This window comes from Shewanella benthica KT99, from assembly GCF_000172075.1.
GTDB classification, from domain to species: domain Bacteria; phylum Pseudomonadota; class Gammaproteobacteria; order Enterobacterales; family Shewanellaceae; genus Shewanella; species Shewanella benthica_A.
This window is the reverse complement of sequence record NZ_ABIC01000016.1, coordinates 1-57,671: the sequence shown is the minus strand read 5'-3', so window position 1 is coordinate 57,671 and position 57,671 is coordinate 1. Positions and strand designations below refer to the sequence as shown.

At 47.1% G+C, this 57,671-nt stretch carries 44 protein-coding genes and 6 pseudogenes (1 of these 50 running past the window's edge); 14 read left to right on the top strand and 36 right to left on the bottom strand.

Annotation, left to right across the window (positions count from 1 at the left end):
- The 3 genes from KT99_RS09525 to KT99_RS09515 all read right to left on the bottom strand — a co-directional run.
- Positions 1 to 298: the beginning of a zinc-dependent metalloprotease gene (locus KT99_RS09525; protein ID WP_005499415.1), read on the bottom strand. The gene continues 2,123 nt to the left of window position 1, outside the view; only the first 298 of its 2,421 coding nucleotides appear in the window; the start codon lies at positions 296 to 298; the stop codon falls past the left edge of the window.
- A 212-nt stretch (positions 299 to 510) separates the two neighbouring features.
- On the bottom strand, positions 511 to 4,218 hold the full coding sequence (locus KT99_RS09520; protein ID WP_005499412.1) for a response regulator: 3,708 nt from the start codon (positions 4,216 to 4,218) through the stop codon (positions 511 to 513).
- A 411-nt stretch (positions 4,219 to 4,629) separates the two neighbouring features.
- Positions 4,630 to 6,024 carry a PhoH family protein gene (locus tag KT99_RS09515; protein ID WP_005499411.1) on the bottom strand — a complete coding sequence of 465 codons (1,395 nt, stop codon included), beginning with the start codon at positions 6,022 to 6,024 and terminating at the stop codon, positions 4,630 to 4,632.
- 408 nt (positions 6,025 to 6,432) lie between these two features.
- Between KT99_RS09515 and rapA the strand changes: the two genes are divergently transcribed.
- Together rapA and KT99_RS09505 are read left to right on the top strand one after the other, a co-directional pair.
- On the top strand, positions 6,433 to 9,339 hold the full coding sequence (rapA, locus tag KT99_RS09510) for an RNA polymerase-associated protein RapA (protein ID WP_005499409.1): 2,907 nt from the start codon (positions 6,433 to 6,435) through the stop codon (positions 9,337 to 9,339).
- Between the two features lie 125 nt (positions 9,340 to 9,464).
- Complete coding sequence (locus tag KT99_RS09505; protein WP_005499408.1) at positions 9,465 to 10,391, top strand: DUF3530 family protein; 927 nt, start codon at positions 9,465 to 9,467, stop codon at positions 10,389 to 10,391.
- Between the two features lie 23 nt (positions 10,392 to 10,414).
- Here the strand turns inward: KT99_RS09505 and KT99_RS09500 are convergent.
- A pseudogene (locus KT99_RS09500) lies at positions 10,415 to 11,212 on the bottom strand (crotonase/enoyl-CoA hydratase family protein).
- 250 nt (positions 11,213 to 11,462) lie between these two features.
- Here KT99_RS09500 and KT99_RS09495 point away from each other — a divergent pair.
- Positions 11,463 to 12,458 carry a response regulator gene (locus KT99_RS09495; protein ID WP_005499400.1) on the top strand — a complete coding sequence of 332 codons (996 nt, stop codon included), beginning with the start codon at positions 11,463 to 11,465 and terminating at the stop codon, positions 12,456 to 12,458.
- 13 nt (positions 12,459 to 12,471) lie between these two features.
- Positions 12,472 to 13,437, top strand: coding sequence for a GGDEF domain-containing protein (locus tag KT99_RS09490; protein WP_005499398.1), 966 nt, complete (start codon positions 12,472 to 12,474; stop codon positions 13,435 to 13,437).
- A gap of 84 nt (positions 13,438 to 13,521) precedes the next feature.
- Here KT99_RS09490 and rraB read toward each other — a convergent pair whose 3' ends face one another.
- From rraB to KT99_RS22820, 6 genes are all read right to left on the bottom strand, one after another.
- On the bottom strand, positions 13,522 to 13,947 hold the full coding sequence (gene rraB / locus KT99_RS09485) for a ribonuclease E inhibitor RraB (protein ID WP_005499395.1): 426 nt from the start codon (positions 13,945 to 13,947) through the stop codon (positions 13,522 to 13,524).
- Positions 13,948 to 14,345: 398 nt separating this feature from the next.
- Entirely contained in the window at positions 14,346 to 15,071 is a 726-nt protein-coding gene (locus tag KT99_RS09480) for a 1-acylglycerol-3-phosphate O-acyltransferase (protein ID WP_040571822.1), read from the bottom strand.
- A 170-nt stretch (positions 15,072 to 15,241) separates the two neighbouring features.
- On the bottom strand, positions 15,242 to 16,039 hold the full coding sequence (locus tag KT99_RS09475; RefSeq protein ID WP_005499391.1) for a metal ABC transporter permease: 798 nt from the start codon (positions 16,037 to 16,039) through the stop codon (positions 15,242 to 15,244).
- 78 nt (positions 16,040 to 16,117) lie between these two features.
- Positions 16,118 to 17,032, bottom strand: coding sequence for a metal ABC transporter solute-binding protein, Zn/Mn family (locus KT99_RS09470; protein ID WP_005499388.1), 915 nt, complete (start codon positions 17,030 to 17,032; stop codon positions 16,118 to 16,120).
- On the bottom strand, positions 17,016 to 18,188 hold the full coding sequence (locus tag KT99_RS09465; protein WP_040571821.1) for a membrane protein: 1,173 nt from the start codon (positions 18,186 to 18,188) through the stop codon (positions 17,016 to 17,018). The genes KT99_RS09470 and KT99_RS09465 overlap by 17 nt, the downstream gene beginning before the upstream one ends.
- Before the next feature lie 240 nt (positions 18,189 to 18,428).
- On the bottom strand, positions 18,429 to 18,713 hold the full coding sequence (locus KT99_RS22820) for an ABC-type zinc uptake system zinc chaperone (RefSeq protein ID WP_083804832.1): 285 nt from the start codon (positions 18,711 to 18,713) through the stop codon (positions 18,429 to 18,431).
- Positions 18,714 to 19,043: 330 nt separating this feature from the next.
- Between KT99_RS22820 and KT99_RS23280 the strand changes: the two genes are divergently transcribed.
- Positions 19,044 to 19,169, top strand: a complete 126-nt coding sequence (locus tag KT99_RS23280) for a hypothetical protein (protein WP_005499383.1) — start codon at positions 19,044 to 19,046, stop codon at positions 19,167 to 19,169.
- Between the two features lie 34 nt (positions 19,170 to 19,203).
- Here KT99_RS23280 and KT99_RS09460 read toward each other — a convergent pair whose 3' ends face one another.
- Complete coding sequence (locus tag KT99_RS09460) at positions 19,204 to 19,539, bottom strand: hypothetical protein (RefSeq protein WP_005499382.1); 336 nt, start codon at positions 19,537 to 19,539, stop codon at positions 19,204 to 19,206.
- Positions 19,540 to 19,721: 182 nt separating this feature from the next.
- Positions 19,722 to 21,174 (bottom strand): annotated as a pseudogene (locus KT99_RS09455) (formate--tetrahydrofolate ligase).
- Positions 21,175 to 21,231: 57 nt separating this feature from the next.
- Here KT99_RS09455 and KT99_RS20750 point away from each other — a divergent pair.
- Positions 21,232 to 22,026, top strand: a pseudogene (locus KT99_RS20750) (ISAs1 family transposase); the annotation flags it as partial.
- Positions 22,027 to 22,163: 137 nt separating this feature from the next.
- Here the strand turns inward: KT99_RS20750 and KT99_RS09440 are convergent.
- From KT99_RS09440 to KT99_RS09430, 3 genes are all read right to left on the bottom strand, one after another.
- On the bottom strand, positions 22,164 to 22,997 hold the full coding sequence (locus tag KT99_RS09440; protein WP_040571831.1) for a MaoC/PaaZ C-terminal domain-containing protein: 834 nt from the start codon (positions 22,995 to 22,997) through the stop codon (positions 22,164 to 22,166).
- A 146-nt stretch (positions 22,998 to 23,143) separates the two neighbouring features.
- Positions 23,144 to 23,770 (bottom strand): chemotaxis protein CheD, encoded by a 627-nt coding sequence (locus KT99_RS09435; RefSeq protein WP_040571819.1) that lies wholly within the window; start codon positions 23,768 to 23,770, stop codon positions 23,144 to 23,146.
- A gap of 177 nt (positions 23,771 to 23,947) precedes the next feature.
- On the bottom strand, positions 23,948 to 24,829 hold the full coding sequence (locus KT99_RS09430; RefSeq protein ID WP_005499371.1) for a TraB/GumN family protein: 882 nt from the start codon (positions 24,827 to 24,829) through the stop codon (positions 23,948 to 23,950).
- A 56-nt stretch (positions 24,830 to 24,885) separates the two neighbouring features.
- Here KT99_RS09430 and KT99_RS09425 point away from each other — a divergent pair, with 56 nt between their 5' ends.
- The gene (locus tag KT99_RS09425) at positions 24,886 to 25,197 is read left to right on the top strand and encodes a hypothetical protein (protein ID WP_005499368.1); all 312 of its coding nucleotides are present in this window, start codon (positions 24,886 to 24,888) and stop codon (positions 25,195 to 25,197) included.
- Positions 25,198 to 25,278: 81 nt separating this feature from the next.
- Here the strand turns inward: KT99_RS09425 and KT99_RS09420 are convergent, their stop codons facing one another.
- On the bottom strand, positions 25,279 to 25,815 hold the full coding sequence (locus tag KT99_RS09420; protein ID WP_005499367.1) for a DUF3016 domain-containing protein: 537 nt from the start codon (positions 25,813 to 25,815) through the stop codon (positions 25,279 to 25,281).
- Positions 25,816 to 26,041: 226 nt separating this feature from the next.
- On the opposite strand from KT99_RS09420, the gene KT99_RS20745 reads away from it, so the two are divergent.
- Both KT99_RS20745 and KT99_RS09415 read left to right on the top strand, forming a co-directional pair.
- Complete coding sequence (locus tag KT99_RS20745; RefSeq protein ID WP_083804831.1) at positions 26,042 to 26,347, top strand: hypothetical protein; 306 nt, start codon at positions 26,042 to 26,044, stop codon at positions 26,345 to 26,347.
- A gap of 112 nt (positions 26,348 to 26,459) precedes the next feature.
- A complete protein-coding gene (locus tag KT99_RS09415; RefSeq protein ID WP_040571830.1) occupies positions 26,460 to 26,741 on the top strand; it encodes a hypothetical protein in 282 nt (93 codons plus the stop codon).
- A gap of 435 nt (positions 26,742 to 27,176) precedes the next feature.
- Here the strand turns inward: KT99_RS09415 and KT99_RS09410 are convergent, their stop codons facing one another.
- On the bottom strand, positions 27,177 to 27,686 hold the full coding sequence (locus tag KT99_RS09410) for a DUF4240 domain-containing protein (protein ID WP_040571829.1): 510 nt from the start codon (positions 27,684 to 27,686) through the stop codon (positions 27,177 to 27,179).
- A 242-nt stretch (positions 27,687 to 27,928) separates the two neighbouring features.
- Between KT99_RS09410 and KT99_RS09405 the strand changes: the two genes are divergently transcribed.
- Together KT99_RS09405 and KT99_RS09400 are read left to right on the top strand one after the other, a co-directional pair.
- The gene (locus tag KT99_RS09405) at positions 27,929 to 28,330 is read left to right on the top strand and encodes a hypothetical protein (RefSeq protein ID WP_005499363.1); all 402 of its coding nucleotides are present in this window, start codon (positions 27,929 to 27,931) and stop codon (positions 28,328 to 28,330) included.
- A gap of 215 nt (positions 28,331 to 28,545) precedes the next feature.
- Entirely contained in the window at positions 28,546 to 28,821 is a 276-nt protein-coding gene (locus KT99_RS09400) for an HU family DNA-binding protein (RefSeq protein ID WP_005499362.1), read from the top strand.
- A gap of 408 nt (positions 28,822 to 29,229) precedes the next feature.
- Here KT99_RS09400 and KT99_RS09395 read toward each other — a convergent pair whose 3' ends face one another.
- Positions 29,230 to 30,603 (bottom strand): alanine/glycine:cation symporter family protein, encoded by a 1,374-nt coding sequence (locus tag KT99_RS09395; RefSeq protein WP_005499361.1) that lies wholly within the window; start codon positions 30,601 to 30,603, stop codon positions 29,230 to 29,232.
- A gap of 407 nt (positions 30,604 to 31,010) precedes the next feature.
- Positions 31,011 to 31,121 (bottom strand): annotated as a pseudogene (locus KT99_RS22015) (DUF3465 domain-containing protein); the annotation flags it as partial.
- 209 nt (positions 31,122 to 31,330) lie between these two features.
- Here KT99_RS22015 and KT99_RS09390 point away from each other — a divergent pair.
- Positions 31,331 to 31,534, top strand: a pseudogene (locus tag KT99_RS09390) (phosphorylase family protein); the annotation flags it as partial.
- Positions 31,535 to 32,288: 754 nt separating this feature from the next.
- Here the strand turns inward: KT99_RS09390 and arsJ are convergent.
- The 5 genes and pseudogenes from arsJ to pmbA form a co-directional block, all read right to left on the bottom strand.
- Entirely contained in the window at positions 32,289 to 33,554 is a 1,266-nt protein-coding gene (arsJ, locus tag KT99_RS09385) for an organoarsenical effux MFS transporter ArsJ (RefSeq protein ID WP_005499359.1), read from the bottom strand.
- Between the two features lie 68 nt (positions 33,555 to 33,622).
- Entirely contained in the window at positions 33,623 to 34,645 is a 1,023-nt protein-coding gene (locus KT99_RS09380; protein WP_005499357.1) for an ArsJ-associated glyceraldehyde-3-phosphate dehydrogenase, read from the bottom strand.
- A 124-nt stretch (positions 34,646 to 34,769) separates the two neighbouring features.
- Positions 34,770 to 35,816, bottom strand: a complete 1,047-nt coding sequence (gene arsB, locus KT99_RS09375) for an ACR3 family arsenite efflux transporter (RefSeq protein WP_005499355.1) — start codon at positions 35,814 to 35,816, stop codon at positions 34,770 to 34,772.
- Between the two features lie 25 nt (positions 35,817 to 35,841).
- Positions 35,842 to 36,188, bottom strand: a pseudogene (locus tag KT99_RS09370) (metalloregulator ArsR/SmtB family transcription factor).
- A gap of 505 nt (positions 36,189 to 36,693) precedes the next feature.
- Positions 36,694 to 38,034 (bottom strand): metalloprotease PmbA, encoded by a 1,341-nt coding sequence (gene pmbA, locus KT99_RS09365; RefSeq protein ID WP_005499342.1) that lies wholly within the window; start codon positions 38,032 to 38,034, stop codon positions 36,694 to 36,696.
- A gap of 140 nt (positions 38,035 to 38,174) precedes the next feature.
- Between pmbA and yjgA the strand changes: the two genes are divergently transcribed.
- Complete coding sequence (gene yjgA / locus KT99_RS09360) at positions 38,175 to 38,714, top strand: ribosome biogenesis factor YjgA (protein WP_005499340.1); 540 nt, start codon at positions 38,175 to 38,177, stop codon at positions 38,712 to 38,714.
- A gap of 76 nt (positions 38,715 to 38,790) precedes the next feature.
- On the top strand, positions 38,791 to 41,355 hold the full coding sequence (locus tag KT99_RS09355) for an Ig-like domain-containing protein (RefSeq protein ID WP_040571818.1): 2,565 nt from the start codon (positions 38,791 to 38,793) through the stop codon (positions 41,353 to 41,355).
- A 63-nt stretch (positions 41,356 to 41,418) separates the two neighbouring features.
- On the opposite strand, the gene KT99_RS09350 is transcribed toward KT99_RS09355, so the two are convergent.
- From KT99_RS09350 to KT99_RS09295, 12 genes are all read right to left on the bottom strand, one after another.
- Positions 41,419 to 42,567 carry an ABC transporter permease gene (locus KT99_RS09350; RefSeq protein ID WP_040571828.1) on the bottom strand — a complete coding sequence of 383 codons (1,149 nt, stop codon included), beginning with the start codon at positions 42,565 to 42,567 and terminating at the stop codon, positions 41,419 to 41,421.
- Positions 42,568 to 42,581: 14 nt separating this feature from the next.
- A complete protein-coding gene (locus tag KT99_RS09345) occupies positions 42,582 to 43,781 on the bottom strand; it encodes an ABC transporter permease (RefSeq protein ID WP_005499337.1) in 1,200 nt (399 codons plus the stop codon).
- A gap of 13 nt (positions 43,782 to 43,794) precedes the next feature.
- Positions 43,795 to 44,766, bottom strand: coding sequence for an HlyD family secretion protein (locus tag KT99_RS09340; RefSeq protein WP_005499336.1), 972 nt, complete (start codon positions 44,764 to 44,766; stop codon positions 43,795 to 43,797).
- On the bottom strand, positions 44,756 to 46,171 hold the full coding sequence (locus KT99_RS09335) for a TolC family protein (protein ID WP_050774344.1): 1,416 nt from the start codon (positions 46,169 to 46,171) through the stop codon (positions 44,756 to 44,758). Before KT99_RS09335 ends, KT99_RS09340 begins: the two co-directional genes overlap by 11 nt.
- 127 nt (positions 46,172 to 46,298) lie before the next feature.
- Positions 46,299 to 47,750, bottom strand: coding sequence for a metalloprotease TldD (tldD, locus tag KT99_RS09330; RefSeq protein WP_005499334.1), 1,452 nt, complete (start codon positions 47,748 to 47,750; stop codon positions 46,299 to 46,301).
- A gap of 51 nt (positions 47,751 to 47,801) precedes the next feature.
- Positions 47,802 to 48,650, bottom strand: coding sequence for a carbon-nitrogen hydrolase family protein (locus KT99_RS09325; protein WP_005499332.1), 849 nt, complete (start codon positions 48,648 to 48,650; stop codon positions 47,802 to 47,804).
- The gene (locus KT99_RS09320) at positions 48,619 to 52,650 is read right to left on the bottom strand and encodes a YhdP family protein (RefSeq protein ID WP_005499329.1); all 4,032 of its coding nucleotides are present in this window, start codon (positions 52,648 to 52,650) and stop codon (positions 48,619 to 48,621) included. Before KT99_RS09320 ends, KT99_RS09325 begins: the two co-directional genes overlap by 32 nt.
- The gene (gene rng, locus KT99_RS09315) at positions 52,650 to 54,116 is read right to left on the bottom strand and encodes a ribonuclease G (protein ID WP_005499327.1); all 1,467 of its coding nucleotides are present in this window, start codon (positions 54,114 to 54,116) and stop codon (positions 52,650 to 52,652) included. The genes KT99_RS09320 and rng overlap by 1 nt, the downstream gene beginning before the upstream one ends.
- Before the next feature lie 92 nt (positions 54,117 to 54,208).
- Positions 54,209 to 54,805: a Maf family protein gene (locus KT99_RS09310; protein WP_005499325.1), complete on the bottom strand. Its 597-nt coding sequence runs from the start codon at positions 54,803 to 54,805 to the stop codon at positions 54,209 to 54,211.
- Positions 54,806 to 54,807: 2 nt separating this feature from the next.
- Complete coding sequence (gene mreD / locus KT99_RS09305) at positions 54,808 to 55,296, bottom strand: rod shape-determining protein MreD (protein WP_005499323.1); 489 nt, start codon at positions 55,294 to 55,296, stop codon at positions 54,808 to 54,810.
- Positions 55,293 to 56,189, bottom strand: a complete 897-nt coding sequence (mreC, locus tag KT99_RS09300) for a rod shape-determining protein MreC (RefSeq protein ID WP_005499321.1) — start codon at positions 56,187 to 56,189, stop codon at positions 55,293 to 55,295. The genes mreD and mreC overlap by 4 nt, the downstream gene beginning before the upstream one ends.
- A gap of 131 nt (positions 56,190 to 56,320) precedes the next feature.
- On the bottom strand, positions 56,321 to 57,370 hold the full coding sequence (locus KT99_RS09295; protein ID WP_005499320.1) for a rod shape-determining protein: 1,050 nt from the start codon (positions 57,368 to 57,370) through the stop codon (positions 56,321 to 56,323).
- Between the last annotated feature and the right edge of the window lie 301 nt (positions 57,371 to 57,671).

The window sequence follows — 57,671 nt, the reverse complement described above, 5'->3', positions numbered from 1 at the left end:
GCTCAAATTGCACCATGCGGGTATAACCGAGTTGACCACGGTCTAGGCCGATATCGTTGGAACCAACACCATGGGGCAGACTTGTCAGTAAGAGGAAGGGCTGATCTAGCTTGTTCGCTTCCAGGTAAAGCTCACCATCGGCTTTAGAATAGAACAAATTGAGAAAGCCGCTTGCGGACTGGCTTTTCTTGATGATAGTGGCGCTATTGCTTGTGGCGGTGGCAGCAGTGGCAGCGACGACATCGACGACGGGCACAGAGAGAAGTGCTATCGCCAATGCGAGATTATAGGGCTTCATTGGGTATCCTTGAATGCGGCTAAGACGGTTTTTAGTGCTCAACAATTCAATATTAATTTTTGTTTTATGTTGAGTCTCTGTGCTAATTTTGCACTAAAAAGACAGCTTAACAGCTATCCCTTTAGTCTCAAGTGCAAATCATTCATTTAGTCTAGTCTTATGGAATTAGCTTAATTCTTCATATATAGAGTGGGCCACAAGACAATTACCACTTAATTTACCTCATCTTTCTTCTTAATCCAAAAACTTAAGGTATCGAATAGCTCACTGAGGACAATAGGCTTAGTAATATGGGCATTCATCCCCGCCGACAGGCTCTTCTCTCTATCGCCGGACATGGCGTGAGCCGTCATGGCTATGATAGGCAGCTCATGCAGGCTAAAATGCTTCCTGATCTCTCTTGTTGCCGTTAACCCATCCATAACCGGCATCTGAATATCCATGAGTACCGCATCAAAATCCTTCTCTGCGAGCATATCTATGGCTATTTGACCGTTATCGGCAACATCGACCTCGTAGCCAGCGCTCTTGAGGAGTTCGGTCGCGACCTGCTGATTGATAACGTTATCCTCTACCAGCAAGACCACACCCGCATGCGTATCGACAACCTCTTCGACTTCGACTTGTATCACAGAGCTGACCTTAGGCTCTTCGGCAAAGGCACCAATGATCTCATTGAACAGGGCCGAGGCTTTAAACGGCTTCTGTAACATGGCGTAGATGTTTGAACGGTCCACATCTTCTTTTAAGGGCTCTGCGGCATAGGCCGTCATCATGATGACAATGGGACGCTTATCTAATCGACCATCGGCCACCATACGATCCAGCTCATCGATCACCTGAATACCATCCATCTCGGGCATCATCCAGTCAAGCAGCAGCAGATCGACCGATGACTTCTCCAGCTTATATAGCGCCTCCGAACCATTGGCGGCGGTATCCACCTCGAAGTGGAAGTCACGCATCACGGTTGAGTATATCTGTAGCGCGGTCGGGTTATCATCGACCACCAAGGCCTTAAGATGGCCTAATCGCTCAGGCACTATCATAGGCTTCATTTCGGCCTCTTCGGCAATCTCAAAGCTAATGGTGAAGCTAAAAGTACTACCGACCCCCATCTCACTCTGGACCTGCATCTGACCGCCCATCATGGATACCAGATGTTTACTGATGGAGAGACCCAGACCGGTACCACCATACTTACGAGTGGTGGAACCATCGGCTTGAGCGAAGGCATCAAACAGGCTGGCCTGTTGCTCTTTACTGATCCCTATGCCTGTATCACGGACCCAGAACTTGAGAGTGATGCGATGATCACGCTCACCCACATCTTCACAACCCAACTCGATCTCACCCGTTTGAGTAAACTTGACCGCATTAGAGAGCATGTTAATCAGCACTTGACCTAATCGCAGGGGATCACCCTCGAGGATTAACCCGGCCGTGACTGGTGCGTAAAGTAGTAACTCGACTCCCTTCTGTTGCGACTTGAGCGCATTGAGGTCCAGGGCATGGTCCAGCACCTTATCCAGCGGAAATGCCACCCTCTCGAGCTCTAATTTACCCGCTTCAATTTTAGAGAAATCGAGAATATCATTGATGATCCTAAGCAGAGACTGGGCCGAGAAGCCGGCTTTCTCTAAATAGTCGCGCTGTTTGGGCGTGAGCTCTGTTCGTTCAGCCAGCTGCAGCATGCCGATGATGGCATTCATAGGCGTGCGGATCTCATGGCTCATGTTGGCCAGAAATTCACTCTTATACACATTGGCCGACTCGGCATCTTGCTTAGCCTCAAGCAAAGCCACTTCGTTACTCTTATGCCGGGTAATATCTTTATGGGTGCCCACCATACGTTTAGGCTGGTTGTCGGCGGTGAACTCCACCACACGACCGCGCGAAAGCAACCAGTGATACTGGCCACTCTTGCCACGCATCCTGAATTCGATATCGAAAGCACCGACAGGGTCGTCAAGATACTGCTCGCGATATTCCTGCACCCTGATCCTGTCGTCGGGATGAATAAGTTCGTCTATGGTTGAAACCAATGCCGGAAACTCATTGCTCTTGTAGCCAAGCATAGAGTAATAAGCCGGATTACAGATGATCTGCTTCGAGTCCAGATACCAATCCCACAGGCCATCTTCTACCGCATCCATGGCTAAGTGATAACGCTCTTCCGATAATCTTAACTGCTCAGCCGACTCATATTCGCGAGTCACATCACGCCAGACGGCGATCAGACCTAACAGCTCGCCGCGTCGATTATAGAACGGCAGTTTAAGGGTATCGAGTAGCACAGTCTTGCCGGCGAGTTCCACTTTTTCCTGATAACGCAGCGGAGTACGTTCCGCCAGAACTCGTTCATCTTCTGCCTTGATACGTACCGATTGTTCTTTAGAGGTAAGCTTTATCGACTCTTGGCCGATGAGCTCACTCTCGGTATAACCCAACATACGTTCGGCCGCTTTATTGCAGCCTAAGTACTTACCCTCTTTATCCTTGAAGACGATCGCTTCTGGGATAGCGTCGAGCAAAGATCTCAGTAAGGCGTATTCCCGTTCTCGCCGCTCTGTGGTCTCTTTTAGCCGTTCGGTACGGCGAGCCACCAGCTTATCGAGTCTCCTGTTTTGTTCCGCTAGGTGCCGGGTATATTGTTGGTTCTCTTCGAAGATTCGACTCACCAGTTGGAACCAGGGCTCCCAGCTCTGAGAAATCAGCTCAGGGGGCTTACGGGGCTCCTGGGAGCAAGATTCCAGATGGGTCAACAGCAGAGAAGCGGGGTTCACGAATGAGCGTCGAGTCTGCCAATGTACTATGGTCACCAATATCGATAGGGCCAATACCACTAAGATAAAGGTCAGCTCTAGCTTTTCCCAAGAATCCTTAAATAGCTCATCTATATCTTGCAGGTAGAGCAGACGCCAAGGGGCATTCTGCAGCGCTACAGAGTGGATGTAATAACCATTTCTGATGATCCCTTCATGGGCATTGAACAGCTCAGACTCAGGAATCGAATGCAGCTCAGAGGGGATCTTCTGACTAATATGGAAGACACGACTAATCTCAGAGTTATCATCATCGCTGTCGGAGAGAATATTGTTCTTCTGATCCAGTAAGATAACCGTACCCGGCATCTTGAAGTAGAGACGTATCTGTCTCGCCAGCGAGGCCAAGGTCATATCCAAGTTGATCGAACCGATAAATTCATCTTCCAGGTAGATAGGCACGCCTAAGGTGGTCAGCAAGCCTTTACCGGCCGGATCCACATAAGCTGGGCTCCAGAACACGCTTCGCTGGGGGTTCATCGCCGGCGTTGCTAGCTGAAACTGGTTCTTATTGAGCAACTCATCTCTGAATCTTTGCTCATCAGATGGCCAGGGGAAATAGGACATGATCCTACGCTTAGAGATATAATAGATAGATGAGGCTTTGGGTGCCGCTTCAATTGCCACCGGGAAGGAAAGAGATAACTCGAACAACATCTCCAGTTCCTGATAGAACTTCTCGCTGCGACCATTGAGGGAACCAGCACCTGTGATGCGCCCCATGTTGGTAAAAGGTTCGCCACTCTGGGCGTAACTTGGCTCTAAGGTAAAATACTGGCCACTCTCATTGAATTTCTCATACTGAGGCAAGCGGTCTTTACGCACTAACTCTCCTAGCCTGAGATGATCGACCGCTACGTTTCTCAGGCTCTTAACCGCTCGGATACTCGATTCTAGCAAGAGATCGATCTGCATCACATGACGCTCTACCTGCACCTCTCTTTGCTGCATAAGCTGAGATTTCTGCCGATCGAAGAAGAACCAGGCGGTGATCAGCGCCATGATAATCACTCCAATATAGGTATAAAAAACAGCGCGATTATAGTTTTTCTGTATCGGCGACTTCAGTTGAAGATCTGGCTCAGTCGATTTCATTCATGGCCCTTGAATCAACCTGCATTTCCCTGCACAGGCTCTAAATTTCATTAACAGTATAGTATCAGGAAGATAGATGAATTGAATACACCGTATTAGTCTAATAAGTTAACTAAGGTGAAATAAAGACTCTGGATAAACACCTAGCTTACAGCTAGATACACAGATGATTAAAATTTTACCCTAATGCTACATATTTTATGTATCTGCAAGAGAATACCACTTTCATTAAATAGCAGATCGTTCAGTGGCAATTCAAAGTGCTGTAGACAAGGGCTATATTTACTCCTAAGTAACGGCTCCTGCGTTATTCTACCTTCATCTGTCCATGGGCTCGCACCTCCTGAATCTGACCTCCATGAAGATGGAGGCCTTATTTTTAGGGCTAAAGCAGTGAGCGACTCAGATAATTTACAGGTTTTCCTCGGCAAATTCGGCCAGACGCGAACGTACCACACCGTTGAGATAGATGTTGGCACTGCCTTCGAAGTCTTTAAAACGCTCCACGATATAGGTCAACCCCGATGTCACTGCGGTGAGATAATTAGAATCTATCTGTGACAAATTACCACTACAGATAAGCTTAGTCCCCTCCCCCATGCGGGTGATCATGGTCTTAATCTGTGAAGCCGTCAGGTTCTGACACTCATCGAGGATCACCACAGAGTTCTGTATCGAGCGTCCACGCATAAAGTTGATCGACTTGAACTGGACATTGGCCTTATCCATGATGTAGTTCATGCTACCACTGGGATTCACATCATTCTTATGCAGCACTTCTAAGCTATCGGTAATTGCCGCGAGCCAAGGCGTCATTTTCTCCTCTTCGGTACCGGGGAGGAAACCTATGGACTCGGCGATTTCCGGCGTATTACGCGTGACGATAATTTTATCGTAGAGTCCTCTCTCAACCACCATTTCCAGCGCCGCCGCCATGGCCAATAGCGTCTTACCACAACCTGCAGGCCCAGTAAGGATCACCAGATCAATATCCGGGTCCAGCAGCGCCTGCATCGCCATGCCCTGATAAATATTCTTTGGACGTATGCCCCATACCTCCATGTTGAGTAATCTATCTTTACCGAGATCTAACAGTTTAAGATCCCCATTGGTCTTCTCTAACACTCGGGCACAGAAGTTGGAGTCTTCATCTAACAAGTATTGATTGATATAGAAATTTTCATCTCCGACCTCAGCCACTGGTACCGTATGCACGGTATGACGTCCATGTGACTCGGTAGAGACGTGCTCCTTGCGCTCCCAAAAATCTCCCTTAAATTGATGAAATCCAGTCGCTAGAAAGCGAATATCATCAATAAGCTGATCGGTGCGGTAATCTTCGACCTGTTTAATGCCCGCCCCTTTAGCCTTGAGACGCATGTTGATATCTTTAGTGACGAGAACGACGTCACGGGGGTGATGAATTTTTTGCAGGTGTAATGCGGTGTTGATGATGCGGTTATCGTTGTTGCTGTCCGGTAGCGAGCCCTGGGTCATCTTGAGTTGATGATCGGGAAAGATAGACAAGGTGCCACAGGCATCGCCGTGATCCTCCCGCCGAGGCAGTTTGACCCCTTGAAGTATCTGCTCTGGGGTGGTTTTACCGCCGAGTATGTCTTCGAGCGCCCTGATGGCAACCCGTGCGTCTCTACTTACGTCTCGTTTCCTGTCTTTAATCTGATCCAGCTCTTCCAGAACTGTCATGGGAACAACTACATCGTTTTCCTTAAATGAATAGATGGCTAAGGGTTCATGTAGTAATACATTGGTATCCAGTACAAACAACTTTCTGTCGTCTTGTTCCATGGCGCCTCCAATTACTTCTCTCTATATGATGTTATGTTTTCGCGGCTCCCAGTCCTTAATTTAGTCCTTTAAAAATAATGTCGAGTAATAAATTTTAGTGTTAACCAATAGTAAAAAATAGCGATCACCTTGATTTCATACTGCCACTATTAAAGGGCCGCTTCAATCACTTGCTTAGAACTTTCTATAATTGAGAGTTACTTAGTTAGATTACACAGATATGACAAATTCCAGATAAAGAAACTGCTGGTATAATTTGTAATCGACACTTTTACTAATTAAGCTTAGGCTCGACACAAAATCGAGGTCGATTAAGCCTCTCGAAAGAGGCTCCGATCCTTGCACTTTGAGGGAGTTTAGGTAAAATACGCGCCCTTTCGTGGTTCACCCGTAGATGAGAAATAGTTAATGCCCTTTTCCTTAGGTCAACGCTGGATAAGTGATACCGAATCAGAACTTGGTTTAGGTACAGTCGTAGGATTAGAAGACCGTATGGTCACACTAATGTTTCCAGCAACCGATGAGAACAGGCTGTTCTCACGCACCGAGGCTCCCCTGACTCGAGTTATTTATAATCCTGGCGATAAAATTGAAAGCCATGAAGGCTGGAGCCTGACCGTCAGTGAGCTCGAAGAGAAAAATGAGCTCATTATCTACCACGGAATTCACACCGAAACGGGTGAGCAGGTCTCCCTCAGAGAAACCCTGCTCAACCACAATGTTAGATTCAATAAGCCTCAAGATAGGCTATTCGCCGGTCAGATCGATCGCTTAGACAGATTCGGCGTTCGCTACCAGAGCCAATTATTGCGAAATAAGTTGGCCACATCGGATCTGCTGGGATTACAGGGACCCAGAGTCGGCCTAATCCCACATCAGCAGTGGATTGCCCATGAAGTGGGTCGCCGTTTTGCCCCTAGGGTATTACTCGCCGATGAAGTTGGCCTGGGCAAGACCATCGAAGCGGGACTGATCATTCATCAGCAGCTGCTTACCGGGCGCGCCGAACGAATTCTGGTTATCGTTCCCGATACCCTGCGTCATCAGTGGTTGGTCGAGATGCTGCGCCGCTTCAATCTTAAATTCTCTGTATTCGATGAAGACAGATGTATCGAAGCTTACGCCGATAACGACAATCCATTTTATACCGAACAACTGGTGATCTGCTCACTCGATCTATTGCGCAAGAAGAAGCGTCTGGAACAAGCCATAGATGCCGATTGGGATCTTATGATTGTCGATGAAGCACATCACCTGGAGTGGACCGAAGGCGCACCTAGCCGCGCTTACCGTATCGTTGAGGCCCTGAGTAAAGTCGTACCAGGCGTATTATTGCTGACCGCGACGCCGGATCAGCTGGGTCATCAGAGTCATTTTGCCAGATTGCGCTTACTCGATCCCGATCGTTTCTACGATTATGACGCCTTCCTCGAAGAAGAAAAAAGCTACCAGGATGTTGCCAGTGCCGCCGAAGCACTCGCCGGTGGTGATGCACTCACGACCCAGGCTATAGCTCAGCTGACGACCCTGCTCAGTGAGAAAAATATCGGCGCGACTCTGGAGTTAATTCAGGCAAGCGACGCCGATGTCGACAAGCAACAAGCCGCCCGTGATGAACTGTTACAAGATCTGCTGGACCGACATGGCACAGGCCGGGTGCTTTACCGTAACAGCCGAGCATCGGTCAAAGGCTTTCCTACACGAATTTTCCATCAGCACCCACAAGTGATGCCAAGCCAATATGTGACGGCCGCACGAGTCAGTGCCATGATGAATGGCCACCTAGATACTGCCGCTAGGGTCAAACAGGTCCTGAGCCCGGAGAAGATCTATCAGGACTTCGAGAGCAGCAGTGCCAGTTGGTGGAAATTTGATCCCCGAGTCGATTGGCTCATCGAATTTTTAAAGACCAACCGCAACAAGAAGGTGCTGATTATTGCCAGCCAGGCGGAAACAGCCCTGAGTCTGGAGGAAGCTCTGCGTACCCGTGAAGGCATCCAGGCGACCGTGTTCCATGAAGGCATGTCGATTATCGAGCGCGATAAGGCCGGCGCCTACTTTGCTCAGGAAACCGGTGGCGCTCAGGCACTCATCTGTAGCGAGATTGGCTCTGAGGGTCGAAATTTCCAGTTTGCCAGCCAGCTAGTTCTGTTTGATCTGCCTCTGAATCCGGATTTACTGGAGCAACGCATAGGCCGTTTAGATCGTATCGGTCAAAATAACGATGTCGAGATCCACTTGCCCTACTTGGCAGGCACGGCCCAAGAGTATCTGATGCAGTGGTACCATCAGGGGCTCAATGCTTTCGAGCAGACCTGTCCCAGTGGCCATATACTCTTCAGCGAACTTTCTGAGTCTCTGCTGTCACTGTTGATAACACCAGATGAGACGGCACAGCAGGAGTTGCTAAGCAATACTCAGGCTCGTTACCAAGAGCTGAAGACTGTCATGGAACAAGGCCGGGATAAGTTGCTTGAGATCAACTCTCATGGTGGCGAGCGCGCAGCTAAGTTAGTACAACGCCTGGCAGAACGAGATCAAGACACACAACTCATAGGTTCGGTTATCCGTTTATGGGACATCATAGGTGTCGAGCAGGAAGACTGTGGTGAAAACACCATAGTGCTAAAGACCAGTGAACATATGATGTTCCCAACTTACCCTGGATTATCCGAAGACGGCATGACGATCACCTTCGATAGAGAAGTGGCCCTGTCCCGTGATGATATTGCCCTCATCACTCAGGAGCATCCTCTGGTTCAGACAGGTTTAGATCTGATCACCTCATCAGAGACGGGAACCACCAGCGTAGCCGTATTGAAGAATAAGGCACTCCCTGCGGGTACCATCTTCCTCGAGCTGATCTACATGGCCGATGCTTCGGCACCTAAATCGAGCCAGCTATATAGATACCTGCCGCCAACACCTGTGCGTATCTTGCTGGACAAGAATGGTAACAACTTGTCTGACAAGGTCAGCTACGAGAGTTTTAATAAGCAGCTCAGTGCGGTCAACCGACACATAGCCAGTAAGCTGGTCAATGCCTCTCAGACAGTTTTACATCCCTTATTTGCTAAGGGAGAAGAGTTTGCACAGGTTGAGCTTAAACGGCTGGTAGAGAGTGCCAGAGCAAAGATGACTTCCCAGCTCACACTGGAGCTCGAGCGTCTCGAAGCGCTCAAGGCGGTGAACCCTAACATTCGTGACGAAGAGTTAACCCATCTTAAGGATCAGATGAACGAACTCAATGCTTACTTAGATGATAGCCTGCTGCAACTCGATGCCGTGCGTCTGGTGCTAGTGAGCCACGCTTAATACCCATAGGTATAACATAAATAATTAGGCCCTAGGTTCTCGAACCTAGGGCCTCTTTCAATCACCCAGCCATTTATCCTGTTATACTTTCTTTATCTTATTCTCAGTCCAAACATTACCTGTTTATGCGTTTCAACACAGCCCTTGTTATCGCTCTGTTCCTCCTGCTTACAGCTCCAGTAGCTATTGCAGCCGATCCCCAAGATACCTCGCCTAACGAAGCTATGGCCAAGGAGAACATGATCGAGGATAAAGCCGTATTTTCCGAAAAATATGATTATCTCCCCCAAGAAGAGGTAATAGAAATAACCTTAAGTGAACAGCAGACTCAAGTCTTAGTCAGATCCTGGAGTGGCAAGAAACAACTGGGCACAGCCATCTTACTTGCTAATCCGGGCATGACTGCCGATGGCGCAGGGTTTCAAGCCTATTTGAGACGAAAATTGAACCCTGCTGGTTGGGCTACTATCGCGATAACGCCACCTAAAAAAATAGCCATGCTTAACTTTACCACCTCCGCAGAAGAGATCGCCAAGGCCGGTGAGATGAAGGGAAATCAACAAGCCAATGAAGCAACCGAGCAATACTCGGATGAAGTCTGGCAAGATATTCGTGACAAACAGAGCCTGTTCATCAGCCAGACCATGAACCAACTCGACGCAATAGGTGCCCCTTATCCGGGTAAACGTTTATTGATAACCAGCGGGCAGGGCGCAGGGTTAGTCATAGCCATGCTCAGCAATAATCTCCTGGCCAAGCCCGACATACTGGTGCTCATCAACCCCTATCTGAAGATGAAACATGAGAACCTAGCACTAGCTAAGCAGCTAGCAGAGTTAGACATACCCGTACTGGATATCCAATCTTTCGATGGTCATAGGGCCTCATCTGCGACGGCTCATATGAGAGCCGAACTATCGCCGCAAAACTCCCCCTATCGATACAGTCAGCAGACTTTGGCACTTAACCTCAATAATCCCATGTCCTGGGAGTCAGCCTTGAAGTCCATCGAGGGCTTTGCATTAAGAATCAGCCAAGGCCCAAGAAAATAGGGTCCAGTAGGAAAGGCGACGGTTTACCACCTGGCTTGCCTGTTTTTATAGGCCTTATCTGGTTCGCTTGTTTGCCGCTTTGCCGCTATCAGTCTATTTTTCCCCAGCAGTAACCTGATTTGGCTGAAAGACTCCCGCGATAACAAACTACGGATGCTCGAGCTCCAACTGTTATTTATGCTCATCTTAATTGCCGCGTTAGCATCGGGTGAGGTCTTAGCTAAGACTGCGACTAACTCGAGCGCCGCACCATCGGCTCATCGACGACTTCAGTCACTAGACAAGGCATCTTGTGCACTGAGCACCCCAGCCGTCATCGTTAGCAGTAGTGCCTAGTCCTTAGACACCACTTCCCTTAGAGAGACCAGACCCGCCATATCCGGAACGAGTCCCCACTTAGCCTCCATGATCGACAACTTTGCATCAGCGGCCGCGATGCGAAAATCTGCGCCAAGGGCGATCTGCATGCCACCACCAAAACACACTCCCTCAAACACGGCGATAACCGGCACGGGAAGTCTGCGCCAGCCAATTGAGACCCTCTAGGCCAGGTTGGCATTGCCCGGAAGCCACTTAAACAACAGCTTAACCGCCTGCATGGGTGATTTAATCACGCTCTTCACATCTAAGCCTGAACTAAAGTTGCCATCACTCCCCGAAAGAATAACCCCACGAACCGAGCGATCTTGCTGTATTTCACCTATCACCTCATCGAGTTCACGAAACATATCGAAATTTAACGCATTGCATTTTTCCGGCCGATTTAAGATGACGTGGGCCACCTGCTTATCAATGTTTAACTGAACGAACTTCCTTGCCATATTATCCTCCACCATTAAACTGGTCAGTCCAGAGCATGAGGTTAACATATTTGGATTATTTAACTAATAGAGATAACATACAAAGAAAATTTGATCGGTGTCAAAAAAATGACATAGCATTTCCACTTTGGACTCATGCTGATAGGCAAAAATTGATATAATAAAGTCTCTGAATTTATCATTTGAACAAACGAGTTCAATAATAAGTATTATCTTGAATATATGGGCAGATTAGGATGTTAAAACGATAATGTCGATCCCAGTACTGATATGCGATGATTCCGCGCTCGCTAGAAAACAGATGGCGAGAACGCTCCCCAAAGAGTGGGACGTTGACATCACTTTTGCAAATAATGGTGCCGAAGGTATCGAGGCCATTCGAGCGGGCAAAGGTGAGGTTGTTTTTCTCGATCTCAACATGCCTGTGATGGATGGCTATGAAGTACTGCAAACCATAAAGCAAGAAGATCTCCCCGCTCTAGTCATAGTCGTTTCGGGTGATATTCAGATAAAAGCCCATGAACGGGTCAAGGCGCTGGGTGCGCTGGACTTTATCCAGAAACCCGTTAGCGCCGATGCTATCAGTAACATATTACAAGAGTATGGCATTCTCACCATTGCATTAGGCGATGGCGTTGCTGACAGCCCAATGATCGAAGTCGACCTACTTGACGCCTGTCGAGAGGTCGCCAATGTCGCCATGGGACGCGCGGCCGACCTGCTGGCCAAGTTGCTCGATGTGTTCGTGCTATTACCTATCCCAAACGTGAATGTGCTCGAGGTCAGCGAACTGACCATGACCCTCAAAGCCACCGAAGAGCACGGTACGGTTTCCGCACTATGCCAAGGCTTTATCGGTGCAGGTATCGCCGGAGAGGCTTTACTGCTGTTCCATGACTCGTCCTTTAAAGATATGGCGAAATTAATGGGACTCGCCAACCCCGAAGATGACAATACCGAGATAGAGGTCATGATAGATACGGGTAACGTATTGATTGGCGCATTTCTCAATGGCATCTCCGAACAACTGCATATGAAATTTAGCCAAAGCCATCCCGTTGTACTAGGGCGTCACTGCACAGTGAATGATCTTATTCATGATAATTCAGAGAAGTGGTCTCGCACCTTGGCCATGGAGATAAACTATCGAATCGAAGGTCATGATATCCAATGTGATCTGCTCTTACTGTTTACCGAAGACTCATTACCGACGCTCAATTCTAAGCTCGGCTATCTGTTAGATTAAGTTGGATCTATCTATGGCATATGACCAAAGCGCAATGAACGAACTCCACTGGTTAATCGATATGGTTCAAACCATAGAAGTTGGCTTGGTAGTATTAGATAAAAACTTTGATATTCAGCTTTGGAATGGCTTCATGGAGAACCATAGTGGCGTCTCTCCTAACTCTATCAAGGGTTCCAATCTGTTTGAACAGTTCGATTACCTTCCCGCCGACTGGCTGAAAAAGAAGATGGAGTCAGTTTTCTTACTCAAGAACCGGGCATTCATTAGCTGGGAACAGAGACCCTATGTGTTTAAATTTAAAAACTATCGGCCCATCACCGGACGAGCAGATTTTATGTACCAAAATGTCACTCTGTTACCCCTCTCTTCGCTCACAGGACAGATCACCCACATCAGCATGATTGTTTACGATGTGACCGATGTTGCCATCCACAAGTTACAGCTAAAGGCCGTCAATGAACGCTTAGAGCATTTGAGTCAGACCGATGGATTAACTCAGCTGCATAACCGCAGATACTGGCAGATATGCATGCAGAAAGAGTTCGATCGCCACGCCCGTTATGGTGATAAAACCAGTCTGGTCATGTTCGATATCGATCATTTCAAGAAAGTTAATGATACCTATGGCCATATGGCCGGTGATAAGGTGATTCAACATATCTCCCATCTGCTTAAGCAGTCTCTGCGTGAGACCGATTGCGCGGGGCGATATGGTGGTGAAGAATTTGCTGTGGTGCTGGCGAAAACCAGTGCCAAAGACGCCCTTAACTTCGCCGAACGTTTGCGCCATAAAATTGCAACTACTGAACTGATTTATGAGGGCGAGCCTATCAAGGTCACTGTCAGTATTGGGATCAGCGATCTACAAGAACAGATAGGCAACAGTGGCCAATGGTTATCATTTGCCGATCAAGCCCTTTATCAAGCCAAGAAGGCAGGGCGCAACAATTGTGTGATCTATAAGCCCAAGACATAAATGGTTTAAACAGAAATAGAGTCACAAAAACAGAAAAGGCCCATAATGGGCCTTTTTAAGCTTAACCGAATGGGTTCAGACAGATTAGTGAAGAGTCTCATCGTCTTCTTCAAAGTCTTCAACTTCAAACTCATCATCGCGCACCTCATCACCGTTTTCATCGATGAAATACGTACCCCAACCGTCATAGTCGACTTTCTGCTTAGCCGCTAACGTTAATAAGGCTTCACAAGCCTGATCGAGTAGCTCAACTTCAAGCTTATGGCTTGCGACGGCATCGAAACAGTAGATAACAGAGCCATCTTCCAGCTCCATCTCTTCGGCATCATTGACTTCAAAACCGGATTTAAACGCATCTACTGCCGCTTTTTCCAGGCGTTCGAAGTTAGTCGACGAAAAGTGATGCTCAATTGTGTAGTTGGCATCCGGATGTGAACCGTCACCAAGAATAGCACTGACTATCTCTTGGTTTTCTTGTTTCTGTGCCTTAAGTAAACGCTCAATTGACATGGATGACTCCCAATAAAAAATCTTGGCAAATTATATACCATAGATAATACCAGTTCCATTAAGTAAGTGATCATTCAGCGGGAGTTAAAAACGCTGTAGGCAAGTAAGGGGATTGAAGCTAATAGTTATTCTATATCGAAAGCCACTTGCGCAGCATAAAGTGTTTTTAAACCCGCACTAGGTGAGCTTCTCAGGACTTCTACTTCTGTGTTGCATTGTCTCAAAAGGGAATAACCATTTCCTCAACAATTCGCCTTGAATTAAAAGCCCTGAGAGAGCTCTGAATTGAGCATACATTTAATGGAATTGGTATATATCAACACCCGTGGAAAGGTATTAATCCAGACATAAAAAAGCCTCCGACAATGGAGGCTTGTTTATCGACTATCGAGCCAGGTCTACTTGGCCATTAACGCCGATGCTTCCCGGTTAAGCTGAGTCAACCGAGCTGACATTAGCGCGTGGATACGTGATGAAAGCTCTTTGACCTGATTCTTAGCCAAGCCCTTGGTCTCGATAGGCTCCATCATCTCTATGATGACCACGCCATTGTCCCAACGATTCATCTTGATATGCCCCTGACACGAGGCCAATACAGGTACCATAGAAACACCAGCTTCGATTGCAGTATGGAAGGCACCTGATTTGAAAGGCAGCAAGCCTTTACCTTTGGAACGTGTACCTTCGGGAAATATCCAGATAGATAAATACTTATCTTTAATTTTTCTGGCTGTTTGCGCCATGGTTTCGAAGGCTTTATTACGGTTCTTTCTGTCGATGAGGATATTGCCCGATAACCAGTATATCTGACCGAAGAAAGGCACCCAGGCGAGACTCTTCTTGCCCAGACTCACGGTCCCCTTAGGCACCGCAGCGGTATGAGTGAACATATCGAAGTTATTTTGGTGATTGGCGAGATAAATACAAGGTTCATCTTTCAAGCCAGAACTCGGCTTACGCACTATGACCTTGATGCCTAACACCGGCGCGGCATAGGAAAATATTTTAGCGAACATGTGTACATTATCTCGATGACGAGGTCTAAGCAGGCAAAAAAGGCCACCAAAAACAAATGCTAGCAACAGCATCACAGCTAATATCAACGATCTGAGGATTAACAGCACAACATACTCCCATGATTCTAATCGCGTCATTATAGCCAGCAAGAGGACATGACTCAATATTTTGTTTACGTTTGTAGCCCGAAACTGATATACATCAATTAGAGCAAACCGACTAAACACGCGATTATCTGACCAGGAGCATAATCGCGTCCAGAAGCATTAGCCTAACTTTAGTTAACCTTAGCCTGCATAGCGACTTGCTGAGCGGACTTTTTGGTCAAACTCAGTACCAGCCTAAACAGGATGGCACTGACCGCAAGCGTGGCCACTATAGCGGCGCCGCTCGGCAAATCCAGCGTTGCAGAAAGCAGTAAACCAAGAATGTAACCCGTCAGTCCCACCATATAAGCAGCCCCCAGCCTATATTTAGAGCCAAACTTATTGACCGCGAGTGCGGGTAATATCAAGGTACTAAATACCAGATAGACTCCAACCAACTCGACCGATAAGGTGATCACTATGGCGAACAAAATATAGAAACCACTGCCTTCGAGCAGCTTAGGCTTGAAGAAAACCACGGCTAATACCAGCGCGGAGACACAAGCAGGCCAGATAAGTTGTGACCAGTTGACCCAGAGTATTTGCCCCGACAACAACTGTTTAAGCATCTCTGCCCCATGGGGATCGTTGGACAGCAGCAACATGGCAGCGACGGCAGACAGCACGTAAAAACAACCAATTATAGCCTCGAGTTCATCGGCCATACACTTAGATAACCAGGCAATAAACCCCGCTCCGGCAAGGGCAAATAGGGCCGGCATCCACACATTAGAGAAAGGCAGATGCTCAATATCATGATTGAGGTGAGCGATAATCGCTCCCAATGCAGCCACTTGCGCAATCGCAAGATCGATGAAAATAATGCCTCGCTTTAGCACCTGCTGACCGAGTAACACATGGGTCGACAACACCAGCACACCCGCCGCTAATGCAGGCAGGAGAATTGAGATTAAATTAATATCAAACATGGGCGAATACTCGCTTGTTGAACGTAATCGAATAGAAGATAAGGGCAGTGGATAAACCACTGCCCTTATCGAATTGCTCTAGCTAGCTGTTATGCTAAGTAAGAGATCTAACACACTGTCGTAGAGGCTGAAGAGGTCTTGACTCTGATCGTTGCCACCAACCGACATGGGTAGCACCTGAACCGGTAAGTTTGCCCGCTCTCCCAGCCAATTGGCGCCACGCTCATCCTGATAAGATGCCACGATAATCGCCATCACATCACCCGCCTCCGTTCGCGTCAGCAAACTTGCAAGATGACTGCTACTAGGTGGTAAGCCAGGCTTAGGCTCCAGATCGGCAACTTGCTCAATACCTACCCAATTGAACAGGTATTTGAAGCTGGAGTGATAGGCGATAACCTTCTTGCCGTGCAGAGGCGCCGCTTTCTTCTGCCAAACCGGAATAGCCGCGGTCCATCTCTGACTAAAGTCAGCCAAGGCTGACTCATATTCCGCTTTGCTGGCCGGATCGACGGCTATGAGCTTAAGCGTAAGCGCCTGAGCCACTTTCAACATCCGCTCCGGAGAGAAGTGAAGATGTGGATTCCCCTTAGCATGAACATCGCCCATGCTTCGATCCACAGATTTAAGCTGATCTATGGTTTCAACCTGCTCCGCAGCATAAAAGAGCCCCTGAGCAGTTGAACGCACCTTAGCGTTAGCTGACTTCATCTGCAGCATAGGCAGCCAACCAATCTCCAGATCGGCGCCGGCACAGACAGCAATATCCGCCTGACGCATCTTAGCGATCAGACTCGGTCTGGCTTGAACCTGATGAGGATCTTGCATCGCGGTCGTCGCCGAATAGATCCTGGCATTGGGTGCCAGCTCCTTTGCCAGAGCCGCGTACTCTGGCTCACAGGCAAAGATATTTAACTGGGCAGATGCCATGCTCGAATAACTCACTACTACTGCGGCTATCGCCGACTTAACTAACTTAGAATTGATGCGCACCGTGAGCCCCCAGAGTCATAACATATTGAAGAGTTAGCACGTTATCGTCTTCGATGCCGAAGTGATCCGTACCTTGTTGATTGGTGTATTGCAGGCGAACGGTTGAGAAGTGGCTATGATGCCAGGCGAGGCTGACCTCGGTTTCCTTTAACTTCTCAGCATGGAACGTCTCACCTTCCCGATCCTGAACATGGGTCTCACCATAACGTACACCAGCGGACCAGTTTGGACTAAACTGATACACGCTACTCACATACCAAGCTTGCATATCATCGACACTCACTGCAGCATGATCATCTTCGAGTGGAGCAAAGTCTGTCACCCTGAAGTACTCTCCGCTCAGCGTCAGGTGTTGATATTTATAGTTGCCATTGGGAGCCCACTTATAGACAAAATCAGCAATATAAGTGTTCTCACCGGTAAAAGTTGCGCTGTGGCTGTGGTCGTGTCCAGTCTCGCTGACCAGCTCTTCGTGATCGTGTTCATCCGCAGTCAAGCGGCCGTTCTCGTTACGAAGATAGCTTAAGCCAGCCTGCCAGGAACCATTTGCACCTATATCACCACCAAGTTTGGTATAAGCCGTAAAGACACCCAAGGCCTTAAACTGACGCTCACCGTGCTCATCCACTGCACGCATACTGTCTCCCTTAAACGCCTCCGCCCCCAACAACAAATACAGATCGGTCGGGGCAACATAGTTGAAACGCACGCCATCATCGAAATAATGGCTGCCGAGGAAGGCACGATATGCCCCGGGACGGTCCGAGAAGGCGTCGGTATGAACATGTTGATTGTTCAAGTAACCTATATCGGATAGGAAACGGCCAGCACGAATCGAGAAGCCATTTGGCATGGCCAAGGTTTGAATGAAAGCTTCTTCCAGTCCCAGTTCGGTTCCCTCTGCATTAGTCTCGATGACCGAGGTCAACTTACCGTAAAACATATCATCGATATTGGCACTCAATGCCAACTCGGTGTGCCCTAGGCCGAAACCCTCGATGCGCTCGCTCATGGGACGTTCGGTACTTTGATAGTAACCATCGAGCACGGCACTGATCGCTGGGTTTGTCAGGGTAGGATTAGCGGCGAAGACTGAAGTCGTAAAAAAGGCACATGCAGCGGCCACGCATGATACGCGGCTATTAAAAACGGACATTTGTTTCTCCAAAATACAGCATAAGTCCCCTAACATTTTTATACTTAATTAAGTAATTAGGTGCTAGGTGGACTAAATCAAAAAATCGTATTACTGAAGTTAACTAGACAAACGCACGCTCAACTCTAGGGCCTATTAGCCCTAATAGCTTTATTGGATGTCAGACAGGTACAAGGAGTACAGTCATCCCGTCCAAAACTGAGCTTACGATTGAAATTAGTTAACTGAGATTGAGCTGATTTACGCGACAGGAGGAGCGCGACTGCGGAAAACACTGACATGTGACGCCAGACGCTCACATACCCGATAGGCGACAGGTTCGAATGTTTGAATTGCAGCTAGAAGGGTAAATGGAACACTAGGTAAGAGTTTATTAAGCTGATGTTTATGGAAACAGAGGGTACAGTGACCCTGAGCACCATGATCTATATGCTCAACGCTATGGACAGAAGCGGCAAAAGACAGGCAGATCAATATGGCTGATAGCCATAAAGCAATTCCTCGTCTCACACTATTACTGACCATGAATACCACCGTTTAACAGCCTACCCCGAATCAAGACGAGGTAACAGCGCGTCCAATTTTATGCAAACAGAGGGTTAAGTCAAGTTACGATTGTAATAAAACGCGGTGAAATCCACAAAATAAATGTAAGAAAAAATGAGTCTGTAACGAGAAAAGCACATATAACTGATGATCTTAATTGAATAATATCATCATAGAATATGATCGCCATCACTCAATTCTAGGCCACAATTAATACTGACTTAAGCTCTAAAGTCTAAAATTACCACTATTAGTTAAATAAGCTAATCCTATTTGAGCTAGCGTAAACCCATCAGGGGAGTAAACACCATGTTAGAGTTCCTACGTGAAAACGGTAAAATGATCTTTTGGACCACCTTTTTCTTCATCGCCATAGGTGGCGGGATCTACTATGTCGACGCCGCATTGGAAGCACAGGTTAGGGTTATTAATTAAGTTAGGCTTTCAATAAAATATATTGCAGCAAAAGTTAGCGATACTTCTGCCTATGCTCACTATCGTCGACCTCTTTAACCTCTGGCGCTTGGGTTACTCTTAGGTGATCCATCATATGACTGACAAGTAAGACAATCACAGCCACTATGGCCAGAGGTGTAGTTAAATTACCCATCTCTGGCTCAAAATAACCGTAGACTAGAGCAGCGCCTCCAGAATAAAAGGCGGCAATTTTTAAACGTGTGAGAATAGGATTCTTACCTAACCAGGCATCACAATGGGGACATTGAATCTGCGCATTTAAACCCTTACCACGCTGGTTTTTGACCGCATTGACACCAAAAGTCTTACTACAATGAGTACATAACACAGGCTAGATCTCTTTCGTTTAACAATAATTCGGTGAACGAGTTTAACAGAATTTGAGTTATAAAAGACCCTGTTCAGTACATCTGGCTACATCACTCAGGATGTACTCAATCTGGACGTTGCCAGCAGTTGACTTCTTCAGCATCGATTATGCCAGAGGCCGTCATATCAGCCTTCTTCTATTTATGCCAATCCAACTATCTCATCTTGCTCATTAATATCTATATTCAAGTACCCTGGCTTAACGCCTAAGCCAGGCATAGTCATCACTTTACCGACCAGGGCGGTGATAAAGCCCGCTCCTGCATTGATCTTAAATTGGGTTATTGGCAACTCGAAGTCTGTTGGGATCCCTTTCGCCCCATAGCCAGCTTCGGCAATCGTCATTAGCTTAGCTTCCATACTGATATCTAACGGGATAGAGAAATCTAAAATTAGATGTTTGCTCCGTGGCACTCACCACGGCTCTTGCCAGAGCTTCGGCGCCGCTAGCCCCTTCACTAAAGGCCTCACTGACTTCACAGCCAAAGGCCGATGTCTCGGCCACAGCCCCTTTAAACCATTGGATTTCTGTGTCGATATCCGTTGGGAAATGATTAATCGCCACCACGACAACGGCCGCATCGGGCGCCCTGCCAGATTCTCTGACCTTGATATTACAGAATTTCTCGAAGCCCATATCCGAACCAAAACCTGCTTCCGCGACCACAAAATCCGACAGTTTTAGCGCGATTCTATCGGCGATAATCGATGAATTTCCATGTGCAATATTAGCAAAGGGGCCGGCGTGGATGAAGCACGGATCTCCGGTTAGCGTCTGCATTAGGGTCGGCTCGATGGTATCTCTCATGATGACTGTCATAGCACCAGCAACGCCCACATCTTCTGCCGTAATTGGCGCCCCTTGGGTATCTAACGCCAATATCAGGCGACCGATACGTCCACGCATATCCTTCAGGTCCCGGCTCAAGGCGAGTATGGCCATCAACTCGGATGCCGCCGTGATATCGAAGCCAGAATCATGTACGGGTCCGTTATTATCTCCTATCCCCACGCTGATATTTCTCAGACTGCGTTCATTATGATCCACAACCCTGCGCCATAGGATCTGCTTAGGATCGATATTGAGAGGCTCAGATCCGGATTGTACAACATACTCATCTCGAGATAATCTGGATTGATGAAACAGGCAAGCATCGATAGCCGCTGCCGCTAAGTTGTGAGCACTGCTAACCGCATGAATGTCGCCGGTGAGGTGCAAGTTAAGCTCCTCCATCGGCACGACTTGGGCATATCCGCCACCAGCAGCTCCGCCTTTTATGCCAAATACAGGCCCCATACTGGGCTGACGAATACAAGCGGTAGCACGCTTACCTATGGCATTTAATCCTTGGAACAGACCAATAGTGGTGACTGTCTTACCCTCACCGAACGGAGTCGGAGTCACGGCGCTGACAATCACCAACTTCCCCTCATGATTTGCTTGCAGGCGATTTAATATCGATAAATTGATCTTTGCTTTAGTATCGCCAAATAGCGATAATTCACCGGGTTCTATGCCTAACTTATTTGCGATATGCTTGATAGGACTAAGCTTTGCTTGACGAGAGATCTCCACGGTAAGATCATTATAAATTGAACTTTATGCTCAAGTAGCGATCAGATCACCAAATACTCTTTTTTGGTGATGTTAATGACTGCTACTTTTTTAAAACATTTTGATTCGATTGCGGATCCCCGTATTGAGCGTTGTAAAAAACATAACTTATTAGATATTATTTTACTCGCTATAAGTGCGGTTATGTCAGGCTCTGAAGGATGGGAAGACATTGAAAACTTTGGACATCTAAAGCTTGATTGGCTTCGTCAGTATCGTCCTTTTGAAGCCGGTATTCCTCGGCATGACACTATTGCCCGTGTTATCTGCCGATTAAAAGCGGATGAAATAGAGAAAGCTTTTCAAGCTTGGATTTCTTCTCTCCTAGAAGGTACTGGTTGCGATGTCATTGCCATTGACGGCAAAACTGCACTTCATACTGTGAGCGCCTGGAGTTGTCAGCATCATCACGCTCGATGCTATGGGATGTCAAAAAGAGATAGCAAAGCTAATCGTTAAGCAAAAGGCTGATTATATTCTAGCGCTTAAAGGTCATCATTCTGGTCTACAGGGCGAATTGAAACAAGACGTTGTCAGCAAGTGCTGGTTAATAAAAGTTGGTTAAATAATAAATATCAGTGGGTTGGCTTAAAAAGCATTATCAAAGTGACATCAGACGTACATGAAAAAATGACAGGTAAAGAGACCACTGAAACACGTTGGTACATTAGCTCATTAGATTTAAATGCAGAGCAGGCGTTATCTTCTGTGCGAAATCACTGGCAAGTAGAAAGTATGCATTGGGTGTTAGATATGACATTCAGAGAAGATGAATCACGGATCCGTAAAGGCCGAGGTCCGCTTGCTTTTAATGTGATGAGAAAAATAGCAAAAGTAGGATTAGTGAGGCTTATTTAAGCTTTTTTGAATCTAAATCAATAAATAGTAATCTAGTAGAATAAAGCTAGCAGAAATGGTTTAGCATCTTGCAGGCCGCAACGTTGCTTAATACCAAGCGGTATAATCTATCACAGAAAGCTAATTTTTCCCGATAGATGTGGGCGACGACCCCGTTTATCTCTGAGTTCAAAGACTAAGTCATCTTCATCGGCCTCGGAATCGAAGGTCACATCGGCAGGCATTAACAGTGGCAGTTTAAATGCAACATCCACCTTGCAGGGACGCTCGCCAATTTGCGGCATCATCTGGGCGATACAGCGAGCCTTAGACCACATACCGTGGGCTAACACACGGTCGAAACCAAAACGTTTCGAGAGTATGGGGTGAAGATGAATAAGATTATAGTCTCCCGAAGCTTTCGCATAACGGCGACCTAAATCATCGTCTAAACTCCAGGCCTCGGGTGACTCCCAAGCCATGGCATTAGCCTTAGGTGGGCGAATACGGCGCTTACCATTCTCGATACGATAGAGGTAAGTAGACGATGATTCCCAAACCAATTCACCATCGACAAAAGCTTTCGAGACTAAATCGAATTCTAAGCCTGAATCCGTCACTGTGCTACTCGTTAAGGTACACTCAATATCGAATTTTTCATCGACATTTAACATTCTGTATTGAGAAATACTGTTGTTAAGATGAATCATGCCTAGCAGTGGAAACGTGATGCCATCATGGATAAAGATAGCCGCATGCAGACGAAATGCCATCACATACATGTAAGTCATGGGCAGTGTCGTGCCGTCAAAGTCGAAGCCACATACCGATGAGTATTGGGCCACTTTATCTTGCGATAAGCTGACATTAGAGACTGAAACATAGATCCGTGGCAAAGGCTGCTCATTCCATCCTGGCTTACGCCCGAAGAAGATCTTACGATAGAGGGAAAACAGCGAAGGCATCGCCTTCAATTCAATAGAATAATCATTTTCCACGTTAACCGAACCTTTCAAGTTTTATCTCACCAAACAGCTTTCAAGCTGGCGAGTATACCTTAAAGTACGCCAAATACGCCAAATACGCTAAATTCAAACTGAATTAATCTATTTCAAAACAGCTCTACCTGGTTATCCTCTTTATTTTTGACGATATTATTAAGATAGACCTTCTCTTCAGTCATCATCTGACCGATGCGTGCAGGTGACATACGTTTCAACAAGACTTTACCGCTATTAGGGTGAAACAGCACCTTACGCGGCCAGGGACCGCCCAAGTCCTCCGACTCTATCGCGATCCCCTCGAGTTTCAGGTATTCCTTGACAAACTCTATGTTAGATTGACCGACATTGAGCACTGACATCTTGGTTATCTGCGCCCCACCAAACACTTTTGCCTTCAATCTTTGTCGTTGACCACCAGAGGTCAAGATGCCATTGATCAATTGCTCCATGGCCAAGTTTCCATAGCGACACGAATAACTTGTCAGTTGATGCCAGTCTTCGTGGAGTTCCTTCTCGGGCAAGAGGAAGTGATTCAAGCCCCCGATCCCCAATAAGGGGTCCCAGATACAGGCGGCAACGCAGGAACCCAAACGGGTGAAGATATATTCGTCATGGGAGGATATATAGAAAACGCCGGGGTCGACTCTGGCTATGACCTTGTTATGCTTCCTATCCCAGTTTCTGGGGATCTTCTCGAAACCCATTCGTGGTGGAGGAATTGCGACAGCTTGCATTCAGCCTCCTTGCTGTTAATTTGACCAACTCAAACTCTATCTAGGATGCGAGTATTGTTTTGCGTACCAATATGAGTCCAAAGTATAGTCAGGCAAATGCAGGCTAGCCTTAATACTTAATCATTATTTAATCCTTATTGAGCTGGCGATTAACATTAACTCTGGGATTAATTGGTATCAATCACACGCCTGCTGCCAACAGCTTTTCACCTTAGCACCGTGCTGAGTCATCTCCATGGGAATACTTCTATCGCCAACCAGGTGGCCGGCACCGATAATGATAAATAGCGGTTGCTGAGTGCCAGACTCTTGCATTAGCTCACGAATTCTCGCTGCCATATCTATGTTTCGTTGCCAGAGCAATTTGTCCAACATAAAGATATCCCGCTCATCTGACATCTGGCCCTGCATAAGCTCGGCGATATGTGCCGCATCTCCCGTTCTCCATGCCATAACCAGGCCATGCATATCTTCGTCCGGTGATTCTATGGCATCTCTCACCATGGCCCACTGAGACTCCTCATCGAAGGAGGAGAGTAACTGAAACTGGAACTCGGTACTTTCTAGCTCTAACAAGGGCCGACCTTGATTGTTAGCAATAAACCGCTGATCTACACCATAACCTGCACTGTAACCTAGCTCTTCGAATCGATTCATTCCCAGTTGCATCGACTGCAGCCAAGGCGCAAATCCACTCAGTGCAGCACACACACTGCCTCTTGGCTTACAATACGCATCGAGTACAGTCTTAGTTTCAACGTCTATGGCAAGCTTGTTCAAGCCATACTTTTTGATCAAAGCCATGATGTCGGCACTGCCCGCATCGGCCTCGACAACTAAAGATCCTGCCGACTCAAATTTAGCTTCGATCAGCGGTGCCATAGGATAAAAATCAGCCTGGCCTACATGAATGGAACCGAGTAGATAGGCTGTCTGACCTTGATAATCGATCTTAAAAAAGGGAGGCCTATCTTCTACTGCAGCCTGGGTCGATGCGATAAAACCCGAGAAAACGAGCCATACAACACCGACTAATAGCCTATGCCGACTTGTTGCCATCCGATTAGCCCCTTATAATCTCGATAATTTAAAAGTTTATGCAATGAGAGGCTTTTGTGCCACATACACGTGTTATTGAACAATTGAAACAAAACTTACAATCAGCCTATCGTAAATCCATCGATGCAGATGGCAAGCTCGATGAGTTAAAAAATGCGGGTCATGCTAAGTTCAATAGGATATTCACTCAGACTGAAGGCTTCACCACCAACAGCAATCGCTTTAAGCCCTATGTCCAGGAGCTTGCAGATGAACTCGAAGCGCTACCGACTGATAGCGAAAATATGCCTGCTGCATTAGAGAAGTTTGTACGCAAGTTAGGTGTATTGATTCAGACATTACAGGCATTTAAAGAGCAATCAAAATAATCTGTACTTTGTGAGCTCTGAATAACGCAACAAAAAAGGCTAAATAAGCGATTCGCTCATTTAGCCTTTTTCATTTAAAACTTAAATTTTAGGCTCAACCTTCTTCTTCATCCAATCGGCAAGTAGCTTGTTCTCATATCTTAATGGCTTATCACTCATACGACCTATGTTATGCATGAAGCTCATATCGGTCAGCTTCTCGTTACCTACCATGACCACCTTATCGCCCTCGAGTACCGAATAGCTAAAGGTAATGCGAGGCGGATAGATATCTTTGACCAAGCGAATATCATTCATGGTCGCACCGAATGTCGGTCTGACATCGCCAGCAAGATCTAAGTCTGTTACGATTAACTCAAGTTTTTGTTCAGGTTTGAGAATTTTTCGAGCCTCTTTATCTAGGCCCTTGGTTAATGTTGCAAACGTACGAGCCTCATAACGCGACTGAATATCGCTCACCGCTTTGACATCACGAAAATTCTTAGGGTCTTGCCAAGTTATCTTAACCACACCGTGCTCTGTCACTGGATTTCCAGCTACATCATCGGCAACTGCGCAACCAGAAAGCATCACGCCAGAAACCATAGTTCCTGCTAGTAATAGATGGATTAACTTCATATCAGCCTCCTAGGCTAAGTTTTTCCTATGGCATTTAGCGTACAAAATCTAACCTGAATATGAGCTTAATGCAAAACAATTAGTGACAATTCATTTGTATAGAGTCCCATTTATACTAGACCGTAACACGCTAGATTTAATTACATAATAATGAGATATAACTGTATCAAAAGTTATCATTGATAAATAGAATAGCGTCACTCAATGCTAAAAATCCTGACATAAAATGAAAAATTCTCCCGCGCTTATTCTTGTTACTCTGATTTTTATCGCTCTCGGTACTAGCCTCTATCTTATCAATCGCTCAGAAAAGAGCCATATACCTGAAACTTGGTCCTCTTTCGTGTATACCAATGGCTATGATTCGGGTCGATATAAGAAGCAAGATGGCTTCATCAACTATGAGGCCTGCCGTGAACACGCATTAGAGACGTCGGTCAAGTTTGATCACGCCCCCTGGGAATGCGGGCTAAGGTGCCGCTTCGATTCCAGCCGACAGGGGTTTCAATGTGAAACAATGACAAGAGAATAAGCACTCCTTTTTATCTATAAACCTGGCTGAAATCGCTAACAGTTCAGCAGATATTCAAGTTGGTGATGATAATATGCAACACAATATCTATCCAAGCACTATGAGTATAACTATGACTTCTTCACTAAAAAATATATTAATGCTCTCTCTTCTCGCTGCATCTTCTTTAGTGAGTGCCACCGACCTAACTAACTTAAAGATAGATGAGACTAAGGCTACTGCCGACGATGTGCTTAGCCAGTATCAGGCCCTCACCGATGACATGAGTGCAGATGAGCAATTAGAGGAAAACGATCAGCAACTCGAGCAAGAAAACCTCGAGATGTTACAGCCAATCTGTACCGAATACTCTATCGACCTAGATACCGGTGAAGAGATCTGTACTTCACTATAATTCATATAACGAATCCACATTGGCAAGTGGAATGACACTTGCCAATGCTATCGAGATAAGTATAGAAAACGGGAGCGAGACAATCTATGCCTCGCCTTCCTTACAGCTCCCAAGCCAACTTCCTCAAAATAGCCATTACCGACTCTTAATCGGGCATCTCGCTCTAAATCAAACCGCTCACTTTTCATTCAGATTAGGTTCATGGTTTACCGTTTAACATACTGAATAAGTTAACCAGCAACAAGATTTCGACGCTGGCCTGGAAAAGGCTGAAAACAAGTTTATCAGTAATATCTGTAACGAACATGGACGTGAATATGATAATGCCACCGAGGTCGAAGTGATTATTGCCTAATTAGATGCTCAATAAAAAAGCGAGGTTAACCTCGCTTTATTAGCTTCCCTTCTCTAAAACATCAGCCAAACAAAGCCAGTTTAGAATGGAAACCTTTGACTCAATTGTGGATAAATAAGTGTTAACTGCTTTTTCTTAGTGGTGAATTTTTTACCTTGTGGTGTCGCTTTTCCGGAAGGGATAAAAGGAAGTTCCTCGCCAGTTCTATCTTCGAAGATCTGACCGGCTATCAAATCATATTCATCCAAAAACGGGTAAGGATAACCATCTTTCTCCGGCCACTGAGTTAACCGGGCAATCTCATCGGGATTGGCGATCACTTTTTCATACCAGTCTTGACCCAATGAGATAAGAAAACATCGGTACTCGGCAAAAGCATATTCTGAATCACAACCAGTGATAATATAAGCCGCTCCCCAAATAGACCAAAAATAGGATCTGCGCATCTGCTGACCGAATATTTTATCAAATTCGAGCAATTCCTGGTCAGATAATCGCTCTAATTTACTCTTAAGGTTATCGGCAAGGCTTATCTGGTCTTGCGCGGGTGTCTCTCTCGTTACCAGTTGCCAGAATTCTATTTCAGTCATTGGCTTCTCTTCTCTCTCATCTACTGCTTTTGACCATTCTAACCAATATGCCGACTCGAGACAGTACAAACTCTCTGATAGGAAAGAGAGAGTCGGTAAAAGTATCAACAGAGGCATTAATCTTATTTCTTTACGGGGGGAAATAAGATTAATGCCTTTGACAGCACTGATGAACTTTTCTACACTCGCCAGCGATTCCTAACCGCAAGATAAACTATCACTTAGGTTCTATGAGACATTCAATGAAAAAACCACCCTTAGGCTTATCTATACTCATGTTGCTATATTTCGCCTTGGCCCTGCTCGCCCTATCCCGGGCTGTCAACACTCAAGCCGTGGGTCTATTTTCTCTAGGGGTTATCCCCGTTCTCATAGGTCTGATACTAAGGACTAACTGGGCCAGCATTATTTTTAAAGTTTACTTAGGCATACAAACATTGGGATTATCGGCACTGGGTGGCACAGCCATTATCGCCTATCAAATCTCGCCGCAAGATGTCAAAGTCATCCTTGATGGACATGATATTCCCGTGCCTCTCATCGCAATAGTCGCCATGCTACTCTTATCATTCCAAATCTATCTTGCTCTGGCCAAATCCACTAAGGACTACTTGCAAGCGGAAGCATCAATCAAACAGGAATGAACCAGATAACGGGTCCACCACGAGAGTAAATGCTCGATGATTCGTCAAACAAGCACATTTTGATGATTATTTATTCAAAAGTTGACCTGAAACGCCATTTTAGGACGCTAAAACCCTTTAAAAATGGCTAAGCTTATGGCATGTTACCTAGCGTAATTACTAAGTACCTAATGTGGTTAGCTTAATTAAATCTACAGAAAGAAGAGACGATTCAAATGAATAAGACTGAACTTGTTGCAAAAATGGCTGAAAATGCGGACCTGACTAAAACAGAAGCTGCACGCGCACTAAAATCTTTTGAAGAGACAATCACAGCAGCACTGAAGAGCGGTGATAAAATCTCTATTATTGGCTTTGGTTCTTTTGAAACTACAAATCGAGCGGCACGTATTGGTCGTAACCCACAGACGGGTAAAGAGATCCAGATTCCAGCTGCAACCGTACCTAAGTTTAAAGCAGGCAAAACACTGAAAGATAGCGTTAATCAGTAAGGTTTTTCTGTCTAAAAGAAACCTCCTACAGGGAGATTTCTTTTATGCCTGAGTTTACTAAATTTGTGATCCGCAACCTGCTAGGTTATCTTATTCTCGGCGATAGCCTAGTTCACGAAACACATTAAATAATTGTTTAAAATAGAATTAAATCAACTTCACTCTCCGTCCTCCCCCACTAACCAATAATTTTTATTATCTGCAAATAATGTTAAATAGATCTCACTTCTCCTCCGAATAGCCTGATATCTTTCTTATCAGCGCTTACGAATACTGGTAGATGACAAGGTTAGCCAACCCGATATCTGGCTAAAACAGGCTCTGCCCACACTGGAACAATCTGAAATCACAGACAATAAAAAAGCGCCTCTCGGCGCTTTTAATTGTCGATTATGTCGCGATTATAGATTAAACCTTAGCAGCATCATCTTCTTCGCGCTTCTTAATAAAGTATTCCCGCGTCAGTTTAAACACTACCGGACTGAGTAATGCCAGAGCGATAAGGTTTGGAATCGCCATCATGGCATTGAGCGTATCGGCCAGTAACCAGATGAAATCCAGTGAACTAACCGCACCTAATGGCACCACCAGAATCCATAGAATTCTGAAAGGCTTCACCGCCTTCACGCCAAATAGATACTGCACGCACTTCTCGCTATACACACTCCAACCTAAGATGGTGGTGAAGGCGAACACAGACAGGGAAATTGCCACGATATAGTTTCCCATAGGCAGCGCCGATGAGAATGCCAAGGACGTCATCGCCGCGCCATTCTCACCCGATGTCCAAGCCCCCGATACTATGATTGCCAGGCCTGTGATTGAACAGACGATTAAGGTATCGATAAAGGTACCCAACATGGCAACCAGGCCTTGAGCGACCGGGTTATTAGTCTGAGCCGAAGCGTGAGCAATCGGTGCGCTACCTAGGCCTGCTTCATTGGAGAAGATGCCTCGTGCCACACCGAAACGAATCGCTGCCCATACCGCTGCACCGGCGAAGCCACCTTGAGCCGCAACCGGGTTAAATGCACTATGAAAAATTAGCACTATAGCATCCGGGATCTCGGCTGCATTAACCGCTAATACGGCAAGACCCGCGGCGATATAGAACAGGGTCATAAGTGGTACCAGCTTACCCGCCACATCGGCGATACGCTTGATCCCGCCCATCAGTACAGCACCGACTAGCACCATCAATACAAGACCTGTTACCCAAGTCGGCACACCAAAGTTACTGCTTAGGGCATCGGCTACCGAATTTGACTGTACCGTGTTACCGATACCGAAACCGGCAAAAGAACCGAACAGGGCAAACGCGGTACCTAACCAGGCCCACTTACTGCTGAGTCCATTCTTGATGTAGTACATAGGGCCACCGATGTGGTTGCCATTTGCATCTATTTCACGATATTTTACCGCGAGTACTGCCTCAGCAAACTTAGTCGCCATACCCACCAGCGCCGTACACCACATCCAGAATAACGCACCCGGACCACCAATAAAGATAGCTGTAGCAACACCGGCAATATTACCCGTACCGATTGTTGCTGAAAGCGAAGTCATTAATGCATTGAAAGGGCTAATTTCCCCCTTCATCGACTTATCTTTATCAGGGATCCGACCAGACCAGAGCAGTTTAAAGCCGGTTCCCAATTTTAAAATTGGCATCAGTTTCAAACCTACGGAGAGAAACAGACCAACACCTAAGATCATGACCAGCATGGGGACACCCCATACAAAGCCATTGATCATACTGATAAATTCAGTTATTCCTTCCATTCAAACCTCTTCAATTCTTGCTGATTATTTTTATGTTTTTTGTGCGTTTAGCTCTATGGCTAATATTTTTGATTGCGCTACAGAGTACAACGAATAGTCAAGGTTTGGAAAGGGCGCAGGGGGAAACTATTAGTGAATAGTTTTACACATAGAAATTGGATAACTTGTCGGATAACAAGTTTGATTCAAATATCTTTTTCTTCATCTAGCTGTATGGGTAGTTATAGGATTCATCAAGTCCATAGCTTCAATAGTGTTTATTGCCTGCAGCAGGTGCCGTGTATGGATACATCAATGTCCTGAAGGCTGACCAATGATTGAATAGATTAAGACCGTTGACTATGCTGGGATGCCTCAATGATGAGAGCCCCCCCCCCAGCGCCATTATTTATTAGCTTGTTATAAAATTACTGGTACATATGACCTTTATGCTTTAGCCAGCCATTTATATGATTGTTATTTGGATCTCGATGAATCCAATGCACTACACCACCTTTATTATTCCATTCATATACACCATAAAATTGATATTGATAGTTTTCTCATGTGCCAAACCCTCCCTAGCTTGATAACGTCTTAGTATTTATAGACAAAGATTGATCTTGCTCATTTTATCGTCGTGATCGCCTTCGTTTTTTTTGGAAAAGGTTCGAAGACATGCCATTAACCTTTGTCTGACCTAATTTATTTGCTTGCTCCGCAAACTGCTACGAATAGTCGATGGGCAATTGTGGGTATGTCTGTTGTACCAGAAGTGATCTCTGCCACGCATTGTGGCTTACCTGTGCTTGCGATTTGCGCCATTACCAACATGGCAGAGGGCCTAGGTGATGTAAAACTGTCACACGAGCAAACCCTCAAAAGTGCAAAGTTAGCCGAAAGTGACTTCCTGAAATTAATTCAGTCATTTGTCGAGAGCAAGAAGAAATAATAGAGGACTCGGGTCAAATTTGGTTAAATCGAATAGACAGATTTCTTGTAAATCAGCAGGTGTAAGTTAGCTCAAGGACTTAGGTTTCAGGGTGAGGTGTCGCGAAGTGATACTCTTCGAACGAGAGACAGGGTGAATATGGCATAGCCATGTGCCTATGAACGAGAAGCATGGAAGCTGAACTGGCTGTTGTATATGGACATATTTTGTCGAACTGACTGTTAAACATGGAAGTTGTTTGAAACCGCAGAGCACCCAGGGATGGACTCTTTTAAAATCGAGAACCAGCGTACCGAGAGATTACTTACACTAATAGCCCGCTACAGGCGATAAGTAAAAGTGAGGGTTTAGCCTTCAACAACCGACCAAATACCGAAAGGCACTGGATTCCCGCCCAAAAGCATTGCGGGAATGACGACCTATGGAGACGCTACCCACAATTTAAAAAGCTAAATCGAATAGAGAGCCTCTTGCAAACGGGATGGGTCCATATAAGTATCTGCATATAAGCCCGCAGCAAGCGATAGGTAGCCATGAAGGTTAAACCTTCAATCACACTCCCCAATACAAAAAGCCAACAGCAAAAAATGCAAATAGCCTTCAATTATAAGGCCCTAAAATTAGTTGAAGTATCTGCACATAGCTCACCGCAGATGATAGATAACAGCAAAGGTACGATAAACTAGCAAACTACCAAGTAAAAAATAAGCCGGATGCTAAATAAAAAATGTAAACCACCTTCATTTCAAGGCGGCTAATCCTTGGGTAGATAGATACTGATAACAGCCGTCAGCCCCAACATTACTGATGAGATCCACAAACAAACTTCTAACCCTGCTACTTGATACACATAGCCGGAAAGCACAGTGCCAATTAAGCGCCCCATGGCGTTGGCCATGTAGTAAAATCCCACATCCAGGGAGACACCATCGTCGCTGGCATAATTGACAATCAAAAAGCTATGTAGTGAAGAGTTAACCGCGAATACTGCACCGAAGAGCATCAATCCAGCTAACAGGCTCAACTGAGGGCTGATATTAAAGGTCAAGGCTAGCGCAATCAGCCCAGGGATAGCCGTAAGAGCACAAGCCCATAGCAGGGCTTGCCTGCCTCCTGGCGCGGAGCCATCGGATTTAGAGGTAAACCTTGGCGCTTGAGTCTGCACCAAGCCATAAGCAATCACCCAAAGTGCCAGGAATCCTCCCACATAATAGTGATCCCAGCCAAACTGGCTGCCGAGATAGAGGGGCAATGCCACCACAAACCAGACATCACGGGCAGCAAATAGGAACATACGCGCCGCTGATAATATGTTGATACTGCGGCTCTTAGAAAATATCTCGCTGAACTTGGGCTTGTTCTTGGCTTTGCCCAGATTTCGCTTGAGAGTAAACAGACTCAAGACCCAGACTAAGGTTAGCGCGATTGCCATGATAGCGATGGCAAACGTGAAGCCAAACAGGCTCAGCAGGGCGCCACCAAGAAAGAATCCCGCTCCCTTGAGGGCATTTTTAGAACCGGTAAGCTTGGCAATCCAGCCATAGAGTTTCTGCTGCTTAGCATTGACATCATCTCCAGCCTTAGCCTCGCCGTCTGTCTGGCCGTTAGATGGCTCAGTAACAAGCAGCATCTTGATTGAACTCTTGGCACTCATCTTATTGAGATCTTTGGCTATGCCGGAGATGCCCTGCGCCATCATCACCCAAATTAAGGTAAGCATGGAGCTTGGCACCAGCAGCATGACAAGCGCCGCGACCTGCAAGCCCAGACCAATATTCATGGTCTTGTTTAGCCCAATACGTGCCCCCAGATAACCACCAACTAAGTTAGTAATCACGCCGAAAATCTCGTAGAAGAGAAACAGCATGGCGATAGCGAGAGGGCTATAACCTAGCTGATGAAAATGCAGCACCACCAGCATCCGCAGGGCACCATCGGTCAAGGTAAATGCCCAATAGTTGCCTGTGACTAGCAGATATTGCCTCACAGATTCCGGTAAAGCTTTGATACTGGAAAACATAAATATCCTACACTCTAGATTCGAGCCCTGAGTTCCTAGATTCTAGATTCTAGGAACTAGTTTCCTTCTTAGCTTTTATCTTGCAATCCAACCATTCGCGCTAGCTCTACTGTTCTGTTGGCATATCCCCACTCATTGTCATACCAGACATAGAGCTTCACCTGAGTGCCATTAACGACCATGGTCGATGGCGCATCTATGATGCAGGAGCGTGGATCTGTCTTGTAATCTACCGAAACCAGAGGGCGCTCTTCGAAACCTAAGATATCCTTGAGCTCTCCCGCCGCGGCCTCTTTGAATAGGGCGTTGACTTCATCTTCTGTAGTAGCACGCTCAAGCTCGAATACACAGTCTGTCAGCGAAGCATTGGCTAAAGGAACTCGCACCGCATGGCCGTTAAGCTTGCCTTTAAGCTCTGGGAATATATGGGTAATTGCGGTGGCCGAACCTGTCGTGGTCGGGATAAGACTCAAACCACAGGCTCGGGCGCGGCGCAGATCTTTATGGGGCGCATCGAGGATGGTCTGGGTGTTAGTAATATCGTGTATCGTGGTCATGGAGCCATGCTTGATACCAATTTTCTCGTGGAGTACTTTCACCACGGGTGCTAAACAGTTGGTGGTACAGGAAGCCGCTGTGACTATAGGGTGGAGGTCCTTGTCATATAAATGATGATTGACTCCCATCACCACATTAAGCACCCCCTCCTCTTTCACTGGCGCCGTCACCACGACACGCTTCACTCCTTGATCCAAGTAAGCCTGCAGCTTAGCCTTAGACTTCATCACGCCAGACGCCTCGATAACCAGATCACAACCAGACCAGTCAGTATCCGCAATAGCCGTATTGCGGCTAGTAGGGATACGCTTATCACCGATCACTATGTAATGGCTATCACCAGTTTCATCTGCTGTGGCTTCATGTTGCCAGCGTCCATGGACCGAATCGAACATCAACAAGTGAGCCAAAGTATGGGCATCTCCAGCAGGATCGTTGATATGTACAAATTCGACATCATCCCAATCCCAGGCGGCTCTTAATGCCAAGCGGCCCATGCGGCCAAATCCATTGATACCTATCTTAATACTCATGACTCAGTTCCTTGATTGCTTCTATTACAATTCAGCTATTACGATTCAGCTATTACTAACTCTAGAATCTAGCTCTTAAGCTAGATTCTAGGTCCTAAATCCTATCGGGACACTCAGTCAATGTTTATGTTTCGACCGTTTCATTACCAGTATCGGCTTCAAATTTACTGCGCCGACTATTCACGAAAGCCACCAGAGTGAGCATAACCGGAACCTCAACCAGGACACCAACAACCGTAGCTAGGGCCGCTCCAGAGTGCAGACCAAATAGTGAGATAGCCACGGCGACGGCTAACTCGAAGAAGTTAGAGGTCGCTATCATGCAAGCCGGGGCCGCTATCTTATGGGACAGCTTCATCTTCTTAGCGATATAGTAAGTAATGAAGAAGATGCCATAGGTCTGGATCATCAGAGGGATGGCAATGAGTAAGATGTTCTGTGGCTCATCGATAATCGTCTGGGCCTGGAAGCCAAATAGCAGCACTACCGTGCCGAGCAGACCCAGCATAGACCAAGGTTTAAGCTTGCTAACAAACTTGTTTAATGACTCGGAATCCCCGTCTGCTTCTAGCTTTTTACGGGTTAGCGCACCGGCAACCAGAGGTAAAACCACATAGAGAAATACCGAAGAGAGTAAGGTTTCCCAAGGTACCTGGATATCATTCACACCCAGCAGTAATGCACAGATAGGGGCGAAAGCCACCACCATGATGAGGTCGTTTACCGATACCTGAACTAAGGTATAGTTTGGATCGCCCTTGATGAGCTGACTCCAGACAAACACCATGGCCGTACAAGGAGCCACGCCGAGTAAAATCATACCGGCGATGTATTCGGTCGCGCTCTGAGGGTCGACCCAATCGACAAACAGCACCTTAAAAAATAACCAGGCCAAGAGTGCCATGGTAAAAGGCTTAACCAGCCAGTTGATAACGACTGTCAGAATGAGCCCCTGTGGGCTCTTTTTGACATCTTTAATCGATGAAAAGTCGATCTGCACCATCATGGGGTAAATCATCACCCAAATGAGTACGGCGATAACTAAATTAACATGGGCATATTCCAGCGATGCCACCAAGGCAAATACAGCCGGCATTAGATTGCCAAAAACCAAACCAGCAAGAATAGCTAACCCTACCCAAACACTGAGATAACGTTCAAATAATCCCATTTTTATTTCCTCAATTTTTATCGGTTTAATTACAACAAGCTCGTACACGTTCCGGACGCTCGCCCATTTTGTGTAACCTAGTGATATTACTTGAAATGAGTGACTTATTATTTTCACTGAGCTCTGTAAGCGTCTTATTGATCCAATCTGGTAACTCAGGGTTTACCCTATAAAACACCCACTGTCCCTGACGCTTATCCAGCAGCAGACCTGCCTTTCTCATTTGAGCCAAGTGTCTTGACACCTTAGCTGACTCTCGTCTAGCGCCTGCATTAACTCACAGACACATAACTCCCCCTCTGCAATGATCAACAGCAAACTGAGTAGTCTGGTTTCATCGGATAACAGTTTAAAAAACTCTAAAGTGGTCATGTTTACTCCATACAAGCTTGTATTCGACATATAACCTCAGGTTCACAATACCTGAGCATTCGATAAAAAAGAAAGACATATGCCAAAACAAATATACGACGAATCATATATCTGTTTATCCATATGTTCAATAGGTAAGTTACTCTAAATAAGTGAGGAATTTGATAATTTAGGAATAAGAAGTGCGTCGGTTATCCTTGGGATCTAAGTAGTTCATGGCATGGCGGGGGGATGAGACTCAGCTCTGGACAGTAAGCCTAGGGAGAAGCGATAAAGAAGCTATAAGGCGGTAGGCGGTAAGGCAACTTTTTCTTCAAGCTAACAGTCTTTCAAGTAGTCGAGCAGTATTCCGGCCAAAGGCATGCCGGAATGACATGTGTTTAGTTGCACTTCTACTTTATGGCTTTCTTGGCTCTATCTTGAGCCCTCAAGAATTCAAGAAAATCCTAGTTCCTAAAACCTAGTTCCTAAAACCTAGATTCTAGGAACCTGGAAGGTTAGAAACCTAATTACCAGCGATCTTCATATCGCTGAGCAAGATGCCACCGGTACGGATCGAAGATCTCAGATCGCGATCTTTACTCACTGCAACGATATTCTGAAACATGTCTTTGAGATTGCCCGCTATGGTGATCTCTTCTACAGGATAGAGGACCACGCCGTTTTCGACATAGAAGCCCGCCGCACCGCGAGAATAATCACCAGTCACGGCATTGACACCTTGGCCCATGACCTCGGTCACGATAAGACCCGTGCCCATCTCTTTCACTAGCTCATCGAAGGTTTGCCCTGTATGAGAGAGTGTCCAGTTGTATATACCACCCGCATGTCCGGTATTCTTCAGGCCCAGTTTTCGAGCCGAATAACTGGTTAACAGATAGGTAGAGAGCACCCCGTCCTGAATAATAGCGCGGTCTTGAGTCGCAACGCCTTCACTGTCATAGCTAGCACTCGCTAAGCCGCCGACCATATGCGGCTGCTCATCGATGCTAAACCAATCAGGGAATATCTTAGTATCGATGGAGTCGAGGAGGAAGCTCGACTTGCGGTAGAGGCTACCGCCGCTGATAGCGCCCACTAAATGACCCATGAGTCCGGTGGCGATTTCAGGAGCAAACAATACCGGCAACTCAGTGGTAGCAATTTTACGTCCACCAAGACGACCTAACGTCTTCTCCGATGCCTTGCGTCCCACCTCTTCCGGTGATAGCAACTCACTCAATTTTCGAGCGATAGTGTAATCATAATCACGCTGCATATTGCCATCAGTCTCACCGATAACCACGCAGCTTAGGCTGTAACGAGAACTGGAATAGCCATGTAAAAATCCGTGGCTGTTGCCGTAAACTTTTATACCTGTGTGGGCATTAGCACTGGCCCCATCAGAATTTGTGATCCGGCTATCGACATCCAATGCAGCTTCTTCTGCACGCGCTGCTAACTCAATTAACTCTTCTGGAGTGACTTCTTGAGGATGATACAAGTCTAGATCAGGAAAGTCCTTTGCCATGAGTTCGGCTTCGGCTAGTCCATTGTAAGGATCCGATGAGGTAAACTTTGCAATACCATTGGCAGCCTTGACCGCTTCTTTTATCGCTTCTGGGCTCAAATCTGAGGTCGATGAGCTGCCTTTACAGCCATCACGAAACAAGGTGATACCTAACGCGCCATCTTTATTAAACTCAACCGTTTCAACCTCTTTCATTCGAGTCGATACGGATAACCCTTGTTGTTTACTGATAGCAACTTCTGCACCCGATGTACCGAGTTGCTTGGCATACTCGAGTGCCATAGATACAGCGTCTTTTAATGAATCTAATTCGGTGTCAATGCTAGGTGTCGTCACAAATCTGCTCTTTTGTTATCAGGGATCTTGATAGCATAACAAACCCAATACCCAAGTACATTAAATAACTTGCCTCGCCGATAGGCGATTTTCTCATGCAATGTTATTATTACCTCAGTTTAGGAGAGAGATATTTATATATGAAAGTAGTCGGTGATTCAGAACACTTTAAACAGCCCTTCGACCATGATGAAGATTATGCCAGTAGAGCAGAAACCAAACGTGAAATTGCGATATATCAAGAGCTAGGAAAGAAAATCGTTGCGCTGAGCAAAACTCAGATCGACAGATTGGAACTTGATGAGATGTTATATGACAACGTATTAAAAACTAAGATCATAAAAATAAATACTGAGGCTTACCGTCGTCAGCTGCAATTTATTGGTAAGTTAATGCGTTATGTCGACATCGAAGAGCTGCAACTCAAGATGAAAAATGTGTTAAACCAGAACAGTAATGAGAGTGCTAAGCAAAATGTTGCTGAAAAAATTAAAGATCAGCTTCTAAGCGAAGGGGACAGTGCGGTGCAGGCCCTCATCGAAAAATATCCAGACTTAGAAAGACAGAAGCTGCGCCAACTCGTACGCCAGTCTAAAAAAGAGCTCACAAAAAAGCCTGATGATGCATCTAAGTCAGCAATAGAGTTAGTTAAATATATTCGCAGCGAACTTGCTGAATAGCCTGGCGTAAAATATCGATAAAGATATATCCGCCCTATAAATTTTCGACTATTTTAATTTCACAAGGATGTTGCTTATGCGACTGATAAAACCTGCTGCGCTATTCACCCTGCTTGCCTTATTGTTTATCGGAGGTTGTAATGGCCCATCCGATGACAGTGGCGATAACAGCGGCAGCACCGGAGAGTTCGCTCTCTCCCTGAGTTATAAAACCCTTGTCGATGGCCAATGTGCCGAGGCGACCAGCGACTTGAGTTTTGTCAGTAATGCCAGCATCTGCGCTGTGGCAAAACTCACTCAAGGTGGCAGGAATAGCAGCGGCGGCTTAATCAGTTTCGGTGCCACCTTTGGCACTTTGACTCCAGCGACTAAATTGACAGATTCCAGTGGTATAGCTCGAGTCATACTCAGTAATCCTGGTCTATTCTTAGGTGCGGGAATCTTAACGGCTCAATTCGATACCGGAGCCGCCGAGAACAATATCCTTTCGGCTAGCAGGAACTACGAATTTACCAGCACGAGTATGACTCCAGATGAAGAGACGCCTAAGATCAGCGCCAGCATCATCAATGGAGCAGTGATAGTCACTCAGTTCAAAGTCGATGAGACAGTACAACTACAGGCACAATTTTTAGACTCGTCGAGTCAAGGCATTAAAGGCTTAAAAGTTATATTCACCGCGGGTAACGCAAGTTTACTACCTAATAGCGCACTAACAGGTGACTATGGCATCGCTCAGGTAAATTATACCCCAAGCACCAGTGACCTTGGCGCAGCCAGCCTCAATGTATCGCTAGACTATCAAGAACAAAATTACCAGACTAATAGCCTGTATGAGGTCCTTTCAGCCGATGCTATCGGTGGTGAAGGTATACTTAAGTTAGGTCATTTCGATAGCAGTAATAACTTTGTATCAGGTGTTTTAGGGACCTCTCTCACTCGAGTTGAAGGTGAAGTTGAAAGTCAGTACATTATAAGTGCAGGCGGAAGTTTCGGTATCACGGCAACGCTGATCAGCCAAGCAGATGACGGTACTATCACCCGAGTGCAGACTCCTGCTTCAATCAGCTTTAGCTCAGATTGTGTATTGGGTAACAACGCTAGTCTGGATACACCAGTCACCACACTTTCAGGCCAGGCCAATTCCACTTTCCAAAACACCAGCTGTAGCGGTAACAGTCGGCGCAACGATCAAATCGTAGCAACCACCCAATCAGGAAATCTAACATTAACCGCTAAGCTTGCCTTCATTCTGGAAAGCCAAGCATTGGCAAGTCTCAGTTTTGAGTCGGCTGAGCCTAAGGTGATCCGTATCAAGGATGCTGGCGGTACTGGCAACACAGAATCTTCATTGGTGACCTTTAAGGTCACAGGTTCAGATGGACAACCCATAGCCCAGCAGCAGGTATCATTTTCTCTCGATACTCTCGTCGGTGGCTTAAGCTTCTCTAACGGGCAAGGTACCACTAAAGATACCGCTAGCAGCTTTACTAACTCTGAAGGGTTAGCCAGTGTTCGCGTGCAATCGGGTACAGTGCCAACACCGGTACGAGTTCTTGCCTCAGCGACCGATTCCGACACAGGTGAAACCATTACCAGTCAATCGGAGCAATTAACCGTAAACACAGGCCTGCCTCAGCAACTTGGCTTTAGCCTGTCGGCTTCAGCATTAAACCCCGAAGCCGATCAATTCAATGGTGAGAAGTCCACTATTACAGCTTACGCATCAGACAGCTTCGGTAACCCGGCACCCGATGACACCAGCATCAACTTTACCGCCGAAGGCGGTCAAATAGTCCCGAACTGCTCAACCGTAAATGGGTCCTGTAGTGTCGAGTGGACTTCGACAAGCCCTCGAGTACCGAACCACAGAATCACAATTCTCGCCTACGCACTCGGTCATGAAACTTTCTTCGATACTAACGGCAATAATATCTTCGATGATGCTGATGGAATTGCCGTTGATGCATGCTTGAACTCATCAGGAGCTCCTATCGCCTGTAGCGGCAACGGAATGGACATTGAAGCCTATATGCCTAATGGCTTTAGCGATCTAGGTGATGCTTTTCGCGATGACGATGAAACAGGTCAGCATAGTGAAGGTGAGAAGTACTTTAACACTGAAAGTAGTACTAGTTATCTGGGACCTGATGGCAAGTTTAATGGCCCACAATGCGAAGGTAATCTCTGCGGCATAGATCAAGCCAACCAGACCTATATCCGTAAGGCCCTAGTGATGACCATGTCAGGATCTCATGCAGATTTCACCCTCTGGCAAGATGGTAAGCTCATCTCAGATGATTCAGGTAAAGAAACAGATCCTATCGTTTCATTGACCGATATCGCTCCGGGCCAATCATCACAATTTTCTGTGCAGTTCTATGACAGCGCCTACCAGATAATGCCAGCCGACTCCCAAGTAACGGTAACGGCTTCATCCGGAGAGCTTAACTTCGATGCTTTTGCAGTACTTAACACCAGCCGAAATGGCGGGACAACGACTGGATTTATAATAACCAATGACATAGATCCAGCCAGTGTCGGAGAGGCGCCGAAGACGAGTAACATCAGTATCTATGTCACCACGCCTAAACAGATAAAATCCAGCCTAGGTCTTTCTGTCACCCTTACTGGGACATAGGGCTGGAACCAGACTGGGCATAGACAGTAATATAACTGTTCCTAACATGAATCTGATTAAGAACTAGCTCGTCTCATCAACTGCTGGTTTTAGCCTTCGTGTGACGCCATACCAAGCCAGCACAAAGAAGATTGCGAACAAGGCCCAAAGTTGTAGCCATTTAGGCATGACACTAGTCCAAGACGCCCCCATCTGATTAAGCTCTAACATCCCCATAATAGCGGGGACGGCAGGGATCACCTGAGACAGCCAAATCAGAGGCTCAGGGATAAGCGCCAATGGCCAGACGAAGCCTGAGACGAACATGATGGGCATAGAGACCAACAACAAGACTTGAGTCGGTAGATCCCGGCGGACAAACAAGCTACTCAAGGCGATACCAGCAGCGCTGGTTGCCAATAGAAACGGTAACATCCACAGGGCCACCAGAGTAAGGCTTGCCTGCACGCTGACCTGATACCAGTAAAAACAGAAACCGACATAAAAGCTGCTAAAAAACAGGTAGATCAACATGAATGCCGAGATGCGACCACAGACGAGTTGTAGAGGTGAAACCTCTCGCCAATAACCCTTTCTGCGCCATTGGCCGGCACCTAAGATCCCGGTACCTATCAGTAAGGTTTGATGCAAGATCAACAAAAAGAGTCCAGGCACCACATAGGGGGTATATCCCAGGCTAGGGTTAAACGCCGGCACACTGTTGATCTTCACCGAGTTTAGGCTTAAATCCGCTTGTTTAGGCGCCACACCTTTAGCCAGCATGCCCAGCAGTTGGACTTGTTTACCCGCATCCATGCCAACCGTAACTAGGCCCTCAGCAACCGCGGAATAAATAAGGAAGTAGCTGGCATCACCGCCATAGCTTAAGGTTACCCCCTTGCCCAATAATAGATCTCGCCTGAAGCCTTCGGGAATGACCAGCAGGCCATGAGCGCGGCCGGATTCTATCCAGCTCTGAGCTTGACTGATACTGGTCACCTGGCCGATAACACTGATTTTCGCACTGGCATCCGCGTGACGGATCAGACGGCGGCTCAATGAGGAACGGTCCAGATCCACCACCACCAGCTGTTGCTCGGTCGGCACCTGATGCAGGTAAGGTAAGGGGTATAAAACCGAATAAAACAGCACACCACCAAATAGGGTCACTGCGATGGCCTTATCTGCCACTATTGCCTTTAACTCGGCTGATACCAGCTGCCAAAAACTCATTATTTTATTACTCATCACAGATCCGCCACTGAGTTTTTCGATGCTAGATCTGCGTCTATCACCTGCCGATTGGACTCGGCGTCCGCGGCTTTTTCAATGCGGCGTGATAGCCAAAAAAGTACCGGTATTATGCATAGGAAGCCCCAATAACTAGTAAGCTGCAGGGCAATAGTCTCCCAACCCACACCATAACTGACGATGCTGATATGTGAGTCCACATAGTGACTGGACGGCATAATTAGACGCCACCACTGGGCGAGCATGGGCATCTCATGCACGGGAAATGTGATCCCCATAAACGCAAATGCCGGCGCGAATAATGCGGTACCGAAACTCACCATACGGGCACTGTCTCGCATGATGAAAAAGACCAGCAAGACCAGCAGCCAGACCGCCAATAACATTGCCAGTTGCGCCAAAATTAATAAGGATAAACTTCCCGCCACTGGCAGGGCCAAATACTGATATAGCAGGGCCAGAATGAAGCCACCGTGCATGAGTAAAATCGGCGTAAACACGGCAATCTTGGCCCACACTCTGGGCCAGATACCGCTCTCTGCAGCGAAGCACCCTTCAGGGGTTAACTCCCGACTTAAGCTGTTGGAAAAAGTGAGCATGGCCAGTAATTGCCAAAGGGCAACTAGCACAGGTGGCACAAGGAAACTCACATAGTTATTATTGCGATTAAACAGTGCCGTGGTCTGGCTGGTCACCGGACTCAAATGCGATGCGACCTGAGACTTAGGCACGCCTTGAAGCAGTTGTTTAACGCCTGCGACCTCGAGAAGTCCCGAGCCTAATGTGAGTTGAATCTGGCTGGATAAGAGTTTACCCACCAGCAAGAACTGACTGTTATAGCGAACATCAATGACCGGACTATGACCCGTTATAAGATCCCGTTGCAGCCCATAGGGAAGCACCACGATGCCATATACTTGGGACTGTTTCATGGCGGTTACTGCCGAGGATAAGTCGACAAAATTCTGCGGAGCGACAACTGGGTTGGCCTGCAATTTACGCGTTAACATACGGCTCAATTGGCTATGGTCTGAATCGACTACGGCCACAGGTAACTGTCTCGGTAATCCCGCACTGAACAGCCACCATAAACAGAGTATGCTCAAGATGGGGATATAGCTAACTAGGGCGAGCTGCCAGGGCGAGTTCCACAGTTCCTGGATCTCACGACGAATAAGGGCCACTAAGCTGTTCATGATAATCTCAGGCTTAACGAGTTAAAATCGCCGACATGCCGACCCTTAGATCTTTAATGTCTGAATTAGGCCGCAGCTCCACCTCGAAGGTACGCATGTCGAAATCATGACCACTCTCAGTCGAACGCCAAGTCGCAAAATCACCCATCACACTGATATGGGACACAGTAAATTCGAACTCACGCTCGAGAGCCGGCAGAGTCAGCATCAACTTCTGCCCTTTAGAGAACAACTTAAGCTGATCTTCTCTGACTTGAAATACGGCCCAAGCATCTTGCATATCTATCAAGCTGACCACAGGGAAACCGCTAGGAGCGAGTTCACCGGGTTGCAGTAACACTTCGCTTATCTCACCGGACTTAGGTGCACGCATCTGGCTATCTGCCAAGATGGCATTGATTTCGTCAACTGCACCTTCGGCCATACGAGTATTACCCGCTGCGGCAGCCTTGGTCTCTACCCTCGCCCCCTCTTGAGCCATCTGATACATGGCTAAGGCTGCCTGCTCTGTGTATTTGGCCGCCTGATACTGAGTAAAGGCTTCATCACGTTTCTGTCTAGCGAGTACGCCTTCGACAAACAGGTTTTCTACCCGCTCGTAGGTGGTCTTGGCTAATGTGGCTCCCGCCCTCGCTTTCAGCCACTGCTCACGAGAGAGCATTACCTGCTGCTTACGCGCGCCGCTATTGACTTCTAACTGCATCGCCTGAGCCGCATCTCTGCCGCCTTCCGCCTGCATCAACTTGGCATGAAGTTCTGGGCTGTCGATGGCAAACAAGAGATCGCCGACCTCTACCCTATCGCCACGTCTCACCAGTACCTGCTCGACACGCCCGGGAACCTTGGAGGAGATATTGTATTCTCTCGCCTCTATCTGCCCCTGCAGATAGACGACTCTCGGGGTATAGGCCAGTTTAAGCCCATAGCCCAATGCCCCCACTAAACCCACCAGGGCAACCACTGCGATTATACGATTAGCCTGCATTCTTACTCTCCTGCATCGCGCTAGTCTCAATACTGCTGCGACCTAAAAATTCATCCAGTTGACCACTGACTGCCATCAAACGGGCATAAGCCTGAACATAACGGTACTCGGCACCCAGTTGCTGCATCTCAACACCTGTGAGCTTAAGCTCTGCGTCTACCTTCTCGATGGAAGTGGATAATCCCTGACGAAAGGCCAGATCCCGCAGACGTTTATTCTCTGTTGCCAGACTCAGTGATAAGTCTAAAGACTGTACCTCTTCTTGAGCCTGTAGCAGTTGACGATAGCTTTGTTCCAGCAACAAGCTGAGATCTTGCTGAGTCTGCGCCTTGGTATAACGCGCTTGCAGCAGAGCACTCTTAGCCGCCTCTACTTTGCCGCTACGTCCATCCCTGCTCAACAAGGGGATCTTAACGCCCACGCCTAACATCCAGTCCGGCTCCATCTTGGAAAACAAACTGTCGTCTTCATAGAGTGTGTAGTTACCGTAGAGAAAAACCGTCGGTAAATACTGACCTTTCTCAACATCCACCAGCCCCTGTGCCTGAGCCTCTTTGGCCTCGAGTAGCTTCAATGCCGGATGTTGTGCCAGAGTTAGCTGACTTAATCGGGGCAGTGAGGGAGCATCATCGAGCATAAATAGCTCGGAGATAGGGGTCACTTCCCGTTCATGTAGCATGCGCGACAGGGCTATTTCCGCCATCTCGGCCTGACGCCTGGCGCGGGCAAAGTTGACCTTGGCATTCTCTAGTGCAACTTGAGCATTTAGTCGCTCAACCTTCGCTATCTGACCTTGCTCTTCCAGCTTAACCGCATGCTCTGCATGTTCCTCAAGAGAGGTCACAAGCTCGCCTCTAGTGCGGGCCATGGCTTGACTCACTGCTACGCCGTAATAACGATCCACCAGTTGAATAAAGAGATCTCGGGTGGTCAGTTGCAACTGCTGCTCTTTCTCAGTCACATGCGCCGCATGAATGGCTTGGGTCGCAGTGATTTTACCGCCAGTATAGATGGGCCACATGGCCTGAAGGCTGGAGCGAAAGATATCTTGCTCGGTAAAGGGAGTAATAAACATGGTGCCAGGGATCGCTGCCAGGGCCCCACCCAGTGCAGGTGGCAGCGCAGCGTGATCCATAGATGCCAAAGGATTAAGATCCCTCAGATCCATCTCGATAGGCTGCTCTAATCTGGTGTAGCTGCCATTGAGACTAATAGAGGGAAGGTTGAGATCTTTCCCCGCTTCATGCTCGGCCTCGGCACGTCGTACTTCCTGTGCGCTGGCCTGTAGTTTATCGCTGACGGTAAGCAGCTGCTTCCAGGCTTGTTCGAAGCTCAGGTTCGATGCCTGTGCAGTAAAAGAGCCCAATGCCAACAACGACACTAGAGCTAACCTTGAAAACTTCATCCCTTTCCTCTGCACCTTGGTGTGTACAACCTAGAGTGTTTACTCTAATTTCTTGAACAATCTTAGCATTCATTGAAGTTGAATAGAAGGAGCTAAACCTACAAGCCTAGCTCCTGATCATTTTTTCTTATGCCGTTCCACCTACGGTTAATTTATCTATCTTGAGTGTTGGTTGGCCAACGCCGACGGGAATACTCTGACCATCCTTACCACAGACGCCAACACCCTGGTCTAATGCCAGATCGTTACCCACCATAGATATCTGTTTCATGGCTTCCGGGCCATTGCCGATAAGGGTGGCGCCTTTAATCGCCTGGGTCACTTCGCCATTCTCAATCAAATAGGCTTCCGAAGCCGAAAACACAAACTTACCGGAAGTAATGTCGACCTGACCACCACCGAAGTTAGGCGCGTAGATGCCATTCTTAACGGACTTAATCATCTCAGCCGGATCCGACTCGCCGGCTTCCATATAAGTGTTGGTCATTCTCGGCATAGGCAAGTGCGCATAAGATTCACGGCGCCCATTACCCGTTGACTGCACACCCATGAGGCGCGCATTTAATTTATCCTGCATATAGCCTTTCAAGATCCCATCTTGGATCAGCACAGTCTTCTGAGTCTGCACACCTTCATCATCGACGCTCAAAGAGCCGCGTCGGTTTACCATGGTGCCGTCATCGACCACAGTCACCAGCTTAGAAGCAACCTGCTGGCCGAGCTTACCACTGAATGCACTGCTGCCCTTACGGTTGAAATCACCTTCTAACCCATGACCAACCGCTTCATGAAGTAACACTCCTGGCCAGCCAGGACCTAAGATCACCGGCATTTCACCAGCCGGTGCATCTATCGCGGTCAAGTTAACCACGGCTTGTCTCACCGCCTCACGAGCGAACTCGAAACAAACCGGCAGACCCGCATCATCCGTCTCCATCATCACCTGATAATCATGACGTCCGCCACCACCACTGGCACCGCGTTCGCGTTTGCCATTTTCTTCCAGGATCACGCTACAATTAAAACGAACCAGTGGGCGAATATCAGCCGCCAAGGTACCATCACTCGCCACAATAAGTATCTCTTCGTGGACACCCGATAGGCTGATGACCACTTGAATAATACGGCTATCTAGACTACGAATATAAGCATCTGCCTGCTTAAGCAGTGCGATCTTCTTAACCTCTTCCATCGCCGCGATTGGATCGTCACTCTGGTACAGGGCCTTCATCTCTCTGCGCTTCCAGGCTTGTACCGAAGCACTCTCGCCGCCATGGGCTGCAATACTGCGAGCCGCCTCGGACGATGCGGTTAGTGCCGCATGAGTGATCTCATCGGCATAGGCAAAGCCAGTTTTCTCACCTGTAATAGCCCGGACCCCAACACCTCTCTCGATATGAAAGCTGCCCTCTTTCACTATGCCATCTTCTAATACCCAAGACTCATGACGGCTACTCTGAAAATAGAGATCAGAAAAGTCAATATCATGTTGATGGATTAGCTTGAGATAACCCTGCAGGTCATCCAGCGATAGTTCATCTTGTAAAAGGCTCTGCTCAACTTGGGTTAAAAATGGCATTAATCACTCTCTCTTTGTGCATAATTTTTATAAGACACTGACATCTACTTTCTATGGGTTAGCATCTTTGTGTTGTAACTTTGGCTCAGCAAAGCGGTTATTACTGGCTATTGGCATCTGCTGCCTAATCTTTATCATTTCATCTCTATCCAGCTTCGACTGGACCCAGCCACAACCGGTCATCTTCTGGGCATTAATTCGTCCCCATGGGTCAACAACCATACTCTGACCCCAGGTTTCCCGGCCACCCGGGTTATGCTGTCCCCACTGAGCCGCCGCGAGAATAAAACACTGATTCTCAATCGCTCTGGCCTGGATCAAGGTTTGCCAATGGGCCTCTCCCGTCACCTTAGTGAAGGCTGCCGGTAGGGCAATCAGTTCGGCTCCGGCTAATCTCATGGCTCTGAATAGATCCGGAAAACGCAGATCGTAACATATTGCTAAGCCTAACTTACCAAAGGGAGTGTCGATTACACTAATTTTATCTCCGGCGCAGAAGGTATCGCTCTCACGATACTCCTTAGTCCCATCGGCAACATCGACGTCAAACAGGTGTATTTTATCGTATTCACCCAAGACCTGACCTTGGTTATCGAATAGATAGGTACGGTTATAGACTCGGCCATCACCGACGGCAACGGGAATACTCCCCGCCACCAGGTAGATATCATAACGACGCGCCAGATCTGCGAGTGACGTTTTAAAAGGATTCGATTGGCTATCGCCGGCATACTCGAGTTGCTGGTTTTCGTGACCACCAAACAGCAGGCAGCATTCAGGCAGAACGACGAGTTGCGCTTCACCTGCAACTCTGGGAAGTTGACTAAGCTGCGACTCGATATACTGCAGATTCTTGCATACGTCTTGGCTACTTTGGCACTGAAGTAGGTTGATCTGCATCTTCTGGCTCCTTATCTATACGCTCATTTTGCTGAGACTTTTCGTCTGGCTGATGCCTTTCATCTGGCTGAGGCTCTTTAACACTAGGCAGCACAGATTCAGGGATCTCTATCTCTTTACTCTTACGTCCTATCTCTTCTAATTTAGGTTCAGCCATGGTACCTGTTAGCTGAAATCTTAGCTCAGTAATTACTTCGATCACCGGCTCTAATACCTTAGTTAGCGCGAGCGCACCTAGGCCGAATGTCCAGCCACCTGTGGTCAAGAGAACAACCGTAGGCACACTCGATGCTAATTGAGGCACGAATCGAATATCATAGTTCAGGCTTTCCGTCATCAGGTCCGTATAGCCTCTGACCTTCATATCCCCCGCTACCGCGTCCATCTCGGTATCATGGGTTTTAACCACACCATTATCAATATTCAGAGTGCCGGTAAAGGAATTAAAATATAAGCCTTTGCCAAATACATCTGAAAAATCCAGAGACAGCTTTCTCAGTAAGGAATCCAGACTAAACAGGGAGAAGATTCTGGCACCTTTATCGCTGACTTCGGACAGATGTCCCTTGCCTAACTCGAAATTCACCAAGCCATTGAGGCTCTCTAGCGAGAACTGATATGGCGCGCCTTGCCATGATATCTCAGCATCGACCTCGACCGGTGCATCTTTTAAACCTGGATCCATGCCGACAATTGCCGATATAGCATCAAATTTTGTCGCGGTTAATTTCACATTGAATTGAGTTAAGTTCTCATTATTGTCATTCTGCCAAACGCCTTTGCCCCGCAACTTGACCTCAGGAGTGGTCAGCGACAGTGTCTGAATTTGATAGCTATTTCCCTTAGGAGATCCTTGCAAAACCAGGTGCCCGAGAGAACTGCCGTAGAAAGAAAAGTCATCCACATCCACGGCTAGAGGAGGCAGGTTATCCAACACGGTATCGGTTTTAAAGTCAGCATTTTCCTGAGCCTTAACATTGGGCGCAAGATGGAACTTAGTCGCGACCAATTTGAGTCCCTGGGTCGCCCAGTCCGGATAAAAATCGATTCTACCGTCAAACTCATTCGAACTCGCCTCGAAACGCCAACTGTCTGGGGTGGGATAGGCTGTCATTTTTAGATCGGATAAGGTTTGTCCCATTAAGTTAAAGTCGGCAATGTCTGCATCCAGGCTTATCAATGGCGGGAAAAACGATGCCTGTCTACTCGTCTCTTCAGCTGCTGCATGCGCAACTTCTGAGCCTGGTTCGACGCCAGTAAGTCCAGTCGCGTCACTCACCACCTTATCCCCGGCGGTAAACTTATTGATGATGGCTAGCCAAGGGGCTAATTCAGTATGCTCTATGTCTAACTGCAGATGCCCCTGATTTTTTTTCAGTTGATCTCCGAGTTTAAATAAGCGGCCCAAGAGTAGATCATAATGAGCGAGGCGATGACCCGACTCTTGATCGAATTCTCCCCAGAACTCCATCTGCTTGCCTAACTTAATGCCTAGAGACGATTGCTTATTATCGCCAATCAGCTCGACCGTCAGCTTTCTTGACTCATCTTTCGCCTTGGTAAACGGCGCAGGCAGATCCAGCTCGGCACCGACTAAATCTGTCTCGACCTGAGCCTGTATACGATAGCCAGATGGATCGAAAACTAAGGTCATAGCCCCCTTCCAGCTAACATCTCCGGAATAGAAATCTTGCAATGGATTGTTTAGCTCTTCAGGTAAGTCTGCTAGTGACCATGCCCCCTTCATATCCAGATTGAGGCCATAATTCCTGCCGACATTACCCGTATCGAATGTCAAAGAGATGGGTTGTTGATACAGTAAGGCAGAAATATCCTCCCCGTTAACGATGTCGTTAACGAAACTCACCTGGCCGGTCACCTGATCGAGTAATACACCCGGCTCTGTGATATAAACCGGCGTTTTATCGAAAGTGATTAAACCACGAATATCTGCTTTCACAAACTCACCAGCCCCTGCCTCATACAGAGGGATGGTGAGTTCCAATGACGCCGACACATCACCATTTATCTGTATCACGGCTAAGGTCTCCCCAACAGAACCCACCAGTGGAGAGGCCTGAATGACTCGGGTCGCGGCCTTGCCTGAAGTCTGCAGATTAGCCTTAACGTGCAGTAATGACCTCGCGCCTAACTGAGGAATACTCACCCTAGCGCCATCGACAACCACATCTAATAAATGACCTCGCTGGATGGTGAGTGCCATAGCTTCATTTTCAATCTGCGCCATTAGATTCAAGTTGGTCACGGCTGGCCAATCGGGCTGGAACTTAAACTCTGCATCTTCCAGAGTAAAATTGGCTTTGAATACTCCGGAATGATTCAGATAGGGGTAATCACTTAAGGCGCCGTTCCAAACCACTACACCGTCTTGAATACGTCCTGCGACTAATCCGACCTTGAGGTAATCGATCAGACCTTGACTCATACCGTCCAGTGGCAGGTAATTACCTACCTCGACGACATCATTAACCTTGAAGGTTGACAGTAAAGCCAAATGGACTTGCTCCCCCAGCTCTAACTTCATGGCAGCATCGATAGCTATGTCCTGATTACTCATCTTCAGCTGAGGAACCAATATCGCCTGAGCGGCGAGATCATACTTAGCCTCGAAGGCTTCCCCCGAGAGAGACAAGGGCTGTTTCAAGTCGCTGCCAAAATCTAATCGGTAGTCTTGCTTCGGCGCCGAGATATAGATCGACTCATTTCCCCAGCCGAGTTGAAAATCTATGGGGTCGCTAGCCGGGATCCCGCCATCTTGTGACCAAGTTAATTGCTTTACGGATAAAGACAGCTGAGGAGCCTGATCCTTCAGTTTAGTCAATTTGATAGACTCGATTGCGCCTTTTGGGTTCAGATTCTGCCAGTTTTTCAGGCCTGCTAACTCCATTCCCGGCACTAGGGGCAACAGGGGTAATAGTAAGCCAGTATCGAGTCGATTAAGATAAGTGAATAAGCCCTGCTCTCGCATCTCGGCAACGAAGTTAAACTCAGGCCAAGCTTGTTGATTAGACTCGAAAGCGAGGTCATGACTGGTGAAACGCCAACCGGTTGGTGTAGGCAACCACTCGAGTTGGCCAGCCTTGATCTCGAAATGTTGCTTTTGATCATTGAGATCCCACTCGAGCCAACTAGGAGAAAATTCGATGATACTGGATTCAACCGTACGGTTGGCTAAATTCATCCAGGCTTGAAGATTAAGAACTCCCTCTAACTCCAGCTTAGCCTTATCATCGTAAGGATTTTTCTGTCTCGAAGCCCACGCCCCTAAGTCTAATGATTGCGCGGCTAAATAGACTTGTCCCTTAAGCCCGTCTGGCTTATTACCGCTACCATGAATATCGATTTGCAGTGACAATAACTCCACCTGTGACGCATCTTCATCGAGATAGAGTTTACCTTGACCACGATGACGATTTGGAGAGTTAGACCATTTGAGATCTTTGACAAATATGGGGCGGTAATTATTTTTCTTGCTCAGAAGTTGCAAGCTAGCCTGTTTAATCGAGAAACGCTCCAACTGCTCTAATAAGAGGCGATACAACCAGTCGGTATCCATCTCTTGAACACTCGCGGTGTCGTCGGTCTCATTGAGCTTATCTAAGTCGAGGGCAACCTGGACACCATCGAAGATCACATTCTCGATTTGTGGTGATGCCGTGAACAGGCTTTCCCAGAAATCCAATTTAATATGGACATCGCTCACCACTAAGGTAAATGGCAGGCGATCTTGGGGAGGGATGACGAGTTTGCTTATCGTTAAGGCAGGTCCGAAAGCCTGCCATTCGGCGCTCAGCAGGCCAACATTGACCCGAACCTGGTATTGTTGTTCGACATATTTTACTAACTCAGTTCGAACTTCATCGAGCTGAGGTAAGAGTCCACGAAATAGGCTCACCACCAGTGCAAATAACACCAGAATGATCGCTAATATTTGCCAGCAAAGCCGGCTGAACTTTCGGAGACAAAATTTACCAGACACTAGATTATTACCACATCGAACTTATTTTGCGCATACATAGGCTCATTTTTAAGCTTAACTCGTTTACCAATATAGACGCCGAGCTCGGCGACTAGATGGCTCTCTTCACCCGTCAAACTGCTATGAACCGCAGGCGAGCAGTACACTAAAAACTCGTCAGCATCATAGCTGCGGTTGAGTCTGATGATCTCTCTGAAGATCTCATAAGACACAGTCTCAACCGTCTTCAGGCTCCCAGTGCCTAAACATACCGGGCACTCTCCACACAAGACATGCTCTAAACTCTCTCGAGTACGCTTACGAGTCATCTCCACTAAGCCTAAACCAGAGAAACCACTAATATTAGTTTTAACCCTATCCAGAGATAATGCCAGTTCTAGGCTATTAAGCACACGTTTTTGATGCTCAGCATCTAACATGTCGATAAAATCTATGATGATGATACCGCCAAGATTACGCAGCCTCAACTGACGTGCGATGGCTTGAGTCGCTTCGAGGTTGGTATTGAAGATGGTATCTTCGAGATTTCGATGGCCGACGAAAGCACCTGTGTTGATATCCACCGTCGTCATGGCTTCGGTCTGATCTATGATCAGGTAGCCACCCGATTTCAATTCAACTTTGCGCCCCAATGCTCGCTGCACTTCATTTTCAACATCATAGAGATCGAAAATAGGTACAGGGCCTGAATAATGCACAATCTTATCGGCAATCTCAGGCATAAATTCTTGGCTGAATGCCAGCAGCTCATCGAAAGTCTTGCTCGAATCGACCTGAATTTGATCCAGCTCGGTGCCGACGAAATCACGCACGATACGCACTGGCAGTGCCAGATCTTGATATAGCAGAGACACACCAGGACGCTTACGTCGCTCACAGACCTTGGCCCACACCCGGCGAAGAAATGCCGCATCCTGGACCAGCTCTTGCTCACCGGCACTCTCTGCCGCGGTGCGAATGATAAAGCCGCCATCTTCGTCGACGAAAGGCTGAGTTAAGCCTTTCAAACGGGCACGAACCTCTTCAGACTCGATACGCTGAGAAACCCCGATATGACTCGACCCAGGCATAAATACCAGGTAGCGAGAGGGTAAGGTGATATCCGTAGTCAGGCGAGCGCCTTTAGTACCTAAGGGATCTTTCACCACCTGCACCATAATATCTTGCCCTTGCCTTACCAGCTGAGCGATATCGCGTACCACGAAATTACCCTTCTCGACATCGGCAACACACTCGGTGTGAGGCACGATATCAGAGGCATGCAAGAAGGCCGCCTTATCCAGGCCGATATCCACAAATGCCGCCTGCATCCCCGGCAAGACACGACTCACCTTGCCCTTGTAAATATTGCCCACTAGGCCGCGTTTCATTCGCCTCTCGATATGGACTTCCTGCAACACGCCATGTTCAACCAAGGCGACTCGGGCTTCCGTGGGAGTCACATTGATCAATAGCTCAGAACCCATCTTTCTCTGTACTCTGTTTTTGACTATGCGACTCATATTTACACTCACTTTTATTAGGGTTGCAGTTTCCAGGCTCTAGGGCCTAGATAACGTTATAAAATGTTCATCTCTTGCAGCAGTTCTCGGGTCTCTACCATAGGCAAGCCCACTACAGCAGAATAACTGCCATCTATGCGCTCGACAAAGCTGCCACCTAAGGCTTGGATACCATAAGCTCCAGCTTTATCCATGGGTTCGCCAGTAGCGATATAGGCCAAAATATCCTGCTCGGTTAACCGGCAAAATTGTACCTTGGTCTCAACCAGACGCATCACTGTCTTGCTGCCATCCGTTAACGCGACAGCCGTCATGACACTATGAACCTCACCCGATAGCTGGGAGAGTATCTTCAGGGCATCGGCCTCATCGACGGGTTTACCTAAAATCTTATCACCTAGTACCACTATGGTATCTGATCCAAGTACCACTGGGGTTCCCTCGACTCCGCACAAATTCAGCCCGGCTAGAGCCTTTTCTACTGCCAGGCGAGACACGAACACTTGAGGCGTCTCTGCGGATATATGACTCTCATCTATATCCGCCGTCAGGGTCGTAAAACTAAAGTCGGCACGTGAAAAACCTAACTGAGTCAGAATCTCTTTTCTACGCGGGGAGGCCGAAGCCAGTATGAGTGGACCGGAAAACGCCATTACTATCTCACCTTATATAAACGTCGTAAGCGACGTAACATCCAAAACACCCAAGGCCAGATAATCAGACTGGAAATAGCGGGTAAAAACAGGCTCTCATCGAATGTCACTGTCGACAGCACAAACTGGACCCAAAACACCACCAGATGATGCAGGCAGACTAAACTTGAAATCATCAATGCCTGCTGCCATATAGGGAAATTGCGCAGGCGCTGAAAATGAAGTACAACCACGTAGACGACTAATGACATAGATAACGCCCGAATACCTAAGTGAGCTCCCAGCAAGATATCTAACATCACCCCTAGTGCAAAGGCTGATAAAATATTGTACCTGTGGGGTAACGCCATAGCCCAATAGATGATAACCAGTAATAACCAGTCGGGACGCCAAGCTTCGACTATGTCCGGCAAGGGCATGATCTGTAATAACATGGCTCCGAGAAGGCTTAACCACACCACCCAACGGCCATTGGCAATATGCATGCTCATTCGCTTACCTCTTGCTTAGCTTCAGGCTTAACATCATTAGATTCTGCTACAGGAATGTCATTATGATCTTGGCGGTGTTCCAGTTCATCGGGCCAAATAAGCAGCAAATATCGAATACGATCTAATGCTGCCAATGGTTGAGCCGTAACTGTGGCGTAGCTCTGGCCATTATCTTTAATCACTTTCATCACACGAGCCACAGGATAGCCTTCGGGAAAACGATTACCTAGCCCGGAGGAAACCAGCAGATCACCGACACGAATATCAGTGCTCTTTGACACGAATTTAAGTTCCAACTCATCGAGAACACCTGTGCCATTCACCACCAGGCGCACATCATTACGTGTGATACGCACAGGTATACCGTGAGTGACATCAGAGATAAGCAGCACTCGGCTGGTTAACTCGCTAATTTGCACGACTTGGCCTACGACGCCCTGTGCATCCACCACAGGCTGACCAACAAACACGCCGGTTCTCGCCCCTTGGTTTAACACAACATATTGATGATAAGGATCGCTGGCGACTTCCATCACCTCGGCAACGACTTTCTTGGAATCCATGTGTACGGGAGAGCCCAGCAAACCACGCAGGCGATCATTTTCCTGTCTTAGATGCTCGAAACGCTGCAAACGCTCACTCATCAGCAGCTGTTGACGCAATAGCGCCTTGTTTTGTTTAGCGAGCATGTCGCGAGTCGCAAGATGCTCGGCAGACCAATCAAGCAAAGCTCCGGGAACATTGGCAACGTATTGAAGTGGGCTTAGAACAGAAGAGATAGATTGACGAACAGGATCGAGTCGGCCGTTGGCCACAATAAGGATCACCGACAAGATAATAGCCAGTGTTAATCTAAACTGGTTTGAAATACCACGCGCAAAAATGGGCTTCATAAAAAACTATAAATGGTTACGAAATACTAACTAGTATTCATTGGATCATAAAAACAAAATCAGGCTTTATACCCTATGGCGATAATGAGCGACAGAAAAAAGGCGGTTTAACACCGCCTTATTCGACCTAATTAGGTTTCTTCGGAGAAGAGATCGCCGCCATGCATATCGATCATCTCTAGCGCCTTACCACCACCTCGAGCAACACAGGTTAATGGGTCATCGGCAACCATGACCGGAATACCCGTTTCTTGCATGAGCAAACGATCCAGATCGCGGATTAATGCACCACCACCTGTTAATACCATGCCACGCTCAGCGATATCTGAGGCTAATTCTGGTGGAGACTGCTCTAGTGCAGCCATCACAGCACTGACAATGCCAGACAATGGCTCTTGCAATGCTTCTAATATTTCGTTGCTGTTCAGGGTAAAGCTACGAGGTACGCCTTCGGCTAAATTACGGCCGCGCACTTCTATCTCTAATACTTCATCACCCGGATATGCGGTGCCTATGGTGTGCTTGATGCGTTCGGCAGTAGCTTCGCCGATCAGGCTACCGTAATTGCGACGCACATAGTTGATGATTGCATCATCAAACTTGTCACCACCGATGCGAACAGAAGAGGCATACACCACACCGTTGAGTGAGATGATGGCCACTTCGGTAGTACCACCACCGATATCGACAACCATAGAACCGGTTGCTTCAGAAACAGGAAGACCCGCACCTATCGCAGCAGCCATAGGCTCTTCGATCAAGTACACTTCACGAGCGCCAGCGCCCATAGCAGATTCACGAATCGCACGACGTTCGACCTGTGTCGCACCAACAGGCACACAAACCAATACTCTAGGGCTTGGGCGGAAAAAACTGTTTTTGTGCACTTGCTTGATAAAATGCTGCAACATCTTCTCAGTCACATAAAAGTCGGCAATCACGCCGTCTTTCATCGGACGTATCGCCTGGATATTACCCGGAGTACGCCCCAACATCTGCTTAGCTTCTGTACCTACAGCCGCCACGGACTTCTGTCCGCCATTGCCTCGCTCAGTACGAATCGCCACAACCGAAGGTTCGTTAAGTACGATCCCTTCATCACGAACGTAAATTAAGGTGTTAGCCGTACCCAAATCGATCGAAAGATCGTTAGAAAAAATGCCACGCAGCTTCTTGAACATGTAACCAGCCTGTCTCAGTCGAGTCCGAAAAATAAAAAATCAGCTAACTTTAACAACGACACCCCTATGACACAAGGGCGATGAGGTTAACATTTGCTAATCAAGCGCTTTATTTTTAAATATCATAGAAAAAGTAGATGTAAGTGGGGCTTTGTCCTGAGAGGATGGACATCCCCTGCTAATGTCACCAAGAAGGCTTTCGAGTACACCAATGAGTTGGCTAATCTCTCGAAGCCGCTCTTTAGCATAGTCCTAATCTAACACTAATTAACTTCCCGCCAGTAGATCACCTTGTCATGAC

Excerpts from the sequence above, each read along its gene's own strand:
- KT99_RS09520 (WP_005499412.1), bottom strand. The coding sequence starts at position 4,218 with ATGAAATCGACTGAGCCAGATCTTCAACTGAAGTCGCCGATACAGAAA.
- KT99_RS09515 (WP_005499411.1), bottom strand. The coding sequence starts at position 6,024 with ATGGAACAAGACGACAGAAAGTTGTTTGTACTGGATACCAATGTATTA.
- rapA (WP_005499409.1), top strand. The coding sequence starts at position 6,433 with ATGCCCTTTTCCTTAGGTCAACGCTGGATAAGTGATACCGAATCAGAA.
- KT99_RS09505 (WP_005499408.1), top strand. The coding sequence starts at position 9,465 with ATGCGTTTCAACACAGCCCTTGTTATCGCTCTGTTCCTCCTGCTTACA.
- KT99_RS09495 (WP_005499400.1), top strand. The coding sequence starts at position 11,463 with ATGTCGATCCCAGTACTGATATGCGATGATTCCGCGCTCGCTAGAAAA.
- KT99_RS09490 (WP_005499398.1), top strand. The coding sequence starts at position 12,472 with ATGGCATATGACCAAAGCGCAATGAACGAACTCCACTGGTTAATCGAT.
- rraB (WP_005499395.1), bottom strand. The coding sequence starts at position 13,947 with ATGTCAATTGAGCGTTTACTTAAGGCACAGAAACAAGAAAACCAAGAG.
- KT99_RS09475 (WP_005499391.1), bottom strand. The coding sequence starts at position 16,039 with ATGTTTGATATTAATTTAATCTCAATTCTCCTGCCTGCATTAGCGGCG.
- KT99_RS09465 (WP_040571821.1), bottom strand. The coding sequence starts at position 18,188 with ATGTCCGTTTTTAATAGCCGCGTATCATGCGTGGCCGCTGCATGTGCC.
- KT99_RS22820 (WP_083804832.1), bottom strand. The coding sequence starts at position 18,713 with ATGGTCAGTAATAGTGTGAGACGAGGAATTGCTTTATGGCTATCAGCC.
- KT99_RS23280 (WP_005499383.1), top strand. The coding sequence starts at position 19,044 with ATGTTAGAGTTCCTACGTGAAAACGGTAAAATGATCTTTTGGACCACC.
- KT99_RS09440 (WP_040571831.1), bottom strand. The coding sequence starts at position 22,997 with ATGCCTTCGCTGTTTTCCCTCTATCGTAAGATCTTCTTCGGGCGTAAG.
- KT99_RS09435 (WP_040571819.1), bottom strand. The coding sequence starts at position 23,770 with ATGCAAGCTGTCGCAATTCCTCCACCACGAATGGGTTTCGAGAAGATC.
- KT99_RS09430 (WP_005499371.1), bottom strand. The coding sequence starts at position 24,829 with ATGGCAACAAGTCGGCATAGGCTATTAGTCGGTGTTGTATGGCTCGTT.
- KT99_RS09420 (WP_005499367.1), bottom strand. The coding sequence starts at position 25,815 with ATGAAGTTAATCCATCTATTACTAGCAGGAACTATGGTTTCTGGCGTG.
- KT99_RS20745 (WP_083804831.1), top strand. The coding sequence starts at position 26,042 with ATGAAAAATTCTCCCGCGCTTATTCTTGTTACTCTGATTTTTATCGCT.
- KT99_RS09415 (WP_040571830.1), top strand. The coding sequence starts at position 26,460 with ATGACTTCTTCACTAAAAAATATATTAATGCTCTCTCTTCTCGCTGCA.
- KT99_RS09410 (WP_040571829.1), bottom strand. The coding sequence starts at position 27,686 with ATGACTGAAATAGAATTCTGGCAACTGGTAACGAGAGAGACACCCGCG.
- KT99_RS09405 (WP_005499363.1), top strand. The coding sequence starts at position 27,929 with ATGAAAAAACCACCCTTAGGCTTATCTATACTCATGTTGCTATATTTC.
- KT99_RS09400 (WP_005499362.1), top strand. The coding sequence starts at position 28,546 with ATGAATAAGACTGAACTTGTTGCAAAAATGGCTGAAAATGCGGACCTG.
- KT99_RS09395 (WP_005499361.1), bottom strand. The coding sequence starts at position 30,603 with ATGGAAGGAATAACTGAATTTATCAGTATGATCAATGGCTTTGTATGG.
- arsJ (WP_005499359.1), bottom strand. The coding sequence starts at position 33,554 with ATGTTTTCCAGTATCAAAGCTTTACCGGAATCTGTGAGGCAATATCTG.
- KT99_RS09380 (WP_005499357.1), bottom strand. The coding sequence starts at position 34,645 with ATGAGTATTAAGATAGGTATCAATGGATTTGGCCGCATGGGCCGCTTG.
- arsB (WP_005499355.1), bottom strand. The coding sequence starts at position 35,816 with ATGGGATTATTTGAACGTTATCTCAGTGTTTGGGTAGGGTTAGCTATT.
- yjgA (WP_005499340.1), top strand. The coding sequence starts at position 38,175 with ATGAAAGTAGTCGGTGATTCAGAACACTTTAAACAGCCCTTCGACCAT.
- KT99_RS09355 (WP_040571818.1), top strand. The coding sequence starts at position 38,791 with ATGCGACTGATAAAACCTGCTGCGCTATTCACCCTGCTTGCCTTATTG.
- KT99_RS09350 (WP_040571828.1), bottom strand. The coding sequence starts at position 42,567 with ATGAGTTTTTGGCAGCTGGTATCAGCCGAGTTAAAGGCAATAGTGGCA.
- KT99_RS09345 (WP_005499337.1), bottom strand. The coding sequence starts at position 43,781 with ATGAACAGCTTAGTGGCCCTTATTCGTCGTGAGATCCAGGAACTGTGG.
- KT99_RS09340 (WP_005499336.1), bottom strand. The coding sequence starts at position 44,766 with ATGCAGGCTAATCGTATAATCGCAGTGGTTGCCCTGGTGGGTTTAGTG.
- KT99_RS09335 (WP_050774344.1), bottom strand. The coding sequence starts at position 46,171 with ATGAAGTTTTCAAGGTTAGCTCTAGTGTCGTTGTTGGCATTGGGCTCT.
- tldD (WP_005499334.1), bottom strand. The coding sequence starts at position 47,750 with ATGCCATTTTTAACCCAAGTTGAGCAGAGCCTTTTACAAGATGAACTA.
- KT99_RS09325 (WP_005499332.1), bottom strand. The coding sequence starts at position 48,650 with ATGCAGATCAACCTACTTCAGTGCCAAAGTAGCCAAGACGTATGCAAG.
- rng (WP_005499327.1), bottom strand. The coding sequence starts at position 54,116 with ATGGGTTCTGAGCTATTGATCAATGTGACTCCCACGGAAGCCCGAGTC.
- KT99_RS09310 (WP_005499325.1), bottom strand. The coding sequence starts at position 54,805 with ATGGCGTTTTCCGGTCCACTCATACTGGCTTCGGCCTCCCCGCGTAGA.
- mreD (WP_005499323.1), bottom strand. The coding sequence starts at position 55,296 with ATGAGCATGCATATTGCCAATGGCCGTTGGGTGGTGTGGTTAAGCCTT.
- mreC (WP_005499321.1), bottom strand. The coding sequence starts at position 56,189 with ATGAAGCCCATTTTTGCGCGTGGTATTTCAAACCAGTTTAGATTAACA.
- KT99_RS09295 (WP_005499320.1), bottom strand. The coding sequence starts at position 57,370 with ATGTTCAAGAAGCTGCGTGGCATTTTTTCTAACGATCTTTCGATCGAT.